Here is a 51,962-nt window from a genome sequence, read left to right as displayed (position 1 = left end):
CTCCGGTGGGTGATGCGTTAAGAAAAAAGGTGTTCACGTTCAGCCAGAATGGGCGTTCACGTTCGCCGGAATATGCAGGAAGCCAAAGAAACGTTCAAGCGCTTTTATGTCAAGAATATAGTATTGCCCATCTACTTTGAAAAACTCAAACTTTTTATTTATTTTTAGTATATCTACATCCAATTTTTTAAATCGGCTGCCGCCATTTGGCTTCATTAGGTTAAAAACCCCACTATCTTTTTTCATCAAGCTAATGGGGTATTGATGCTTGTATATGGCAATTTGACTTTCTTCGTTGCCAAGAAGTATGAGGATCCCTTCAAGATGGGATAGGCTGTCTTTAGTAAAATCAAAAGTTTCGAACGATTCGTTCTCTATGATTTCTTTTAAATATTCAAGTTGTGAAGGTATTTCCTCAAGATCATACCTATAAAGTGCATCACGCCTATCGTCTGCGCTTGAAAGTTCAATTAGTGACAGGTTATCATCCAAGAGGATTGAATCACTCACTGAAGCCATAAAAAGCGCTTCGAGTTCCATGTGGTCCCCGTCGACTATTTCTACAGACTTAACGTTCATTCCATCATTATTATCGATCAGAAAGAAAAACTCAGCTGAACAATCATCTCTGCTTATTATTTCTGAAACTCTTGATTTTAGATTTTCTATCGTCATTATACTACTCTCCCGAAGCACACCTTTTCGTCAAGGTCGATTGTCCTTATTTTATCCGAATTCGAAAGTCGATCCCTAGTGATAACTATTACGTCTTTCCTTGTGTCTGTTCGTGTTTTTAGAGTTACTTTGTATAATCTGTATCCTAGTATTGCAAGAGTAGGGTTTGCATAAAATTTGTCCGTTTTTACGTATATTATCCCGATAGTGATGAGAACAATCGTCAGTACCAAAAGATACCGTGAGTCAGATAGGTCAATAGAGATAAGTGGTATTATGTATGTTGCAAGGAAAGTGAGGTGTTCGTAGTTTGTATCTTCTATTTCAACTATTCTCATAGGAAGTGTTTTGCTTCCTGACACTCGGTAGTTGAATCTAATAAACAGAAATATTCCTGTTATTATCAGCGAAATGCAAATCGTTGGTGCTATGTTTTTTCTGATTAAATCACTCCACCCAATGAAACTACACTTCTCTCCAAAGCAGATCGGGATGTTTATAGTTAGTATAGTTATTAGTACGAAAAGCAACCAAAGAGAAAGTATGTAAAGCTCAAATTTCTCAATATTCTGTTTAAGCTTCATCTTTTTAATAGCCTTTTTATTTCTAGTGGCCTATTTTTTGAAAGTCGGGACAGGCGTACTTTCTTCATGTCCGCCTAGGTAAGAATACCCGGAATCTACTTTATCAAGCGCAGACCTTAACGTTGTTACCGCGCGTCAGCTCACCTTCTTCAACCCCCCCTTGTCGTGATACCTCCTGCCCATCGCTCTTTTCCCGATCGAGGTTACTTTGAAACCGGAAAAGGAAAACCGAAACAGAACTATTTCTCCAGAATTGCTTCCTCACCTGTAGCTGCTGGGGCACTTTCAACCTTAGAGATTCTAGGCGGTGGTGGTGCCCAGGCCTTTAGCAATTGTCCCGCCTCCTGATAAAAATGCGGCACCGCTTTCTCCAACTCCTCCACAAAAACCTTCCGCCCACTGAACTTACCGGCAAGATCTACCTCGTAGACAACTTCCAGCGTCGTGACAGCAGTGTTGGACGTATCCGATTCCAGCAAGTCCGGTGAATCCCGCAAGTCTTTCAGTGCCTGGTAAGTCGTTTCTGCCTTGCCGGGCCGTGTGGCGCGAATAAAGAACCCGGCGGGTGCGGTCTTCTTTAGTTGGCGCAGGAGCCAGTTAACCCGGGCCTTGGTGCTTTGCTTGTCTTTCGGTGCCGTAAGGCGCATTGAGCAGTAAATCATTCGCCGCTGGAGGTCTGCCGTTACTTCCAGGTCCGCCGCCGCGTTGATGATGTGGAGTGCGCAATTCAGTGTCGGTGTTTTGCAGAAGGCATCGGCATCGTCCTTAAGGCGCTTGGCAGGGTCCAGACGGTGGTCGTTTTTCAGTTTCAGGGAAACGTCGCTGCCGGTAAGGCGGGACATGATCAGGCAAAGGTCCCGTTGCTCCTGATGCCAGGCGGCGATGGTATTCTGGACTTCATCGCTGGTTTTGGCGAGTGGGGCGTTGCTCTTCACTTTGTTGACTACGTCTTTCCACTCGGCATTCATCTGGTCGAAATGACTGATGCCGGAGCGGTCGCTTTCAAGGTATCGCAGTATTTCGCTGAGAATGAATACCTGGTCCTCGTCTTCAACACCGTCGTTCTTGAGCAGAAGCTGGCACTGGGTTCGGATGAAGGCCCACGACCAGTGAAAAAGGTCTACGGACTTGGTGGCGTTCTTCGGGAGTTTTACGGGGTGGTGAGTCGGCCGTGCTGCAAACTGGTTGGTGATGGTGATCACGGCATCCAGTTTGTGGTTCTTTGCCTGCTGGAGGTAGCACGATACCTGGTCCTCACCAATGGTTTCGTTGCCGACCTTTGCTTCAATCAGTGCCCGCCATTCACGTCTGCCGGTGCGAAGAATCAGGAGGCCGTCTGGTCGGTCTTTGTTTTTGACAGCTTTCTTGTCCTCATTCAGGAATACCGGCTCTATCCATGCCTCAAGGGTGGCACTGGTCCCGACACGTACCCCCAGGGATTTCAGTAGGGACTGGCGCAGTTCAAGCACAGAGCGCAGGCCTGCGAGTATGACGGAGACGGATTTTTGTTCCCTGGCGCTGTCTGCGGTTATCGGGATAAGGCGTGCTGGCTCTCCGCCAGTGAGGAATTCGGGACGGGGCATGGCGGGACGCTCCTTGTTTTTATTAGATTTAGTTTCCTAACTAAGCGTAGCAGCGATCTGAGGTTATGCCTGTTTGTTTGGTGATGAACTGTAAAGCTTGATTTAGATGACACGCGCGCTGATGGAAAATGCGATTCAGCAGGCTAGGTGAGGTGCTTTTTTATTTTGTTAAGATGCTGAAAATCAACGCCCCAAGTGCCGCACCCGCAAGGATTTGGCCAACCTCATTCTGCTGTTCCTGAGCCTTGGCTGTGTTGCCTCTCACCGGCTGAATTACCTTGATTCCATTGGTTTGAAGCTGTCTGATGTTTTGGATCAAGCGGGTGTTCAACTCTTCAAAACTTATGCCGAGAGCATTAGCTGCCTGGAACATCTGGTCGACTGAGAATGCAGATTTCCCGCTTTCAAGTCGACTGTAACTCGGTTGTGAAAGCCCCATCCGTTCGGCCATTTCCCCCTGTTCAATGCTCATGGTTTTCCTGAGGTTAGAGAGAACAACGCCCAGTACTGCAGAGTATGAGGTTTTTCCATTTTGCATGGGAAGCCCTTCTATTTTGAGTAAGTGGGTTGACTTATAGAAAACGATGCTATAATTTGCATTCAAATACGTAAAACGTAAAAAAAGAGGTTTTGTGAATATGTATTCTAACTTGAATGTGGGTGATTTGCTATACCGAAGCAAAGGGGTGGTGGAGCATGTTGGCGTCTATCTTGGGTCGAATGAGGTACTGCACATTCAGCCGGGAAGCCGTTTGGTGAAAGTGCCGTTTGAGCAATACGCTAACGGTAAACCGGTATCGGTGAAGCGTCAGAAAATTGATCAGCAAGGCTTTTCTAAAAGGCTTTCTGAGGTGAATCAGGTAGGTGGGGTTTACTGCCCTATTTCGAATAACTGTGAGCACACGGCATACTATCTAACTTCCGGAAAACGTATGAGCCCTCAACTCCAGGTTGCGCTTGGATTTGGTTTTTTGGGCGGAATGATTGCTGCGAAAGGCGAGGCGAGCAGGTTTGTCATAGGAGCCGGGCTCCTTGGGTTGGGAGCACTTCTTGTTTCAAATACAAACCGGCGGCATGATTTCGTCGTTGATCCAAAGCTGCCGAGCATCAACTGAGAATGGGAAAACCGGGACAGATTTATTTCCCGTATGAAACCGCTAAGAAAAGTCAGCCTAACTGCCGCTCTGCTGTCGGCGACCACCACGGCATTCGCGCATCCTGGTCATGAAAACCCTTTGAACCATCATTCCGATGGCTGTTCGTCCTGTTTTCTGACGGGCGCATGGGAGGCCATTACGACAAGGTCTGCGCCTGTGTCTTTGATGTCTTTTCCAAATTAAAACACTTTTTTGCGGCGAAGAAAGGTGCAATGGTTGTGAGACTGTAGCCTGATGTCTGAAAACAACAGAAATGGACCTGGAGTCCTCTATGAAAACCGCCCAACGCCGCGGCAGTTCTCTTTCCAGCCCTGATTTTGCGCGCCTGCAGGGTGTCTGGCGTTCCCAGGGTTACGGCAATGTGTTGCTGATCGAGGAAGATTGGTACACCCTTTTTGAAGAAACCAGCATCAGCTGCCTTAAGATTGATGCGGGCAGTATTGAAGAACTTGGCCACTATTACGAAGATTTGGCGGTATCCCCTGGTGGCCAGGCGTTCAGTGCCCATCGGGTAACTGGCGTAGCACGTATCAGCTTCCGTCGCCTGAAAGGATTGCCCGCCAGTGTCACTGAAAGTCACAGGCACAGGGCAAAGGATCCGCAATACAACTTTGACGTTTTCTGGCGAACCTTTCACGAGCAATACGCCCTGTTTGAACTCAAGGGCGTGGCCTGGGACCGGGCGCATCATGACTATTTTCCCCAGATTAACGCGAACACATCACAGGAAACGCTCTTTGCCATCATGGTTGCGATGCTACGGCCTCTGAAGGATGGCCATATTCGTCTGCATTCACCCTGGGGTCATTACAGGGCAGGTGCCCAGCCGGCGCTCTTCAGGCGGCTGACACAGGAACTTGAAGACGCCAATGATGACCGGGAGCTCACCAGCTACCTGGGCGATCTCAAAGAGTCGGCGCGTCACGTGATCCATGAGGATTATCTCGCAAGCGCCGTTAGCCATGGCGGCAACCGGCTGGTGGAGTGGGGGCGCCTTAATGACCTCATCGGTTACCTCAACATCCGGGCCATGGCCGGGCAAAGCGGCAAGTCAGGCAAACCGGCTGCGGATCTCAGTGCGGTCGATAGTGTGATGAAGAGGGTACTGGCAGATGTTGGCGAGCTCCCCAATCTGGTGGTCGATCTTCGCAATAATGGTGGGGGGTACGATGGTGTCGCACTGCGCTTTGCAGCGTACCTGATGGATCGCAAACGGCTGGCTTTCACCAAGTCAGCCCGTCATGGCAATGGATTCACCGGAAAGCAGTCTGTCTATGTCACGCCTGTCAATGAGACTTACCAGGGCAACCTGTTTGTGCTGACCAGCGAGCTAACGGCCAGTGCCGCAGAGATCTTCGTGCTCTCATTGCTGCAGCATCCCCGTCTCACCCTTATTGGCGAGCCTACCCAGGGCATCCTTTCCGACACGCTCGAGCGCCATCTGCCAAATGGCTGGCACCTGACCTTGTCCAATGAAATCTACCGGGCCTACGACGGTGAGATTTACGAAGATGTCGGCATCCCGCCACACATCCGTCTCAAGTACCTTGGCCGAAAAGGGCGCGAGGAAGGCAAAGACCCGATGCTGGAGCGGGTAATTAAGCTGGTCGGCGGTTGATGGCCCGAAAACCGGAACAGATCTATTTTTTGAAACCGGAGGTCGCCGGCGCCGCCATCGGCGAAGGCACCAGCATGAACCTGGCCGCCATTGATTCGTTTAGCCCCCCAGGCCCAATCCCAGTATATAGAGACCGATTCCAGCCCAGGTGATCAGTAGCAGCGCCCAAGGTAGCCATGGGGTTCGATAGCGGATCTCGGATTTTGCAGGATTTTGTTCCGCGCTTTCGGTCGCTGTTTGGTGTTCTTGTTTTTTGCGCTGTTTGTCTTTTTCCCGGGCTTTGGCTTTTTGCTGTTTTTTATACTGATCAATGCCCTTCTCGATACCCCGCGCGATCATTTTTGTCTGCTCCTTGCTTTGCCGGGGCCGCTGAGTCGCCTTTGCCATGGTCAAGGCTTCCTCCTGGGTTTGCGGTGACGGTGGCTGCTTTTTGATTTTTGCCATAGGGCTCGGCTCTGGTTGTTTGTTAATGCTCTATTGGAGCGCATCGCAGGGGGCGGCGTCGAATGTTTCCACGATCACCGTGCTTCAGTTAATATCAGCTTCGTTTATTCAGCCAGGAGCCACTCCATTACCTTTCCGCTGCCTCGTTTATATTCTTTCCGTCGTTGTCCTTACGCTATGCGTGCTCGGCTCGGGATCTTGTTTGCCGGACTGACGGTGGAGCTGCGGGAGATCGTGCTAAAAAACAAGCCGGCGCAGATGCTGGCGCTCAGTCCCAAAGGCACGGTTCCTGTTCTGGAGCTGGCAAGAGGCGATCGTTTTGAGAGGCTCGTTATTGAGGAAAGCAGGGAAATCGTCGAATGGGCGTTGGGGCAGAGTGATCCGAAGGGTTTGTTGAACACTGATTTAGTAAGCGCTAATGCCCTGATTGACCGCAATGATAACGAATTCAAACACTGGCTGGATCGTTATAAATACGCGGATCGCCATCCAGAACTCTCCCAGTGGGATTGCCAGCAAAAGGGTGAGGTGTTTTTGCAGGCGTTGGAAAGCCTATTAGCCAAGAACCGGTATCTCCTGGGGAGCAACATCAGCATCGCTGATATTGGCATCATGCCCTTTGTACGCCAGTTCGCCCATGTCGATCGGGAGGTGTTTTACAGTCTGCCCTATCCGAATTTACAGAAATGGCTGAGGGATTGGCTGGAACATCCAGTGTTCCTGCAGGCCATGATCAAATTCCCGTCTTGGCAGGAAGGCGATGATGAGGTGGTATTTCCGCTGAAATAGCGGGACATGAAATAGCGGGACAGATTTATTTTTTAGTGGTTTCATTGTAATCAGGTATCCCGCTTCTTCCTGATGGTTTGCTCCGCACGTTCAGTGAGGTAAGTCGCGAACTCGTCACCAGTGAATGCTTTGGTTCTGCCGGTTTTCAGGTCTTCCTGGCCCGCATCGATAGCGGTTCTGAGATCATTCATTTTCGTAGCGTAACTGGACTCAGCTTCCTCCACCATCCTCAGGCCAGCTCGCAATACCTCGCTCGCATTCTGGTAACGGCCAGACGCAACCAGGTGATCTACGACTTGCGACTGGTGGTCGGTGAGAACAATGTTTCTCGTTGTCATCAGTGTCGGTCCTTTTAGAGGTCTATTGGCATAATATGCCAATGGATCCAGTTCCCGTCGAGTATTTCCGTGAATCTCTTGACGAGAAGGACACTGGTGTAACCCGGGACAGATCTAATTTCCCCCAGCCCGTTCCCGCCGAATTAGCAGCACCAAAGCCAGCGCCGCCAGTGATCCCATCACAGCGGCGAAAGTGATCCCGGTCGTCTTCAGGCTGGTCACGCTCGCCATTAATCCCAGGCCAATCACCGGCACCGAGATAGCGATATAGGCCACGACAAAGAACGCGGACGTTACCGCTGCCTTTTCCCTCACAGGGCTGGCCGCGGCGATGGCGCCCATGCCGGCGCGGAATGAGATGCCCTGGCCCATACCGGCAATCACGGCACCCACCACGAACAGGGCGAGGGATTGGGTGTATATGCCGAGCGCTATCGGAATCACACCGAGTATCAGGGAAACGCAGCCCAGAGGCAGGCGCAGTCTGAGCGGCAGTGTGCCCTGCAGGAACTGACCCAGGGTTGAGGCGATGAAGATGCTGCCGGCCACAACGCCGATCAACAACCGATTGTCGTAGCCCAGGACCTTGCCCATCATCGCCGGGGCGATGGATGTGAAGAAGCCGCACATGGCGAAGCCTGCGAATCCGGCAATGGCGGCGGGGATAAATACACCGCGGACTTCCGCTGGTACGTTCAGGCGCTGGATAGACAGTCTGGGGCGAGCGGGTTTCGAGACGGTCTCAGGCGCTGCCCAGATGCAGCACACGGCGAGCACAGCCATGGCAATGTGCACCAGAAAGGTCAGGTGCAGTGGCCAGGGTAGGTACTGGGAAAGAGCGCCAGCTAACATCGGGCCCAGGCCCAGCCCGCCCATGTTCGCCGCCGTGGCAAAGAAAGTGGCCTTCTCCCGCCAGTGGGGCGGGGCAAGTTCAATGACTGCCACCGTGGCCGTGCCGGTAAAGATCCCTGCGGACAGCCCCGACAGCACCCGGCCGGTCAGGATCATCGCCAGGCCATCGGCCTGGTGGTGCCGATCATCGTGACACTGAAGGTGAAGGCTGCGCCCAGGAAAATAAGCAGCGGAAACCAGCGGTGTTGCTTGGGTGAGGGCATGCAGGAGTCCAGGTCGGCGATTTTTAAAAGTTGGCTACCCTATCAGAAGGGGCGGGCGAACCGAAGCATGATGCTGACAGACGTGGAAAACCGGGGCAGATCTATTTTCTCGGTCTCTCTGGTGGCCCAGACAGGCTAGGGTGGTTGTGCACGGTTTTCCCCATCATATTGTTCAACGCGGTCATAACCGCCAACCAGTGTTCGTCGAACGCCGTGATTTTGACTACTACCTGGCAAACCTTCAGGAATGGAAGCAGGTCTATGAGCTGGAGATGTTCAGCTTCTGCCTGATGACAAACCATGTTCATCTGGTCGTTCAGGCGAACGACAACCTGACTTCAATTCCTCAATTAATGAAGCGTCGCGCTGGTCGACAGACCTGTTTTGTGAGTGCCCTCGAAAAATGCAGTGGTTCCTTTTGTAAAAAATAGACCTGTCTCAGTTTTCTGAAAAGGGTATGGATTAGTAGAAGGCTGGCATGAATGCACCTATTTAGGTACACTGGCTTTTGCCAAGGATTGGGTTGTATGACAAAGAAAACGGTTAACGTCTTATTTTACAGAAGTGACAGTGGCCGAGAACCGGTCAAAGAATGGTCGCTGAAGCTGGATAAGGAAGATCGTTCAGTGATCGGGACTGACCTGAAAACGGTGGAATATGGTTGGCCACTGGGCATGCCCTTGGTCAGAGGCTTCTCTGGGAAGGCTAACTCAGACTTGTGGGAGGTCCGCAGTAATCTCTCGAACGGTCGGATTGCACGAGTCATATTCACGATGTTTCGCGGCGATATGGTGTTGCTGAGCGGCTTTATCAAAAAGACTCAAAAAACACCGGATCAAGAGTTGGCGAAGGCGAGAGATCGAAAGAAGAATCTCGTCTGAATGGGAGCAATAAAATGACGCAGCATAAGCACGTTGGCAGCTCTCTCGATGATCTGCTCGAATCCGATGGTACGCTTGAGCAGGTAGAAGCTGAGGCGCTGAAGCGGGTAATTGTCTGGCAGATTCAGCAGGCTATGGGGAACACCGGCGTAAACAAGTCTCAGCTTGCCCAGAAAATGCATACCAGCCGGACGGTGGTTAACCGCCTTCTGGATGAGAAGGACACCGGAGTCACCATCACGACGCTCGTCAAAGCGGGGCGCGCTTTGGGTATGACCTGGACTTTGCAGGCTGGTGAGGATAACGGATCTGGTCGCGCGGCTTGACCGAGGCGAATAATGCGTTCGCCAGGACCGGGGCCCTGGCGATTTGCACCCACGGAAATAAAAGTCGCGCCTTAGTATGCGCCGCGCTCCAGTTGCTTCCGACGGTTCATCTCTACCTCTAACCAATCAACATCCATGTCACTGCTTTGCTGCGGTCCGGCAGCCGTAGGTGGCAGGCTTTCGATATCAAAGCCTGGTTCCTGATATGCACTTCGCTCCAGTTGCATCCGACGGTTGGCTTCCACTTCTGACCAATCATAGCGGACGGTGCTTGCGGTGCCCGATATGTTCTGCGCTACCCCCTCGTAGTTCAGCTGCCGTTCCCACTGATCACCATATGAAGGAGAAACAGCCAGAAGTAGTGACAGGGATGCGGAATAAATTAACGTATGTTGCATGGTTTGCCCTCCTATAGTTTGCCCGATGGCTTGCATCGGACCGTTCGCAAGGCGATAGGCATGTTATTTTTGATCAAGCCCACCACTTCCGAGGGACATACCCTGACGAGCGATAACTATCAGTTAGAGGCTCAAAGCGAGTAAAAGTTACAAGGGATTTGAAAAAAATCAGGAAAACCAGGGCTGATGTTTAGATCGAAAACCGGAGTAACTTGAAGATAGTTCTGCCCCGGTTTCGAGAGTGGGCCTTTACTGAACGTCGTAAACCTCAATAATCGTTTTAGCCAGCTCAAGGTCGTTCTCGTTCGCCAGCGCAAGCTGGTTCAGTGCCCGGATGGTGGTGTCTTTCTCCGAGGCGTCGATATCCAGCAGTTGCACGATGGTGTCCACCTTTTCACCACCGCCGCTTGCCAGCTCGTGGCGAAACTCTCCGCTGAACGCGATGATGATTTCCTTGATCCGTCGCGGCCTGGAGGTTGAGATTCCCGTTGGTGTGTCAGGCTTCAGGGTGACGAAGTACTGGTCCGGGGAAAACTCGTGAATGGCACCGGAGACGCCATCGGTAGTGGAACCCAATAACCCTCCAATCACTATGTTACCGAAGAACCACGGGTTGGTTGTGGTGGAGAGCTGAGCGGTGTAGGTCTCGTAGCCTTCCTTCTCAAAGGTAATGGATTGGTTGGAGCCCCGGTCTACCGGCACAGTAAGCGGCGTTTTACCGAGCACACGGCCGGAAACAGTAACGGTGGCTTCTTCAGGTTCGCTGTTGAAGGTGAGTTTCTGGTCGGTTCCGGATACTACCGATGCGCAACCGGTAGACAGAAACGCGATGGCGGCCAGTGTGAGTAATAGTGGGCACTTCATGATGCTTCCTTGTAGTGGGGCTGGGTTCCAGAAGTTTATTGCGAGAGGGCGATGTCACCGGGCTGGATCTGCAGTTCGGAGAGTTTCTCCAGCAGGCCTTGGATATTGGCGTTTCCAGAACCTTCGTTGGCCAGTCTCAGACGCTTGATGGCGGCAAAGGCATCGCCAACCGTGGCGGTGTAGGGGGCGACAATCGTTTCGTTCATGACTACCGCTCCGTTGTTATCTCGGTCACTCAGGATGTATTTCACTTGTGTGGTCACTTCGAAGTTCAGCCCAAACATAGGTTGGTCCACCTCAAGCAGGAGAGCTTCGAGCTGATAACGGCCGGAGCCGGAAAGCAGCCCCTGTTTTTGCAGGGTTTGTTTCAGGGCGCCTGCGAAGGCGTCGTTGTCGATCTCGGAGGTCCAGGCGGGGTTGGTTTCCTCGCCGCCCGACACGTTGGTGACATCCACATTGTTTTCCAGGGCGGTGTCGTAGGCCTTCACTGGCCCCTCGTACACCATGTTGCCCATCTTGGCGCCGGAGGCGCAGCCGGTGAGGTAGATAAGCGCTGCCAGTACTGCCAGGATCCTTGCGTTTCGCACAGTAGTTTCCTTCTTACTTAATTGATTATTTTGGGTATTCCCTGCCGATAAGCTGGAGCCCATAGCGGCGCGCCATGGTAGCCGAGCGTTGATGAGCTTGCTATGAACTGAGGGAGTAACCGGGGTAAAATCTCGTGAAATCGCATGGAGAAGCCGGGCTGGATTTCGTTTCAGGTCTCTGGGCTCTTTCTGCCAGCCGCAAAAATGACTATTCAAGGAAGCATCAGGTGAATCAAAAAGGCTCACTAACCTCATGGAACGATGCCAAGGGCTTCGGTTTCATCACCCCGGAAAACGGAGGTGAGCGTCTGTTTGCCCATATCAGCGCCTATCAGGGGCGGGGCAGGCCTTCGGCCATCCGCAAGGTAATTTACGCACAGACAAAAGACGAGAAAGGCCGGTTAAGGGCTGCCAGTTTCCAGTACGCCGGCGTTGCACGGCACCGCGCAGCGGTGGCGACTGGTGTCTGGGTCGCTCTGTTGATTGCAGCCGCAGTCGGAGGGGCGGTCTCTGTGTTGTATCTTCAGGGTTACGTGCCGCTGCTTTTGCCGGTCGCTTATGGGGTGATGAGCCTGGTTACTTTCTTGATGTACGCGGTCGACAAAGGAGCCGCCGAGAGCGGCAACCGACGGGTACCTGAGGGACGTTTGCACCTGTTTGAACTTCTGTGTGGCTGGCCGGGGGCTCTGGTGGGCCAGCAATTCTTTCGCCACAAAACCCGTAAGACTTCGTTTCAGGTGGCATTCTGGTTCAATGTGATTCTCAATCTTGCGGTTCTTGGCTGGTTGTTGGTGTGGCCGGATGCGGAGTTTGCCCGGCAGGCGCTGGATATTAAACCGGTCGTGCTTATCGGGATTTAACTGTGAAAAACATATGCTCTGAAGAGGCCTTATCGGAATTGCTCCAGTCCAGCCCTGCGGTGCTGGTCCTGTATGGGGGCGCAAGTTGCGGCGTCTGTCAGGCCATCAAGCCCCGACTGGAGAAGCTTGCCAGCGAGGAATTCCCGAAACTGGTCACTGCTTACATTGATTGCCAGGAGAAACCGGGACAGATTTATTTTCCCGGCTTTTCCAGTGCCTCGAGGCTAATATGAGCCCCTATTAACCGGCTTTGTAGTTCGGTTAACATCGACCTTCAATCCACAGAACGGACTCTGTGCTTCAAAAGCAAGGAGAAGCTGATGCCAAGACAGGCTAGGGTGATTGTGCCCGGTTTTCCCCATAGAAACCGGGACAGATTTATTTTCCCGGATTTTCCAGTGCCTCGAGGCTAATATGAGCCCCTATTAACCGGCTTTGTAGTTCGGTTAACATCGACCTTCAATCCACAGAACGGACTCTGTGCTTCAAAAGCAAGGAGAAGCTGATGCCAAGACAGGCTAGGGTGATTGTGCCCGGTTTTCCCCATCATATTGTCCAACGCGGCCATAACCGCCAACCGGTGTTCGTCGAGCGCCGTGACTTTGAGTACTACCTCGCAAACCTTCAGGAATGGAAGCAGGTATATGAGCTGGAGGTATTCAGCTATTGCCTGATGACGAACCATGTTCACCTGGTCGTTCAGGCCAACGACAATCTGACCGCAATTCCTCAATTGATGAAGCGCCTGGCAGGTCGTCAAACACGCTTTGTAAATGCCCTCGAAAAACGCAGTGGGTCGCTCTGGGAAGGACGGTACAAGATCAGCCCTATTGATACCGATGCCTATCTGCTGGCTTGTTGTCGCTATGTGGAGCTCAACCCTGTTAAAGCCGGGATGGTGGATAAACCTGAGTTGTATGAGTGGTCGAGCTACTGTGCACGGGTCGGGGCGTCACATTGCCAATGGCTGGATGAGCCTGACACCTTTCGGGCACTGGCAGGCAGTCACCAGATGAGGGTTGAAGCCTATCGGCAGTTTGTTGAGCAGGAAGATGCTTCGTCGTCAGATGAATTGATTCGCGCTGCGATCAATAGCAGTAAGCTGACCGGCGGCAACAAATTCGTGGATGAAATTGAAAACCGTATCGGTATCAGAGTTGAAACTCGCAAGCCAGGGAGGCCGGCATCTGGAAAATAGATCTGTCCCGGTTTTCACGAAAGGGAATGGGTCAGTAGAAGGTTGTGGCATGGGCGTACCTATTTAGGTACATTTGGGCTGCATCAAGGAAGGGGTTTTATGATAAGGAAAACGGTTAACGTCGTGTTTTGTGGCAGCAAGCAAATGACAAAGCGTAAGCACGTTGGCAGCTCTCTCGATGATCTGCTCGAATCCGATGGCACGCTTGAGCAGGTAGAAGCTGAGGCGCTGAAGCGGGTAATTGTTTGGCAGATTCAGCAGGCTATGGGACACACCGGCATAAACAAGTCTCAGCTTGCCCAGAAAATGCATACTAGCCGTACTGTGGTTAACCGCCTTCTTGACGAGAAGGATACCGGTGTCACCATCACAACGCTTGTCAAAGCTGGGCGCGCTTTGGGTATGACCTGGACTTTGCAGGCCGGTGAGGATAACGGGTCTCCTCGTGCTGCTTGATTCCTGTCTGGTTATTTTGGAAACTCTGATTGGCATTGCAGCGGCAGGAGCCAGTGAAGGCAACCCTGCGGAAATATGGATAGATCTCCCTCAAGGACAGAAGGAGCAATGGAATGAGCAAGAAGGTTGTTTTAGTAGGTGACCTGGGTACTGATCACTCCGGGTTTCCACCAACACTGGTGACTGCCGGCTCCCCCAATGTGTTGATTGATGGCAAACCTGTTGCCCGCGTTGGGGATCCTCTCGCGCCGCACTCCAAACCCAAGCATCCACCTCATCCCCGCGCTATAGCCGCCGGTTCTGGAACCGTTTTGATCAATGGTATTCCTGCTGCCGTGACTGGTGGGGCGATCTCCTGCGGTGGCGTTACCATCGGTAGTGGCAGCGTTGTTATTGGTGATACGTATACGCCCGCCCAGTTCTCCGGTATTTCACCCGCCCCATTAAAGCCTGCTTCGAGGGCGGAAGCATCTGATGCTCGTAGTGCTGATGCTGGAGCTACAGGCTCCTTATCGTACCCACAGTCCGCAAACCCAAACGGGTTAGCCCTTGGCGATAGCCGCGCGGAGGCTGGTGGCCAGGTTGTGGCTGGTGTGTCTGATCAGGGCTCAAAGGATCAAACGCAGGAGACTACTGTGGAACCGGGCTTTCATGTGGTTCAGAGCCCAACGAGCAAGACTGCTCTGTTGGCTGTGCTCTATGGTGACGCTTCGGCAGAGCCTGACAGCTTTGACCGCTTGAATCCGGGCCTTGGAGGCCAGGTGTTACCCGGAGAGATGATTGTATTGGGTGATCCGGAAGGAATGGAGTGTACTCGGGAAGAAGCTGATTTGATGGAGGTGGCGGCGCAGGTGAATGCCCAGGTACGGTCTCTGGATCAGGACGAAGCGCAGTTTCTCGTCAAGTATTATGCTCTGTTGGAAGCCGTTACTTCAACGAGTTCGGCGGGGCTGGGTGCGGGCGCAGTAATGGTCTCAAAGCAGATTGGCAGCATTGAGAGGACCCTAAAGAACATCGAGCGGCTTCATCAGGACAGTTACCGGAAGCATGGGCATCTCAATCATCCCGATTTTTTCCAGAAGCGGCGGGCGCTTTTTAAAGAGCTGGATTTTTCTCTGGGAAGTGTGGCACGCCAAGGTATGTCACTGGATGATGATGCGAAGTTGAAGCGGGCACTGGGGTTGTCTTCGAAGAGTATTGTTCATAGCTGGAAGACCGCTGGGGTCGGTGGCATACCAGGGTACGCCACGCACTACGAGAGGCTGGCAACGGGGGCCAGGTATGCTCGAAACGTGGGCTATCTTGGGATAACGCTGGATGCGTCCATGTCTACGTTAAAAATCCATGAAGCATGTACCTCTGGAAGCGAGAGAGAATGTCAGGTCGTCGCGTATCAGGAGGGAGGTAAGTTCACTGGTTCGCTGGCGGGCGGTGGTATTGGTGCGGTAGCTTTAGCTTCAACCTGCACGGTCTTCGCGGTCACTAGCGCAGGCATAGGTGGTGTGGCCTGTGCAGTCATCGCTGGAGGCCTTGGCGCAGCAGGCGGTGGACATGCTGGCGGAGTGGGTGGTAAGAACTTGGGCGAGAAGCTCAGGGAGGTTATCCATGAATGATGAGCAATTGGAAACATTAGCGGCGATTACGGGCGCCGCTTCTCTGGGCGTTGGCATCATTCTGATGTTTCTGATGGTTACACTATTCTTTCGAAAAACTGCGGAAGTTGAGCGGCGAATTGCAACGCCAGGCAAATACCTGGATGGAATGCGTATAGTCTGGGGGAATGGCCCGATCGGGCGATGGATGCGGGTGGCATATATATACGCGTTCTTTGTATTTCGGAACCTTCCGCGAATAGGGCCCCGTATCGAATCCAGAATGGGTGACGAGAACGAACCTTTACCTCTCTCGTTGAAATTGTGGGTAATAGTACCGTTCACCGTGTACGCGATTCTTATGTTTCTGTTTTTCTTTTCAGGCTGGTATCTCGGTGCGTTCGACTAAACCGGTAGCGCTGGGCCTTGGCAATTTACCGACCGCGGTGTAAATAACCTATCTCACAGAGCTCAAGGAGGAGCGACGTGCTTACCAAATATTTCCTGGGCCACAAAAAGGCACTCATCATTGGCGGAGTGATCCTGGCCATTGTCCTGACATTGTTCCCGATGATCTACCGCACCTGGGCTTTCGGCTCTGATGCCTGGGGACTTACCGTTATTGCGCTTCTTGATCCTGAAGAGGTGCCATGGAACCCTCTCGATTCCAATAGCCTGGCAATAAGGCCTGCAGCCGCCTATTGGCTTCTGACGCATTCCGACTGGCCGTATGAACGTTGCGGTAAGGCGATGAGCGCGATGGATGGCTGCTCGCAACCTCTGATCAATTTCGTGGGTGCCTCGTTGGATACACACGATAGTGGCTCTATCATGAGGCGCCGTGGTTACGAGCTGCTTCGACATTTTGCGGCAAGGGGCGAGTCTGTTAACGACTATTACAATGGCTTCGCACCGGTGCATGAGGCAGTACTGTACGCGGATATTGACTACCTCCGCGCACTGCTAAAGCTTGGGGCGGATCCGGGGTTGCCGATTGATCGTCCAGAAAAGGACTTCCACGGTTTTGACGCTTTTGAGTTTGCTGCGTTTTTGGAGTCGCGGGATCAAGAGGTTTTTCGAGACGTCCGGAGAGAGCTTGAAGCCTGGTAGGAGCGGCTGCAGTTGGGGAAACCGGGACAGATTGATCTGTCCCGGTTTTCGCACCGTTTTCGCAGGCAAGCCTGAAGCCTCTCGCCGAGCGTCAGCGTCCGGTTAATCGGGCAACCTGGCCCGCTTTTCTGGAGTCATTCCCCCTTCCCACTCAGCTTCATCTCCCGGCGCTGGCAGAAAACGGCCAAACTCGATCATCTGAGTGGCTGGAATGTCCTGCAGGTAGATCCACACGTCTTCAGCAGTGATGCCCGCAATTCGGGCTATCTCTTCAAGCATCTGGCTCATCAGGGCCTGTTTGACCTCGGTAGTGCGGCCTTCCCGTACCAGGCCATGCACATACACCTGGGGCGCCGTGTTCACGCTGCCACCGACAAAGTGCTCGCCCTCATTGGCGGCAAGAAACAGAACCTGGGCAAAGAATCGGGGCGCGCCGGTGTGTGTGCTATGGGCCGTTGTTATGGCCTCCGCGATCTGTGATTTCTGCTGCAGCGACAGGGAAAGATTCGCAACCGTGACGGTATAAGTGGGCATGGGGGAGTCCTACCGAGAGAAACATGTATTTACCTGTTCTGGCCGACATTGAGAATCAGGTGGTCTTGTTTCACTATAGCAATGCTGACCTGCATGGCCATGCGCACGGGCTGGGTGGGCGTCATTGTGGAATCTGGAGGGCGTAAGCATGCAAATCGGAGTGATCGCAGACACCCACAGCAAAATGCGTCCCGAAGCCCTGGAGGGTTTGAAAGGCTCGGATCTGATCCTGCATGCCGGTGATGTGGGGCGGGACGAGGTTCTGGATGCGCTGGAGGAGATCGCCCCCTTGGTTGCGATCCGTGGCAATATCGACAAAACAGGCCGTGCTGCGACTCTTCCCGATATTCAGGATCTGGAAGTCCTGGGCCACGCTTTCTACATGCTCCACGACGTCAAAACCTTCGACATCGATCCGCAAGGCCGTTACCGCGTGGTGATCGCTGGCCATTCCCACAAACCCCATAATGAATGGATTGGCGATGTGCTTTATTTCAATCCGGGTGGCGCCGGGCCCCGGCGTTTTACTCTGCCGATTACGGTGGGGCGGCTGCAGGTGAGTAAAGACGGTGTGGTGGGTGAGATTGTTGAACTGCCGGTTTGATCCGTTGGGAGGGCCGGGACAGATCTGTTTTCTATTGGTTGCGACCCCTCTTGGTTTCCCGGCAAATTCGCCAATTCATAGACAGGCCTGAACGTCGTCCCCAAGGGCAATGTCACCCGCTTCAACCACCCGTGTTGTAATGCCCCCATGCCCGCGCATGGCATTGTAGCCGCCTGGTCCCAGCGACGTTTCCATTTTGCTGCAGGGGTGGCAAAGGCCTGTGTATTCCAGCACCACATTTCCGATTCGGAATCGTTTGCCTTTCAGGGCCAGCAGGTTCAGGCCAGACACCACAATGTTGCGCCGGAAAACCTCCGGTGCGATGGCCTCCCGTTGCAGGCAGGAGGCGATGGCATACAGGTGCTCTTGCTGAATCAGAGTCACTTGCCGTTTGCTGGTCTCGCGGCCTTTGAATCGGTCACCCTCCAGGCCTTTGCCGGGTGTGACCACTACGCTGTCGAGCTCTTCCATGGCTTCACCACGGGCGGGGCGGATACCGATCCATTCCACTCGGCCGGTCTGGGGGAGGGTGTCGAACAGGATCTGAAGTGGGGTTTGTTCAGGCATCGGCCAGTGCTCGCACGCAGCAGCGGAACAGTTCCGCCGAGAAAAACCGATGTTCGCCTGGTTGGTCTGCCACGAACAGCTGACCACCGGAATCGCTGATTCCGCCTTCGATCATCAGGTTGTCACTCATCTCAAAGTCCTCAATGGTGTGGCCCAGGTCGTCCAGACTGGTTGAGCCCGCCCGTTCCCGGTAGTGTCGGTTGTCCAGGCTGAATCCGAAGGCGGGCTTGCCCTGTCCGATCATATAGCCCACCTCAAAGACGGTGCCCGGGTCCGCGCTGATGCCGCGGAAGGGTGTCAGGTTGGCGATGATGGCATCGCAGCTGTCCATGAGTTCGCGATTGGCCTGGTAGACTCGCTGACCGCGCTCGGGTTTTGCTTCGTTGTCTGAGAATACGAGCTCAGTGTCCAGCGGGTCCACACCCTCAAGCCCGTATTCCCGGAGCAGGCGTTTTTTCTCGCCGACGATGGCCTGGTGTTCGGTGGCCGGGAAAAATACTTCCGGGCCGGCGAGGTAGATTCGTTTGGGGTTTGCCATGGGGGCCTCTCAGAGCTGATAAAATTGCAGGATAGCATCCAGTATTTCCGGGGTAGCCGAAAGGAGCGCCGTAATGACATCGCCCATTGAAAATGTCCGGAGCCCCTGGGTCGGGTTTCTCGCGCATCTGTTCGTGATCCTCGTGGCCTGGACCCTCTTTATCAAATACCTGTTCCCGATTGGCTTTGCGCTGGCCGGCAATGAGGGGTGGGCAACCTATATCTACTGGGATCTGTGGCCGGTTGCGCACCTCTGGCTGGCCTGGGCGTTGTTGGCCAGGCCATGGTATACGCGCATGCTGGCCATTGGCATGTCTGTGGTTGAGATCCTGATCATCACCGCTCTGTTCATCTGGTTCCTGGCGGAGCCGGAGTGGTCCATCTGGCGCACGAACTGGTTTGTGAATAAGGTGTTTGTGCTGGCAGCGTTTGTTCTGGTGTTGGGTACGGCGGTGTTCCGTCCGGAAACGCTGAAGATGCGCACGAGTGACTGACCGAAGGAGAAAAAGCGATATGAGCACCGCTTCAGCGGCCTATCCAATCGGTACGCCCGGCACTCCCTGGGGCGACGCGGAACGTGCTGAGTGGCTGTCACGGCAGAGCCGTCAACGCAGTTACGAGTCCGACGTATTGAGCGTGGTCGAGCGCCTGCGTTCGCGCTTCGACGTGCAAGAGTATGGCCGCCTGGAATACGGCCCGGACGTTTATCCGCTGATGGCAATCCGCAGCCGCGACTGGCGTGCCGATCGGCCGGTGGTGCTGATTACGGGCGGAGTGCATGGCTATGAAACAAGCGGTGTCCACGGTGCGCTGCAGTTCGTTGAACACCATGCAGCGGATTATGCCGGTCGTGTAAACCTGCTGGTGGCGCCTTGCGTCAGCCCCTGGGCTTATGAACGCATCCATCGCTGGAACGCGAACGCGATTGACCCCAACCGCTCGTTTCGTGATGACGGTCAGGCCGGGGAGTCAGCGGCGCTCATGCAACTGGTCGCTTCGACAGAGGAGCCAATACTGCTGCACATCGACCTGCACGAGACCACCGATACCGACGAAACCGAGTTCCGCCCGGCGCTTGCGGCCCGTGATGGCAAACCGTTTGAGCCGGGTGACATTCCGGACGGTTTCTACCTGGTGGATGACACCGAGCGCCCGCACCCGGAATTCCAGCAGGCGTTGATCAAGGCGGTGGAAAAGGTCACCCATATTGCACAAGCTGATGACAACGGCGAGATCTTAGGCTCGCCGGTGGCCGCTCGAGGCGTTATTCAGTACCCGCTCGAGCAGCTTGGCCTTTGCACAAGTATGACCAACGCCCGCTACAGGACCACCACCGAGGTTTACCCGGACAGCGACCGAGTGACCCCCGGGCAATGCAATGCCGCGCAGGTTGCCGCGGTGTGTGCGGCGATCGACTATGCGCTGTCAGCAGGAAAACCGGGATCGTGAGCTTGTGTCGGGTCAGACTGCTTGTCAGAGTGCGACTGCAAGCCTATATTGGGCCGCAGGATGCGGGTGTAGCTCAATGGCAGAGCAGAAGCTTCCCAAGCTTACGACGAGGGTTCGATTCCCTTCACCCGCTCCATCTTCCTCATAAAGATCTGGAAACCCGAGCAGCGAGGCCCAGCATGCCGCCGAGGGTTCGGATCATGGGCAGGATTAGGTTTCGCAGGAAACTTATTTGAAGCGAGAGGTGGCAGAGCTGAACGCGCTGCTTACCGAGTCCCAGGCGCTATCAAGGCCCGCTTTAAGATCTTCCCAGGCATCGTCGCCAGCTTCCTTTATTTCATCCAGTTTCTTGCTGACATCGTCTTTCATCGATTTCAGTTCGTCGATCTGCTTGTAATATTCCTGCTGGGCATCCGCCTCTTTGAAATCGGCTTTGGCTTTCAGCTTGTCAATCTCGGCATTCCATTCGTCGAGCTTGGCCTGAAGTTTTTTAACGTAAGTATCTCTCATGCTCATTATCATCATTCCCTGTAAGAGCGCCCTTTAAGGGCAAAATGGGCCGTGACGCTGCATTACCGATCTTTGGCAGGTTTTGGCTGAATCGAATTTACTCGCAGCCCCCAGACTAATCAACGTTTATTACAGCCCAGCCAGAGGCACCTCGACAACTACTGTCACCATCAACTCAGTACTGGTGATCAGTTGGATGGCCGCTTCCATTTTAAAGCTGACGGCACTGGCGTTCCGGACGGCTTCTAGCTGGTGGATGACACCGAGCGCCCGCAGCGGGAATTCCAGCAGGCGTTGATCAAGGCGGTAGAAAAGATCACCCATAGCAAAATGCGTCCCGAAGCCCTGGAGGTTTTGAAAGGCTCGGACCTGATCCTTCATGCCGGTGATGTGGGGCGGGACGAGGTTCTGGATGCGCTGGAGGAGATCGCCGGCCATTCCCACAAACCCCGTAATGAGTGGATTGGCGATGTGCTTTATTTCAATCCAGGTGGCGCCGGGCCCCGGCGATTGACTCCCGCGGAAGTTACAGCCGTTTTAAAACCGTCCGTGGAAACGGGGTAGAACCCCCAGGACCTTCCCTTCTCAAGGAGGCAGGCATGTTATTCTTGGCCGAGCCTTCCTCCTTAACCATACAATCCCTGACGCGCTGTAGCTCAAGATTAGAAAGCTGAAGCGGGCAAAAGTTACGGGGGGTGCGAAAATTAATGTGGAAAACCGGCGCTCGGTAAAACCGGAAATCCGTGACAGATTAATTTTTACCTATAAGAAATAGCGCACAGCTGAACTCGTGGCTCTCAGGTCCCGGATGATCCGGATAACGGCTGAGTCGGAGGTAGAGTGCGAGCGTCTTGTTCAGGTCCGATTCGAAAGGAATGCGCATCTCTTAAACTTCTGTAACCTACTGAAAGATAAACAAAAGGTAATAGGTGGCTGCGTGTGGATTTCTGATATTCTTCAATGGTTCACAAAACTGACGAGTGCCTGATGGGATGATGGAGAAAATGGTCTCCTTCCCGTCATGCTGGGCAAATCAGACCATCTGAACAATGGGACTTACATCAATGAAAATGAAATCACTGCTCGTTTTTTTATCTCTGAGTGCCACCTCATTGGGGGCCGTTGCGGATGACACAGCCGACGCCGCGCTAGGTGGCGGTATTGGCGGAGCAATTGGGGCTGCCATCGGCAACGAGGTAGGTGGCAGAGATGGTGCTATTCTCGGCGGTGCCGTCGGTGCGGCAACCGGAACAGCCATTGCCACCGAAGATCATAGAGAACACGATCGCGACTATGATCGCCGTCGACATGACTACGACGATCACCGGTCTTACCGGAAGTCTGGTGGCCATTTCTGCCCACCGGGCCAGGCGAAAAAGGGCAACTGCTGAAACGCGACAAGCCTTGCTTATGCTAGGGGCTATTCCTTGAGCCGGACGAGTAACCGCCCCTCCTCGACCTGGATATAATCCACACCTGCTGCAAAGGATTGCCAGAATCCCGGGTCGGCACCGAACTCGTTGACGAGGTCCACATTCTTGAGGTTGCCCAGCCAGGCATTCGGAATGGGGACGCCCATCAGGCTGACACCCCTTAACTTAACCAGGGGGCGACCGTTGGCAAAGGAGAGTTCTACTCCGGCATTGACTCGTAGGGTTCTGCCACCGAGTAAAGGGAAACCCTCTTCAAGAGGCACCAGAAGCACGGCGCTCAGGAGATCATCCGAAAGGTCGACGGCGAGTCTCTGAGCCAGATCGGTGTTATTGGCCAGCATACCGTTGAGTTCCCGCTCGCTGAAGCGTACCTCCCGGCTGGCGCCGTCTTCACTGTAGGGCTCCGGCTGCAACGGGCGGCCAGATTCGGCGCCCTGGGTATCGATACCCAGAGTATTCAGTTTCGTATTGAGTGAATCCTGTTCACTGGCATTGAGAGTGACGGGTTCGAAATTGTCGGGAAACACGTAGTGGCTTAACCACCAGTAACCAACGCCGATGGTGGCAACGAGGGTGAGCAGGACGATGCCAAAGACCTGCAAACCACTGAAGCCTCTCTTTGCGGGTGGCGGCGCTGATGCTCTTTTATCCTCGATGGGCTCACTCATTCCCAATGTTTCCTGATTGCAGTCTGAATTCTCTGCCACGCTTCTCGAATCCGCGGCTTTCATGGGGTTCTACCCCTTTTCTCACGCCTCGTATCTACTAAGCTATCAAGGACTAGTGTAACTACTGTCAGTGCCCGCGTCCGCTATCTGTGATTTTTGCTGCATCGACAGAGAAAGATTCGCGACCGTGATGGTATAAGTGGCCAGGTGCACTGGCCGGCTGCAGGTAAGTGAAGACGGTGTGGTTGGTAAGAATGTCGAGCTGGCGGTTTGGTCATTTGCCAATTCTATCTGCCGTGATCTGGATTGGGTTATGCTTCTCCTTCAAAAGTAATCTTGCTGGAACCCGACATGGTTAAGCCGAGTTGTTTGCGATTTTGCCAGGGGTGATTGTTCTGACCGGGCTGGTGCTTTCGGCCTGGCGGCTGCTGGATCACCGGGCGGACCGCAAAGCCATGCGTGAGCTTGTGAGCGCGCAGCCCGCACAGCCCCCGGTTTTTGCGGCTGAGTTGGTTGCCGATCTGCCGGAACCGGCACGGCGTTATTTTCTGTATACCATTGAACCAGGTACGCTGCTTTCGACGGTCGCCCGCATTAGCATGGCGGGGCGTTTCGGCATGGGAGACAGGAGCAATCCCAATTATCTGGATTTCGAGGCAACCCAGGTGTTGGCGGTGCCTTCCGGGTTCGTCTGGAAAATGCGTGCACGGCGCGGCCTGATGAGGCTGTCCGGTTCTGACAGCCAGCGGTGGACGCGGTTTTGGCTGATGGGGTTGCTGCCCATTGCCCGCCTCGGGGGAGATCCGGACCATGCCCGTTCGGCATTTGGCCGTTATGTCGCCGAAGCCGTATTCTGGACGCCTGCAGCGCTGTTGCCCGGCCCGGGTGTTATATGGGAGAGCCTGGATGCCGACCAGGCGCGAGTCACCGTGGAGTATCGCGGCATGTCGCAGTCCGTTGATCTCAGGGTGTCAGCAGACGGCCAGCCCATTGAGGTCAGTTTTCAGCGTTGGAGTAACGCCAATCCCGAGAAGAAGCACCGGCTGCAGCCTTTTGGCGGATACCTCTCCGAGTTCCGGCCGTTCGATGGTTTCCGCCTGCCGACTCATGTGGAAGCTGGCAATCATTTCGCGACGGACCAGTATTTTCCGTTTTTTGTGGCGGACGTGACCGCTGTTGAGTTTCCCAGTGAGTTTGGTGAAACAGGAAAGAGGCCTGACCAATGTCCTGGATAGTAATGCTCACACAGGTTCTTCTGCCTCTGGCGCTGCTGGCGTGGGTGGCATTTTACCCGGCGTTGGGCTGGCTTGCGTGGGGGCTTCAGCTGATCTCGGTAGCGGCCGTGCTGCTGGGTTTGCCTGGAGGTTACCTGGCATGGCACGCAATCAAGGGTCGAGTGCTGCCTGCGGAAGCGGTGGTGGACATAGCTCCGCCCTTTCCCCCGGGGCACTACCTCATCGCCCATGGAGGCAGCGCACCGATGATCAATGCGCATCTCAAAACCCTGGACCAGACAGTCGAGCGTTTTCGCCCGTGGCGCGGCCAGAGCAAGGCTCTGGATATATTCCGTATCAGCTCTCTGGGATTTCACAAGAATGGCTGGCAGCCGACAGATCCCGCCAGATACACAACCTTTGGCGTGCCGGTGCTCTCGCCATGCAGGGGCGAAGTAGCCCTGGTCGTTGATGGAATAGAAGATATGCCTGTTCCTGAAATGGACCGTAACCACATGGCTGGCAACTATGTTGCTATCAATTGCGGGGATTTTTTCGCGATTCTTGCGCATTTACGCCAGGGAAGCATTGCTGTTGCAACCGGAGACAGGATAACAACCGGTGAGTTGCTGGGACAGATGGGCAACTCGGGAAACAGCTCGGAACCGCACTTGCATCTGCATGCCCAGAAAGGACTGCCGGAGGAAGCTCCCCTCTCTGGCGAGCCGTTGTGGATTACCATCAATAACAGATTTCTGGTGCGCAATGGCAGACTCAGTTTTTAATTGAACAGGGCGGGTAGGGCGAGGCACTTTTTCATTTTAAAACTCCGGGATCGCGACGGATAGGGTATCAATAGGCCTGTGTCCTGCCAGCTTTCCGCCCAGGTGAGTCATGTCCTGGCCTCCCGGCCTGCCGGAACGACCTCGGTAATGCTGTTTTTGCGCGTGAACATGGTCCTGCGGTTCAGCCAGACGATAACGAGGGCAACCAGCGCAAAAAGATAGGTGTCGTAGGGCTGGGCGTCGGGCCAGACGGGATTGATGAGGATAAAGTGAAACAACGCGGGGAGAAAAATGCTTCCCCGGGACGCATTAAATAGCGGCGTGACAATAACGCTCAGGGCGATGGTGCCGGTGAAGAACGGCAGAAATGACCATGCACTTTGCTCGGTGCCGCTCAACAGGAAGGCCGGTGTGTGCCAAAGGCCCCAGATCACGCCGATAATGAGGGCCGCCCAGATGGGGGCCATCTTGCGCTGGAGCAGGGGGAGCGCCAATCCACGCCAGCCAAACTCCTCGATCGGGCCTTTAATGGCAATAAAAACAAGCGCGACCAGGAAGGATGGAGCGGTATCAAACGGAAAGACAAAATCCGAGAGGTTTCCCTTGAGGAATGAGCCCGCAAAGAATACCAGGGGAACTCCGAGCAGCAAAAAGGCATACCAATGCCATGAGCAGCGCCATAGCAGGGCGCGCCCGATGTGTCTGCGCAATCCTTCCAGACCAGACCATCGGATAACCACAATGAACGCCGCTATGGCCGGCGCCCAGACAGCAAGATAGAACAGAGGGTGCTGGCCGGTAATTTCACCGAACAGGCCAACCATAGTCTCCGGGAGAATGATAAACGCAGCCAGGATTCCCCAGGCGATGCCGAAGGTCAGTATCAGGAATAGTGCAATGGCCCGAAACGGGATAGTATCCGGTGGCGTGATTCTACCTCGGGAGGGCATCGTCGTGTGTCTCCGATGGGGCGGCTTCGAAAGGAAGTTTCCCAATGAAGAATGATAGTATTCCGTTTGCTGGAGCAGGGATATTAAATGCCGCTCCTTCTGCATGCTCCACGACGTCAAAACCTTTGCGACCTCATCTCGAAGCAATGAGCTATCCTGAGACTCTCGACCTTCAAGCATGAGAGCCAAACGATGATCGAAACTCCCCTGGAATTTCCGAGCGATGGTACAACCTGTCGTGGTGTTCTTTACACGCCGAATGCCGACAGTAGAGATTTGCCGTGTGTCTTGATGGCCCATGGTTTCGGGCTGACTCATGCCAGTGGTCTGGCACCGTTTAAAGAAGCCTTCTGCAATGCGGGTTATGCGGTCTTTGCCTTTGACTACCGCCATTTCGGTGAAAGTGATGGTCAGCCACGGCAGACGCTGAGCCCGTGGAAGGAGGTGGCAGATTGGCTGGCGGCACTGAATTTTGCGCGGCAGCTGGATAGTATCGATGGGAGCCGCATCTGCCTGTGGGGGACGTCGTTTTCTGGTGGGCTTGTGATTGCGGCCGCGGCAAAGGATGGAAACGTGCGATGCACCATCTCCCAATGCCCGATGGTGGATGGTCTGGCGTCTTTGCTGGGTGTTATCGGTTATGCCGGCGTCATGCAGGCACTGCGCCTGACCTACCACGGAACTGTGGACTGGCTTCGCCGTGGGCTGGGGATGTCTCCCCGGTATATTGCATCGGCAGGCCGCCCTGGCGAGTTGGGCATGATGACCGCTGAGGACTGCCAGGAAGGGTATGTTCCCTTGCTGGCTGACAATGCGTCTAATTACGTTGCAGCGGGCGTGAGTTATGCGATTCCCTTGTTCCGGCCCATTCGGTTGGCCAGCGAAGTTACCTGCCCGGCACTGGTGTTGATCTGCGACCACGATACGGTCGCCCCGGCGAGTGCTGCGGCCAAAGCGGCCAAGAGAATGCCGAACTCCGAAGTGAAGCACTATCCGGTCGGCCATTTTGATGTTTACCGGGGTGAAGCTCTGGTTCAGTCAATCGAAGATCAACTTGATTTCCTGGCCCGGTCTTTCAGGTGAGAGTAATCCGGGTCAGCCGACTGGGTGTTCATGTTGCACCCAGATAAGAAGCGCAGCGACAGGCCGTATTATGCATTTGGATAAAGCAAAGAAGCGCATTGCAAAGCAGATTAAGAAGGGCTTTCATGGCTATCCGTTGGTTTCGCTGGAGTACTTTGGTAAAACGCCGGATTCAGCCACCGAGGTCGTTGTTTCATTTACTGAGGAAGAGGGTGCCGATCCCCAGAAGCAAACGTTTGTAAGTGGCAGTGATGCCCGGGAAGATGAAACGATTCAATCCACCATCGTGAAAATTATTGAGCGGGCGGATGCCAAAACGGTGACCGAGATCGACGGCATTTCCACTCTATAATTAAAACTGATCTGTTAGGGCCGTGATGACATCGCCCAGTGAAAATGTTCGGAGCCCCTGGACCGGCACGCGATTGTCTGATGGGTTTAAAGGTCATAACATGGATGATAAGGAGTCAAAACTGAGTTCTAAGGATTAAACGCATTTTGATCGGCATTTGCTTGCGCTGAGCGCAAAGGGTTTCAATAGTCTGAGTGCCGTAAAAAATCGAATGGAGGCGACATGCAAGCCAATTCCTCATGGCCGGATGCGCGTCCGGCGCTGAAACAGTACCGCACCCCCAGCCTTGGCAAGGCGATTTGGCAGCTCATCAATACCCTGGTTCCCTACGCCGGCTTGTGGTACCTGATGATCCTCTCTATCCGGCACGATGTTTCCTATTTGTGGACACTGGCACTCTCGGTGGTGGCGGCCGCGTTTTTGGTTCGCCTTTTCATTTTGTTCCACGATTGTGTCCATGGGTCGCTCCTGCCATCAACACGTGCCAACACCTGGGTAGGGCGGCTGTTGGGGGTCCTTGTCTTTACGCCATTCGACGACTGGCGCCTCAGCCACCTTCGTCACCATGTCAGCTACGCCAATCTCGATACCCGAGGCTTTGGTGATATCTGGACGCTCACTCTACGCGAATACAACGAGTTGCCGAGGCTTAAACGTTGGCTTTACAGGCTCTACCGTAATCCGGTGGTGCTCCTGGGCTTTGGCGCCATTTTCAATTTTCTTCTCAGCAACCGGCTGCCGAGCAAGAAAGTTCAGCGCAAAGAACGAAAGAGCGTAGTGTTCACGAACCTTGCTATCGTTGGTGTATTCCTGATCGCCGCCCAAACAATCGGGTGGCAGACTTATTTATTGATTCAGCTGCCTGTGTTGTGGTTCGCGGGTATGGGCGGTATCTGGCTGTTCTATGTTCAGCACCAGTTCGAAGGCGGTTACTGGGCCCGAAAAGGGGAATGGGATGCGTTGCGGGCCGCCATGGAAGGCAGCTCCTACTATCAATTGCCGACTATTTTGCGCTGGTTTTCGGCGAATATCGGGTATCACCATATCCACCATCTCAATGCCCGAATTCCCAATTATCGTTTGCCCGAGTGTTACAACGAGGTTTCCGCTGTGCGCGAAAAAGAGCCTTTGACCTTGCGGCAGAGCCTGCACAGCTTCCGGCTAAAACTCTGGGATGAAAGCCAGCAAAAGATGGTGGCCTTTCCCTAGCGAAAGTGGGGCCAATCCAGTGAGAACAGAGCTATGAGGATGCTGATGGGTAAGTCAAATATTCGGAAATCCGCATTGGCCTCCGTGCTGGCGTTTATGAATCTTCCCGCCATCCTCTTCGCCGAACCATCATGTCCAGGAATTTATGTAAACATTCCGAACATTGAAAACAGTACCGGGACTGTGGCCTGCGCACTTTTCGAATCGCCAGAGGGTTTCCCTACTGAGTTTCTGCACTCCGCGACCCATATAATGATGATGGAAATTCGAGATACAAAGGCACGTTGTAGCTTCCTGGATATTCCTCCAGGAAGCTATGCGTTGGCTGTCATCCATGATGAGAATAAGGATGGCAAGCTCAACACTAACTTTCTGGGGGTTCCCACGGAAGGTTATGGTTTTTCAAGCGGTGCAGAGGCTGGGATGAGTGCGCCTTCATTCGAGGCCGCCAGCTTTTCGTACGACGGGCAAAACCTGGATCTGACTATTAGATTGGATTATTGAGGGTCAGCAGGTTCAGGCCAGACACCACGATGTTGCGCGGATAGGAAACCGGGACAGTTTTACTTTCTCCGATCAATGCCTACGCCTCGGAAAGGTCCTCCAATTCTTCAACAAGAGGTCGAAACAGCCGCCGGTACTCGCCTGGTGTAAGACTCGTCAGGCGTTTGAATAACCGGCGAAAGAAGTGTACATCCTCGTAACCGGCCTCCAGGCTTACCTCTTCCACTGACAATCTGCCATGTTCCAGTGCGCGCTTGGCCGCTTCAATGCGAAGATTTTGAAGGTACTCAATCATTGAGGAGCCAGTGGCAGCTTTGAACCGCCGTTTGAGTGTTCTCTCTGGCAGAGGGGAGGCCTCTACCAGCTGGGCAATGGCCCTGGGATCCCGCAAATGCATCTTGAGCCACTCTTCACATTTGCGTACAGCCGAGTCGGCATGGCGTGTTTGCCGGACCAGCCCCGTAAACGGCAGTTGGCCTTCTCCGTGCCATTTCAGCAGATACACTTTTGCAATGCGGAGCGCTTCACCGATGCCCACGTACCGGGCAATGATATGCAGTGCCAGGTCATGCCACGATGTCGTTCCGCCTGCCGTCACCAGCCGGCCATCGGGGTGGGCATAAACAAGATTGGTCTCCGGACGGAAATGCACCCTGGGGTAGTGCGTTCGAAAAAGCTCCTGATAACCCCAGTGAGACGTTGCGGCGCAGTTATCCAGCAAACCACTTTCTGCCAGTAACACGGATCCGGAACAGGCAGAATAGATCGTTGTACCCGAACGGAATCTGAGCTTGATCCAGTCCATAAGCGCTTCATAGCGGCCTCCTATATCTTCATGGGGGCCCAGCCAGATCTCCGGGAGGATCAGGATATCAGCGGCAGGGTCATCCGCAATGGCGTACGCCGGCTCAACGGGAATGCCATGGCCACAATGAAATGGCGCCGAGTCGACCGAAACAATCTGCACATCAAACGGTTGATATGGAACCGAATCCCCCACCAGGGTCTGCCAGATATTGCCCGTCGCCATAAGCACATCCACCATCCCATACAGCGCCGAGCCTGCCGTTTCGGGCAGAGCGAGAATCAGAACTTTTTTTTGCTGTTGGCCCATGTTCCATCCTCCCTGCAATTGGTGGCACAAATGCCTTCTTTTTGTCAGAACTCCATCTGATCCAGTGCGCAGTCATCCCTTACTTTATACCCAGGCGCCACAAAGTGCGCCTCCCGGTCCACCGGGTTTCTTTAGACAACGAATAGACGACGAAGCAAGGTGAGGAAAATGAACGCACAAGTAAATATTAAGACCCGTAACGGCCTCGATCTGATCCAGATGGGCCAGACCATTGAAGCCCTGAAAAACGACCCAGGCCTCGCGCAGTTCGAGTTCCGGGCAAGTAACGAATGGGTGGACGGCGGTGAAAATCGCTCTACCATCCGCGGTTTCTACGGAGCCGGCGCTGAAGATGAATCACGTGACAAAGACTTCGTCTTCACCAATGGTGAGCCCCCGGTCCTGCTGGGCAATAACGAAGGTGCCAACCCGGTGGAATTCCTCCTGCATGCTCTGGCCGGCTGTGTTACCACCACCACGGTCCTGCATGCTGCGGCACGGGGCATCACCATCCGGAAACTGTCGACCAGACTGTCGGGCAATATCAACCTGGAAGGACTGCTGGCGCTGAATGACGAGGCTGTGGTCGGCTACGAGAGCATTCGTATCCTCATGGACATTGAAGCTGATTGCAGCGACGAGGAGCTGGATGATCTTCTGTCGTTTGCCAGGGACCACTCGCCGGTCTGCAACACTGTATGCCGGCCGGTTCCGGTAACCCTTGAGCGGGTCTGAGGGCCACTCCGGGGCGGGGACACCCGTCCCGGACTCTCCTTAACCGGAACAGAGCATCCAGCAGCGGATACCCGGGAAACCGGTGCAAATCTATTCTCGGAGTACACCCTTTCAGGGGCAACGACCGTGCAGCTGCCCTACATAGGCGGCGGTAAAGGCCGCTTCCTGAAAGACCTTCAAACCCGTGTCGGCAAAAGCAATTGGTAGCGGGTTGGATGCCAGGGTGGACTTGATCAGTGCCGGGGGGAGCATGGTCACTGTAAATTCAGTACCGGTGGTCAGTTGAATGGCCGCTTCCATTTTAAAGCTGATGGCACCACCGGCAAATTTGCCTTTTGGCATCCGCTCTTTGATCGCGACGCTGGTGACCCCATGCTCGGCCATTAACTCCGCAAAGGCCGTCTGGAACCGCTTCAGGTCTTCACGGCCATGGTTTTTCGGCAGTGACAGTTTACGCACCTTGCACTCCGGCAGGTTGAACTGCCCCCGGTCCATATTCAGTAAACACACCACCGCATCGCTGCCAGTCAGCTCAACCCCGCAAACAATCATAGCCATTGCCCTCTATGCCACGGTTGTCGTCAGCCACAGCATTTCTTGAATTTGATACCGCTACCGCAGTTGCAGAAGTCGTTGCGGGAGGGCGATGTTACCGCAAATTCGCCAATTCAGGTACAGGCCTGAACCTCGTCCCCAAGAGCAATGTCCCCCGCTTCAACCACCCGCGTCGTAATGCCCCCATGCTCGCCCAAGCGAAGCCCGTTTGGGTTGATGTTCGTATGGAAACCGAGCATCGGCTGCCATCGCACCGAATGGATTCTGTGTTTCAGAAGCAAGCGTTGAGCTATTTAACGCCTGCGGTTCAGCTCTGTTTAACTGGTTGGCAATAGTTTACGTTCATAAAGGTATTATTCTATTTAAAACAGTGTTTTAAATGATTTTCCTATCATGTGTATGGAAAAAAGACATGTTTAAAAGTTTAACGTTAACTGACTGAATAGTTTGTTTTTTTGCCTGTATCCCATTCATGCCGGGGTCTTGGGTAAGTGGCACTGACTTTGCGTCTCTAAAGATTGAAGTTCACCAATCAATGATGACGCGAGGTGATCCTATGATGACGAAATTTGTCGCAGCCTCTGTATTGTCCCTGGCGGCCTGCAGTGCCGGTGCCGTTTCCTTAACCTACGACAATCTTGATCAAAAGCCGATTCTTCAGAACCAGAGCGGTTTTTTGATGAACCAGGTATTTGATATCACAAATAACTCCGGGCAGACGTGGACCGACTTTCACCTGTCGCTGGACGTGTATCCGGACCCCGACGGTGAATTGGGTGCCGGCGGACCGACCTTCTTTATCGACACCAAGAGCGGTGGTTTCGACGGCACTGCCTATGATGGCCCCGGGAGCTATTCACTCAGCAGTAGTCAGCAGGTGATCGACATTATCAACCTGTCCGTTCCGGACGGTGACACCTATACGTTTACAGTGGATGTTGCTCAGGGCGAGACCACCAACCATTACGATATTCTGGGTAAGCCAACAGTGGCGAATGAGGTGCCGGAACCTGGAACCCTGGGGTTGATGGGTCTGGGCGTTGCGGGCCTGGTTGCAAGATTTTCGAAGCGGGCAACTCGCTAGGAGTGGGTCCTCAAGTCCGCTGAGCTCTGGCCGGCAATGACAAGTACATTGTCCCCTTGTGCACTTACGGCAGTGGAGTCCCCGCCAGTATGATGACTCCATTGCCAACATGCTTCCCGAGGGCTCACAATGATTGCCAGCAGAACAGAAGCCGGTGTTCACCCGATTTCAGCGCGCAATACAGCTCGAACAACCACGCCCAAAGGTCTGATCCCCGAAGTCCGACAGCCGAATTTTGATCTGGCCGACGACGTGCCCAAATACTGGTGGGACAACGATCCGGCCAAAACGCTTCTGTTGGCGGCTCTGTCTTCCAGCTTCCCGCCCGGTGAGCGTTTCTTTATCGACTCGGTACGCCACTACCAGAAACAGATCACAGACCCGGAACTGAAAGAGGCGGTGCGTGGCTTTATTGGCCAGGAGGCTCACCACTCCAGGGAACACAAGGCGCTCAACGGCTATATGCAGGATCGCGGTATCAATCTCGACCGCCTGGAGGGTGAGATTCAGGGGCTGATGAACTGGATGCGCAAGCACCTCAGCCCCGAGCGTCAGCTGGCCCACACGGTGGCAGTGGAACATTTCACCGCCCTGATGGCCGAGGAATTTCTCCTGAAATACGACGCCCTGGAGGAAATGGACCCGCGCATGGCGCCCATTTGGGCCTGGCACGCGATTGAGGAATCCGAGCACAAGGCCGTGGCTTTTGATGTTTACAAGAGCATTGGCGGCAGCGAGCTTGTTCGAGTGACGGAAATGATGGCCGTGAGCGTGATGTTTCCGCTGTTCAGCGGGATTCACCTGGCTCAGCTGATGAAAGAAGACGGCCAGCTATTCAACCTGAAGTCCTGGGCGGGCGGGATCAATTACATGTGGGGCAAGCCCGGTGTTTTCCGCAAGCTGTTGCCGTCCTACTTCAAGTACTACAGCCCCGGTTTTCACCCCTGGAATCACGATGCCCGCGATCTGGTTGAGAAGGCCAAGCGCAAATGGTTGGCGCCGGTTATGAAAAAGGCCTCCTGACGGCGCTCTCTCATGACCATGAGCCACCCCTGGGGTGGCTCATATGAATGTCCAGGCCAGTACCCTGGTAATCTTGTTCCCCTGCTTCATCTCGATTTCCCTTATATCAAGGGCACCGAGCTTGCGAATCAACTTCTTTGCAGGCTTAACGTTGTCGGCTTTTGAAACCAGGCTGGTGAACCAGCGGCATTGAGTTGAATACACCTGGCTTTCTCTTATCAGCTTTTTCAGAAACAGCTGTTCACCTCCTTTACACCAAAGCTCTGCTCCCAGCCCGCCAAAGTTAAGGGTGGGGGAGTCGGTCTTTGCTTTCTGCTCACCGCGGCTACGAGCAAGGTTATTGAGTTTAAGCCGGCTACCCTTGAGTGCTTCATCGGGCGAGGCATGGAAGGGTGGGTTGCATACGCTGACGTCAAAGAACTCCCCGGGTTGAATGATCCCTTCAAAGATGTGGTTTTTATCGGGCTGCGTGCGCAGCGTGAAGCGTTCCTTGAGTGCGGGGTTGTTGGCGATAATCGTGGCGACGTTCTCGATCGATTGGGTGTTAATGTCACTACCGACACACTCCCAGCCATAAATCTGGCAGGCCAGCAGCGGGTAGATTCCATTTGCTCCAGTGCCTATATCGAGCAGCTTGATGTCGGGCTGTTCAGGCCCCGGCAAGTCTGCCACGTAATGGATATAGTCGGCTCTGCCGGGGATTGGAGGGCAGAGCGCACCCTCGGGAATATCCCAGTCAGCAATGTTGTAGTATCGGTTCAATAACGCGGCGTTGAGAGTTTTGACGGCCAGTGGGTCTGCGAAATCAATGGAAAGCTCGCCATGAGCGTTCGGTTTCACATGGGGGGCCAGTGCCGGGTGGCTTTTGATGAGAGCTGGGAAGTCATAGCCATGGTTGTGTAGATTCCTTGGGTGCAGACCTTTGCGAACGGGCCTGGTGGGGCTTTTTTTACTTCGGTGGAGGCTGCTCACAGTAATGGGCCCGGGGCTTGGAGTTCATTGCTAGATTGGGTCTGAGCTGGTCGGTGATTATAAACATTATGTAGGTGATGGGCATGCAGTGAAAACCGGGACAGAGCCATCGACTCCCGATTGTCTATACTCCATAGGGTCGTGCCAAAAAAGGAGGAACTATCATGCGGTATCTTGCGATTGTGTTATTCACGGTTTTCTTTGTGGGCAATGCCCTTGGCAGCCAGTGCCCGACGCTGATTAAACAGATTGATCATCAACTGCAGTCGGCGCAACTGGACATTGAGGCTGAGGCCAAGGTCAAAGAGCTCCGGGATCGGGGTGAATCGCTGCACAATGAGGGTAAACATTCCGAGGCTGAGATTGCGCTAAGAAAAGCGATCGATGAACTGGACGCTGCGTTGTAAGAAGCAGGACGGGCGAAGTACTTTTTCATTTTAAAGCTCCGGGGTCGCGACGGATCGGGTATCGCTCATAGAACCGCCGGATAGTTTCCAGCAACCGGTCGACATCCTGACCGTTCACATCCCGATGCGTCACGAAGCGAATGGGGTCTCCCGCCGTGATGAGGATGCCCTGGTCAGCCAGGTAGTCGCGCAGTTGCGCGGCTCTGCCGGACCGGCAGTGGGCGTAGACGATGTTGGTCTGGGTGCTGGCGGGGTTGATCTCCAGCTGCGGGATTTCGGCCAGGCCGGCGCTCAGGTATTCGGCGTTCTCGTGATCTTCAGATAGCCGCTGTGGCCCTTTCTCCAGGGCGATTCGCCCGGCAGCGGCCAGTATGCCGGCCTGCCTCATGCCGCCACCCACCATTTTACGCAGCCGTGTTGCCCGCTTGATAAAGGCTTCTGAACCCAGCAGTAGTGAACCGACAGGCGCGCCCAGCCCTTTCGAGAGGCAGACGCTGACCGAATCATAGTGTCTGGTGATATCGGTTACGTCACAGTCGGATCTTACCGCTGCATTGAACACCCGGGCGCCGTCCAGGTGCAGCAGCAGATTGTGGTCCTCGCAAAAGGCGCGGGCCTGGCGCTGGTAGTCCAGTGACAACACTTTGCCACCGATGGTGTTTTCCAGTGAGAGCAGGCGGGTAGGGGCGAAATGGAAATCGTCGGCCTTGATGGCAGCTTTGGCTTTCTCGAGGTTGATGCTGCCGTCCGGCTCGTTCTCGATAGGCTGCGGTTGAACGCTGCCAAGCACGGCGGCGCCACCGCCTTCGTAGCGGTAGTTGTGTGCCGACTGGCCGCAGAGGTATTCATCGCCCCGGCCACAGTGGCTCATGATCGCCAGCAGGTTGGCCTGGGTGCCAGTGGCGGTAAACAGTGCCGATTCGAAGCCCAGCCGCTTGGCGGCGTAGGCCTGCAGGCTGTTTACGGTGGGATCGTCACCATAAACGTCGTCTCCTACCTCAGCGCTGGCCATGGCTTCGCGCATTTCAGCGGTAGGGCGGGTCACCGTATCGCTGCGAAAATCTACTATGAGGACGTTCTGCTTACCCGCATCAATGGCTGCCTTGAGATCATTCATCTTTTTTTATTGCCCTATAGTCAGTGACCAGGAGTGCTTCCTGACAATGTCTGGAGATCTTGAGCCTGGAGAAAACCTGAATCAAGCTTATCCGGAAACCGGGGTGGATTAATTTCCTGTACCGGTTTTTGGTCCATGGAAGATATTATGCTCACTCGTTTTGCCGGGAGCCCGAAATGATCAAGCCCAGTTGTTACAGCTGTCGAAAAAAGTTTGAGCCATGTGTGCTGAGGGTTTCTTATTCAAAAAACTACTGTGAGGGCTGCGGCGTGGGGTTGTTTGGTGAGGATTACTTCAGTTTCGCCAGAAAACCCGCACCAACTACCCGAAAGAACCTGGCTATCCACTTTGCCGTGCTTCTTTTCGGGGGTGCCTGCTTGTTGTTATGGTTTTCGACTGGCGGCGGGCCCTGACCAGTTCAATTCTGGCTCCGTGCTCTAAGCCTTCACGCAGACAAACAGGGCGTTGCCGGACTGCCCGTCCCAGGGCTCTATCTTGCCGTAGTCATGCTCGAAGATATGCACCTCGAAACAGGGTTCCAGCAGCTGTGCAAGTTCGTCGAAGCCCAGCGCCACCATGGGATGCTCGTCTTTCCAGGTTTCGCTGACATTGTGTGTGGTCTTTGTGATGCACAGCTTGAGTGACTGCTGCTCGCCGTAACCGCGGTAGTGCCAGCCCGAACTGAATTTGAAGGCACCGTCCTGATGCTCTGCAGTATGGTTTACGAACAGGTTGTTGTTGATCTTGTTCTTGTCCACCGCATTGAAGCAGAAAACACCCTTGGTCTGCAGGGCATCGTGGACGCTGTTGATGCAGGATTTCAGGCGGGCGATGTCACTGCTGTAGTGAATGGAATACAGCAAGCAGGTGATCAGATCAAAAGGCTGGTCAAAGGCAAAACTGCCAATGTCTCCCAGGGTGAACTCGGCTTCAGGGCAGCGCACTTTGGCTTTATCCAGCATAGGCTGATTGATGTCCAGGCCCTGGCTTTGGTAGCCAGAATCGAGGAAATGCCAGATGTGGGGGCCGGTACCACAGGCCAGGTCCAGATGACTGCGACCGCCGTTTCCGAACAGCTGGTTAAGCCTGCGCACGCCGCTGCTTTGTTCTGGGTAGTTGATGTCGGCACACATCAGATCGTAATAACCGGAGAGGTCGGTGTAGAGTTTGGTGGACGGTTGCATGACGGCTCACTGGGCGGGTGGAATAGGCGGCTGGCTGGCAGATGCGGCAGGGGGCGTGTAGCACGCTGAGCTGGCATGGGCTCTCCGCCTCCTGATCAGGGTCTTGTGCAGCTCCGCCACAACGAGAAGGCTCATGGCGAATACCAGCAACTGCAACCATTCCGCCATTGAAATCGGCTGAATCTGCAGGACATCGGAGAGCCCCGGGGTATACATGGCGCCAATGTGGGCCAGTTGCGCGAGGGGAACAGCCAGCATCAGGAAAGGGTTACTAAGCAGGGAGATACTGAAAAGGGAGCGGAATTCCGAGCGGCTGTTCAGCGCGTGGATGTTGCCGAAGAGCACCATCAGCATCAGTGTCAGGTTGCGGGCATCCTCAATACTCTGGCCCTGCTCAAGCGTCCACTGGAAATTGAGAAATGCGACAAGCCCCATCCATGATCCCACCACCAGTACGTGCTCAATAATCGGTTTATCGAACACGGGCTCCTGAGGCGAGCGCGGCTTTACTGACAATTCGCCGCCTTCCTTCGGTTCAAAGGCCAGGGCCACGTCCTGGAATCCGTTGGCAACCAGGTTAAGCCAGAGTAACTGCACCGCGATCAAGGGCATTGGCAGACCGGCCAGCACACAGAAGAAAAAGAGCAGGATCGCCGAGAAGCCGGTGGCAACCAGCAGCCCGATCACCTTGCGGATGTTGTTGTAAACCACCCGTCCCTGCTCAATGCCGGCGACAATGGAGGAAAAATTATCGTCGGTAACGATCAGGTCCGCCGTTTCCTTGGCCACATCCGTGCCGCGTTTGCCCATGGCGATTCCCGCATGCGCCTGCCGCATGGCCGGTGCGTCATTGACGCCATCCCCGGTGACGGCGACAAAATGCCCGTCCCGCATGAAGCTGTCCACAATCTGGGCTTTCCTGGCGGGTTCTATGCGGGCGAATACCCGGGCCTTGCGAATAAGCTGGTCGACAGCCCCCTGGCCCCGGGCGTTGACTTCATCGAGCATTTGGCCCGTAACAACCGTTGCGTCGGCGTCACACAGCCCCAGTTCCAGGGCGATTGATTTTGCGGTAGCCGGATGGTCGCCGGTGACCATGGCTACCTCAATGCCGCCGGTACGGCACTTTTCGATGGCTTCGAAGGCTTCGTGGCGGAGCGGGTCTATCATGGCAACCATTCCGAGAAAGACCATATCGGCCATCTCATGATCGCCGGATGACGAGGTTTTCTTCGCCAGGGCGATAATCCGATAGCCTCGGGAAGCGAGCTCGGTGAACTGGCTTTCGAGGGCTGGTTTGTCGATTTCTATAGAGCCGTCAGTGGTTGCCATCCGGTTGCACATGGCCAGCATTTTTTCAGGGCTGCCTTTGGCATAGATGACGGTTTGATCGCCAACGCGGTTGACCACCCCACTGTAGGCCTTTTCCGACTCGTAGGGGATCAGGGCCACCTGTTCCTGTCGGGTTCGCAGGTCAGTGATGGACATACCCAGCTTCTTGGCCATGACCAGGAAGGCAATGTCCACGATGTCGCCCTGGGAAACCCACTCGCCGCCGCTATAGTCCAGATGGCTTTCATTGGCGAGGACGCCTGCGACACAGAGCTCCCTGAGTGTATCCTGGCCCGCCGCATCCACCTGGGCGCCGGCGGGGCCTGTGATCTCCCCACCCGGGGCTACCCCCTCGCCAGTGACGTCGAACTGGCGTCCATCAGGCAGCCTCACCTTGCGAATGGTGAGCTCGTTGACTGTCAGGGTGCCGGTCTTGTCGGAGCAAATGAGGGTGCAGGACCCCAGGGCTTCCACCGCCACCAGCTTGCGGATGATCACATTGCGTTTTGCCATCCGGGTCATGCCGATGGCGAGGGCAACGGTCAGTGCAGCAGGCAGGCCCTCCGGAATCACCGAAACGGCCAGGCCGATGGACATAAGGACCATCTCTTCCATTGAATAGCCGCCATCCAGGATCATCAGGCCTGCCAGGGCGGCAATGGCCACCAGAATGCCGAAGGCAACCTGGTAGGTGAACTTGCGGATCCGGATCATCAGCGGCGGTTCAGCAGAGGTCTTGCCGGTGACTCCCTGGGCAATCTTGCCCAGCTGGGTATCCGAGGCAGTAGCTATTACCCGGCCACGCCCGCGCCCATGGGTGATGATGCTGCCCGCAAAGCACTGGTCAACGCGCTCGGTGAGCGGTGTGCTGTCGTCGCTTGCCGCACCGGCATTCTTGGCGACCGCCAGGGACTCCCCCGTCAGCATGGACTCATCCACCGCCAGGCTGCTGGCGCTGAGCAACTGGATATCAGCCGGCACTTTGTCGCCTGATGAGAGCAAGACAACATCGCCTGGAACGATCTCTTCGACTTCAATGGTTACAATCTGGCCGTCCCGAAGCACATGGGCTGTACCTTTCATCATTTGCTTCAACGCGGCGGCCGCCTTCTGGGCGGAAAACTCCTGGACCGTGCCGATAATTGCATTGATCAGCAGGACGATCAGGATAAAAACCCCGCTTGGGGTCTGGCCGAGTGCAAATGAAACAGCGGAAGCGATCAGGAGGATGTAAATGAAAGGGCTGAGGAATTGCCGCGCAAAAAGCTCCACCACACCCGGCATGGGCGGGGCGGGCAGCCGGTTGTAACCAAATTTCTCCAGTCGTGCACTGGCTTCCTGGCGGGATAGTCCGTTGTCAGCGGGATCTGCTGTGTTGGGTAGCTCTGGGGCTGCGCTGAGGGTTTCCATTCTGCAGTGCTTCTTTTCCGGCTTGCTTGTTGTTACGGCTTCCGACTGGCAATCTGTTATGGCTCAAGCCTACTCGTAGACATCCCGCAAGGATAGTAAGGCAAAGTCTGGTACAACGCCGAGCCCGGGCCGATCACTGAGCCACATGCGGCCGGCCGCCACTTCCGGGGCACCGGTGGCAAGCTGGACTTTGTTGTAATTATGCAAATCAGTGGTATTCAGCAAGGCTCTGGGGGATGTGCTGGCGGCGAGGTGCGCATAGGCAGCCGTCGCGATGCCGCTACCCCAGGCATCTTCAATGGTCATGGATATGCCGGCGTCTGCACACACGTCCCGAATGATCCTGGATGGTGTCAGCCCACCGAACTTGCTGACTTTCAAGGCAATGGCATCCATGGCGTCGTCTCTGAGGCCACGCTGCAGCTCATTCAATGTGTTGAAAGCCTCATCCAGTTTGACCAGATGCCTGGTGCGTCGCCTGACCGATAGACACTCTTCGTAACTGCGGCAGGGTTGCTCAAGGTAGATATCCACATCCTCAATGGCTTTTGAAAAGCGTAGCGACTGATCGCGACGCCAGGCACCATTGATATCGCCAATCCAGAGCTCATCAGGCTGTTTGAGTTTGCCAAGCCTGCGAATCAGGTCGATGTCCTCTTCCACCTCATGGCCCAGTTTGATCTGAATGTGCCGAAAACCCTCGGCACGATAACGGAGAAGAGACTCTTCCATTTCCCCTGGGTCGGCCAGTGGAACAATCCGATGCAAGGGCATGGATGGCGACTGGAGCCCACCAAGCAGTGTGTAGACAGGAAGCCCACACGCCTTGCCCAGAAGATCCCAGCAGGCAATGTCGATGGCGGCCTTGGCGACAGCCTGGCCGGTGAGCGCCTGATTCATTCGCTCCTGAATCACCGACACTTGCCGGGGATCCTGTCCAAGCACCTCCGGTGCCAGCAGCGACAGGCAGGAAGGAAGGCCCTCGGCAAAAGCCGCCATGTAGTTGGGGCCGCAGGGGCACACCTCACCGTAGCCCTCCAGCCCTGTGTCTGTTGAAAGGGCCACAACTGTCGTTTCGAAGACCTGATGGGAGCGGCCGCCTGCAAAGGCATAGGCTTTTCCGGTATATTCCAGATTCGCCGTGTATACGGCCATTCGCTCAATGCGCATAAGCAACCTAACCCTAACCTTGATGTGACACATTTAGTGCAGCGGTGTACAAATATATAGCTGAGCCAGCCGATGTACGCCTGGTCCACACCGGGTTTTCGGGAATCCTGCGGCTAGCCGAAAAACAGGCTGATCGAGTCAGGACGGTTGCGCCAATGAATCCTGCGAAGCAACACGATTACGCCCCGCAGCCTTGCCACTGTATAGAGCCTTGTCAGCCCTTCTGACCAGGGAATCGTAGGACTGGTCCGACGATAAGAACGAGGCCACGCTCATGGTGACAGTCGTATGGAAGGCTGTGTCTTCGAGCTGGAACTCCATGGCTTCAATCTTTTGACGAATACGCTCTGCTAACCTTGTCGCATTCAGTATTGGCGTGCCGGGTAGGATGACGGCAAACTCTTCTCCGCCAATACGGCAGGCCACGTCCAATGGGCGAAGCTCCTCCTTGATCATCTTTGCGGTATCGATGAGTACGATGTCACCGGCGGCGTGGCCATATTGATCATTGATGCTCTTGAAGTGATCGAAGTCGAACAGGATGACAGAGGAGTGCAAGCCCGACCGAATGAAACCGGAATGCTGCGCCTTCAACTGATTGTTAAAATGTTTCCGATTGAAGAAGCCTGTCATTTCGTCCGTCACGGATTCCCGGATCAGCCGTTCTTCCAGCTCTCTCTGGTAGGAGACATCCCTTACGAGTGCCATGGCAACTTGTACCCCATCCAGCACGATTGTGTTAATCATGATATCGACCGGGATCTCGGTGCCATCAGCATGAACTCCGCAAAACTTTTTATTCGCGCCCATTGGGCGGGGAGTGGGGTTTTGGAAATAGCCACTGACCCGTTGCCTGTGCGCATCCAGGTGAAGCTTCGGGATGATGATCGACAGATCTGAACCTTTCAGGATATCTACAGGATGCCCAAACATTTCCCCGGCAGGGGAATTCACCAGAGCGATCTTGTGGTTACTATCAACGATAACGACGGCATCAGGCAGAGCATCAATAAATGGCAACAGACGACTGGAAGTTGTAATGAGCTGATCGAGTTTTTTTTCGGCGGGCATGGTCAGGGAACCCGATAATGAAACTGTGAACACGTGTTCATTACTATAGGTGGTAAAGTGCAAAATGACTAACACGATGGAAAATAGATCTTTCCCGGCTTTGCGCGGAGGTATTGAAAGGCCGGCCCATAACCTGACCGGCCTTTTTGCTCAAAGTAAGGCTTGTTGTGGCCTAGCGCCCTCCAATTGCGCCATCACGGCGCATGTCGGCCCCACCAACAAGGCCACTCGGGGTGACCTGTATCAGCGACAGCCCACTGTTCAGGGTCGTGACTCCCACCGCATGCCCTCTGCCTTCTTCCAGCTCAGATTCAAGTGCAGCGGCATCATAGTCCAGCGTCACGCCCGGGATGGGTGCTTCCAGAACGGTTGCTGAGGTTGAGCTGCCGCTGTTCGTATTCTGGTAATGAGGCACATTGATGGCTTGCTGTGGGTCAAGTCCGAAATCAAACACGTTCATGATGGTCTTGGCGGTGTAACCAATGATCCGGAAGCCACCCGGCGAGCCGGTGACCAGCGAAACCTGTCCATCCATATCAAGGACAATCGTCGGAGCCATGGAACTGCGGGGCCGCTTTCCGGGCTGCACCCGGTTGGCAATCAGTTCGCCGGCACTGGAAGTGGGCTGGAAGCTGAAATCGGTCAGTTGATTGTTGAGCAGAAATCCGCGGCCAGCCACCATTACTCCATTACCGAACGAGCTCTCAATGGTCGTGGTCATGGATAGCGCATTGCCGAACCGATCAACGATGGAGACGTGGCTGGTGCCCGCGCCTGGCTCATCCATGCTTGGAGCAGAGGGATCAAACACACCGGGGGGCGTTCCCGGATCAACTACGCCAAGGTCATTCTCACCAATCAGCGCAGCGCGGGTTTCGAGGTATTGCTTGTCCAGCATGCCTTCAACCGGAACGGTGATGAAATCGCTGTCTGCAACATACTTGTTGCGATCCGCGAACGCGATACGCATGGCCTGGGTAAAAAGATGAACCACTTCCTCGTCCAGCGGGTTCTTGCCTGCCAGGTCGAAATTCTCAAGCACACCCATGATCTGACCGACGGCCAGTCCACCGGAAGATGGCGGGCCCATGCCACAGACGTTGTTGCTACGGTAAGTGATGCACACTGGTGGCCGTTCAATGACCTGATAATCGGCCAGGTCGTCCAGGCTCATTGATCCGGGGATATTCGGATCGTTCTGGACGGCGCTAACGATGTCCTGTGCGATAGAGCCGGTGTAGAAGGTATCTGCTCCATCGCGAGCCAGCAGCTTTAGCGTTTCGGCATAGTCCTTGTTTTTGATCAGTGTACCGGCAGGCTTGGCTTCGCAGGTCTCGCTGTCAACAAAGTAGTTGAAGGCGGTGGGGTCACGGAAAAATAACCGATCCTCACAGGATGGGTTGCGGGCCAGAAGGCCGGAGACCTGATCACTGGTACGCTGGGTCAGAGAAAAGCCTTTCTGGGCCTGGGTGATCGCCGGTACAAACAGGCGCTGCCAGGGAAGCCGGCCATATTGAGTATGCATATATTCCATCATTCGCGGGACGCCCGGCACGCCCACGGACAGACCACTCTGCCACGCATCTGAAAAGCCGATTGAATTGCCTTCCTCATTTAAAAAAAGCGTTTCATCCACCGCCTCTGGTGCGGTTTCACGGGCATCGATAGTGGTTGTGGTGCCGGTCTGGGCATCGTAATAAACGATAAACGCTCCGCCACCAAGCCCGCTTGACTGGGGTTCCACCAGGCTGAGCATGGTCTGCACCGCAATCATGGCATCTGCCGCGGTACCACCGTTTTTGAGAATTTTTGCGCCGGCTGCCGTGGCCAGCGGGTTTGCCGTGACGACCATTTCGCGCTCGGTCGTTTGAGCCTGTGGCAGGTCAGTTGCCCAGGCAGCAGGTACACCCAGAGACAGACAAAAAGAGATAGTCAACAATCGTTTTTTCATTGTTATTCTCCTGTGGCCGAGCTCTGCCTGGCCGCATTATTGATTGAAGGATACTGGTCGGGAAGCGGTTGGCTCCGAGACGATGAACGGCAGGCAATTGCCGGGCCACGAAAAGACAAAGCATTAAGGTTCAGATGGGTTCTGCAATCCCTGGCAGATCCCTGATATTGAAAATGTGAAACTCTGTAAAATACTTCGACATAACTTCTACCTTTCTGTCGATCAGCAGGTCAGCCAAGGTAGAGCCAGGAATATTGTGTTGGTGAGCCCTGCGGGTTTTCGGAAAATCGTGACAGCTCTTTTTTTGGCTCACAGGTAACAGCAGCGGTATCTGCTAGTATGGCCAGCTTCTCATCCCGAAAACGATCAAGCGCAGCAATAATGAATGCTCCTTTCACACTGCGGCCTTACCAGCAGGAAGCGGTTGATGCCACGTTGAGGCATTTTCGCAAATCTGATGATTCTGCCGTTATTGTCCTGCCGACCGGTGCCGGTAAAAGCCTGGTCATTGCCGAGTTGGCCCGGCTTGCCCGGCGCCGGATTCTGGTGCTGACCCACGTAAAAGAGCTGGTGGAGCAGAATCACGCCAAATATGAGAGCTATGGGTTAACCGGCAGCATCTTCGCCGCCGGACTGAAACGTAAGGAAAACCGGCATCAGGTGACCTTCGCCAGTGTGCAGTCCGTATCGGCCAATCTGGATCAGTTCAGGGATGAATACTCGTTGGTCATCATTGATGAGTGCCATCGGGTCAGCGGTGATGACACCAGCCAGTATCAGAGGATCATTGAGCTGCTGCGGCAACAGAATGACTCCCTCAAAGTGCTCGGGCTGACCGCCACACCCTATCGTCTGGCCATGGGCTGGATCTATCGCTATCACTACCGGGGCTTTGTCCGGGGTGAACAGGACAAGCCCTTTCAGCACTGCATTTATGAACTGCCGTTGAGCTACATGATCAACCGGGGGTATCTCACCAGGCCTGAGCTGGTGAATGCGGCGGTGGCGCAATACGATTTCTCCGCGCTGCCTCAGGACCGCTTTGGCGAGTACGCCGAGAAGGATGTTAACCAGCTGCTGAGCAAACACAAGCGTGTGACCCGTGCCATCGTTGAGCAGGTGATGGAGCTGGCCGCAGAGCGCCAGGGGGTGATGGTCTTTGCGGCAACGGTGAATCATGCGCGGGAGATCACCGGCTACCTGCCGGAACATCAGACCGCCCTGGTGACCGGTGCGACCGATCTGAAGGATCGGGACTTGCTGATCCAGCGTTTCAAACAGTGGCAGCTGAAGTATCTGGTGAATGTGTCGGTACTCACCACGGGCTTTGATGCGCCCCATGTGGACTTTATCGCCATTCTTCGTCCTACCCAGTCGGTCAGCCTGTATCAGCAGATTGTGGGCCGTGGTCTTCGTCTGGACGAGGGTAAGCAGGATTGTCTGGTAATTGATTACGCGGGTAACAGTGTGAATCTGCATCACCCGGAGGTAGGGGAGCCGAAACCGAATCCCGACAGTGAGCCGGTGCAGGTGTTCTGCCCGGGCTGTGGTTTCGCCAATATCTTCTGGGGTAAAACAGACGGTGAAGGCCATGTTATCGAGCACTACGGTCGCCGTTGCCAGGGGCTGCTGGAACCCGCGGAAGCGGAGGCACCTGCCGTGCGGAAGGGGCGCCCGCAGCAGTGCGATTACCGTTTCCGTTTCAAGGAGTGCCCACACTGCGGTGGCGAGAATGATATTGCGGCCCGCAACTGCCACCAGTGTCACAAAGCCATCATCGATCCGGATGATCAGCTGAGAGATGCGTTAAAACTCAAGGATGCCATGGTGATTCGCTGCGCCGGGATATCGCTGGTTGCTAGCGGTAGCAAGTTGAGGATCACCTATCACGGGGAGGATGGAGAGGCGCTCAGCGAATCGTTTGATTTCAGCAAACCGGGCCAGCGCACTGTTTTTAACAGACTGTTCGGGCGTCGTTTTGCGAATGGCCAGGCTCCGAAAGCGTTCAGCTCAGCGGATGAGGTGCTTGAACTGGAGGCCTTGCTTCCGGCACCGGATTTCGTGATTGCCCGCAAGCAGAAGCACTATTGGCAGGTGCAGGAGCGGGTTTTTGATTATCAGGGTAGTTTTCGTAAGGCGTATTAAGTGTATGACGTTCAAGAGCACGGTCAACAACTCCTGAGGCGTTTTGAAAACCCATATTGGGTAAAAGTTACCCAATATGGGTAGCGTCCGGAGTGATGAGCCATCATCCGAACGCAGGCTGCTGAGGCTTACTGCCAGCAACCCGTTTCATCCACGCCATATCCAGCGGAACCAGCACGTTCAAGGCGAACAGCACCCAGCCAAGGGGCTGCAGGCTTGCCGCAAACCAGACCATCAGGGCAAGGGACGCCAGGCTCCAGGTAACATCGGCAGCAATCATCACGTTCAGGTACTTCTCCTGCCACCGTTCGTTAACGGCCACGGCGGCCATATCCACGCACCACAGCAGCATCACGATGCCAACCACCAGGTAAAAGGTTGCGCCGGGGCCGCCCGCCCACTGGGCAATGGGCTCAGCGGCCAGGATCAGAGCCAACGCGAATGGCGCGGAGAGCAATACATCGCTGAGGATGATTTGCTTAACACTGAATCGACGGACTAGGTTTTTCATAGGATCACCTCAATCGGGTTTCGCAATGTGTTGGACTACACTTCAAAGCTTCTACCCGGGCGGTGATAGTCTCAATTACCTGTGAGGTAATGGTTCCGCCTACCCTCGGCTACGATAATGGTTGAACACTCGGAATTGACGGGAAACCCAATGAGCGCCTTCGGTACGCTGTTCAGAGAAATGCGGCAGGGCAAGCGCCTGAGCCAGATGGATTTCGCCTTGGCGTGTGAGGTGTCGCCAAAACACATCAGCTTTCTGGAAACCGGCCGCAGCAAGCCCAGCAAAGGCATGGTTCTGCATTTAGCGCAGATGCTGCAGGCGGATCTGGCCGGTACCAATCGGCTCTTATCAGCGGCGGGATACGGCCAGGTCTACTCCGACCAGGATCTGAACGCGCCTGGCATGGCCATGATCAGGGAGGCGCTTGGGCACCTGTTGCAGGGACACTTGCCGTACCCGGCGGTGGTGTTCGACCACGAGTATTATCTGGTGATGGCTAACCAGGCCATGCAGGCGATGATGGCGAGGATGATCGAGCTGGGTGCTCAGTTTCCGGCCCGGCCCAACTTTTTGCTGTCCCTGCTGGATGAGCACGGCATGAAGCCCTTCGTTGGCGATTGGGATAATATCGCCTGCCACATGCTGCAACGCGTCTACCATGAGCATCTTGCCGGCCCCTTTCGGGATCAGCCCAACCGATTGCTGGAGCACGCCCTGACTGTACCCGGCGTGCCTCAGAACTGGAAAAGCCACGTGGTGGAACACCTGGACTACCCGGCGATTCCTTTCACACTGAATCTGGGGCATCAACAGCTCAGAATCTTTTCCACCATTGCAACTATCGGCACGCCGCTGGATGTGACTGCTCAGAATTTGCGGATTGAGCATTTCTTTCCGATGGATGAGGAGAGTAAGGCTTATTGGCAAGGTTGAACTGTTCCGACAGGCGGTCCGGCCTTAACGCCCCTTTCTTGAACCGAACAATTATTTCCTGTTTGGGATATGATGAGGGTCTGAAGTTGGTGAATAAACCAACCATCGACCTGGAGAACACCATGAGCAACAAAACCGCAAAAGCTTCATTAACGTCGGCCGCCATTGCCGAGCAGACCGCTGCCTTTTTGAAGTCCGGCGGGGCTGTTGAGTATGTCGGCAAGGGTAACAGGGGGCAAGTCGCCTCGTCAGGCCCCAAGCATGTTAAGCTCCAGGCCCGCTAGAATCGCAACGGATTCTTTCCGCTCGTTTTACTGACTGTATTCATTGTTGGAGCAAACACTGAGTGTCAATCAAGAAGATTGATGTCTATGTCAAATAAGGATTTCATTCTTCAGCGCATTCGTGTGTACGCAGGAAAAGAATTCGATCCCGCTGAGGATCAACAGGTAGCGGATGTTTTGCGGTCCAGGTTCAACATCCGTTTGCCACAAAGATCATCACTGAATGCCTCGCTGGCACTAGCGACCAGTGATCACGAGATCATCGGTCTCGTATTGCAGTATCGGACCATGACATAGCGGCTGCCTGAGCTACACTTCCCGTAAACCTGCACCGGTATAGGGAGGCTCTCGATATGGCTGTCCGACCGAACGTAGTTTTATTTGATGTCCTAGAGACGTTGATTGATCTGGATCCGCTGGCCGCCCGCCTGGAAGAGGTTGGCCAGCCAGCGACCACTCTGCAGCCCTGGTTCCTGCGCTTTCAGCGCGATGCCATGGCACTGACCCTTGCCGGCGACGCGGCACCTTTCGAAGCTGTTGCCCGGGAATCACTCCGCACGGAAACGAAACACACGCTCAATGAACGTGATATTGGGTACGTGGTCGACGGGTTCTCCACGCTACCCACCTTCGACGATGCCGCCCCCGCGCTGAAGAAAATCTCTGAGGCGGGCGTGTCCGTTGGATGCCTCACCGTCAACAGTCCTGAAAGAACGCGCCGTTTCCTCGAAGGCGCAGGGCTTTCCAGATTTGTTGACCATGTTGTCACCGCGCATGAGGCAGGTGTCTGGAAGCCTCATCCGGATATCTATCGTTTTGCTGCAAAACATCTGGATACGCCGATTGAGCGCCTGGCTCTGGTAGCCGTGCATGCCTGGGATTGCCATGGAGCGAAGCGGGCCGGTGCACTTGCGGGCTGGTGTTCGCGTCTTGAATATAAGCCTGGCGATGTCTTCCTGCCCGCCGACGTCATGGGTGACAGTCTTGTTGAGGTTGCCGACGGACTGATGTCACTGCACTGAAAGTTGGTCGCACGAACAGGGTAAAGGGGGCATCAGGTTTTAGCCTCCCTCAACCACTGGCACGCCAGCTCTGCTGCCGATTGGTCATCGATACCCATTTCGGAGATTGTACTCCAGGTATCGATATCCATAGCGACCCGAAGCGTTGCGCGATAACGTTTCGCGCTGTCGCCTTGCTTCCCCGCTGGCACCAGAGTGTCCTCAAGGCTTCGCAGCAGCTGCATCCATCCGTTTTCAACCACATCTGCCAGGGCGGGCATTGTCTTCGCGTCCCGCATCACTTTTCCCATCATGTCGTAGGTGCGGCGGTAGTAGTCGTAAAGCAGTCGGAGTACGCCGGCGGCTTGCTTTATTTCATCCGGTTCTGCGAGTGCCTGCGCAAAATCTGGCGGTGGGTTATCGGCAATCCAGTGATCACTACAGGCACGGAACATCGCGGAGTCATCAGGGAAGTGTTTGTACACCGTTACGCGGCCGACACCCGCCAGGCTTGCAATGTCACTAATGGTCGTCTGCGCTGGCCCGACCGTTCGGTGTAACTCAACGACCGCTTCGGTAATCCGTCGCCGGGTCTGTTCTTCCTGTTTTGCCCGGGTGGTTTTACGGTAGCTACGTTTTTGGGAGTTAATCGACATACAGGCTGTATACCCAATTATTGACAGGCGCATGAACGAGGGATAATCTCTCGTATTGAATATACATAGTGTATTCTTAAATTGAGTGGAACGCGAGTCGGGGGCAGGTCTCCCTGACTACAACCAGGGGGATAACTCATGAATAACGCATCTCTGCCGACTGTCATCAACAGGGAACGCCGACTTTACCAACTTGGCATCATCCTGTTTCTCATGGGTCTGTTGACTGGGTTTCTGCTGCCGTTAATGGAGAATGCCAGAATGGGGCTTTCGAGCCACCTTGAGGGCATCATGAATGGACTGGTACTGATTGTGCTGGGTGTGATCTGGCCCAAGCTTCGGCTGGGCCGCACGGCCGAAAGAATTGCATTTGGTCTTGCCGTATTCGGTACCTACACCAACTGGCTGGCTACGCTGGCTGCCGGCTTTATCGGTGCAGGGGCATCCATGATGCCGATAGCCGCTGCAGGCTTCGAGGGCTCGGCGCTACAGGAAGGCCTCATTGCCATAGCCCTGACATCGCTCTCGGTGGCGATGGTAGTGGTTGCCGTAATGGTGCTGTGGGGAGTCTGGAATAAGGGAAATCAGTTTGGATAAATGATATGGCCTTCAGGTAGTTTGTCCCGGGAATTCGGCCACATTCCGACTGTCGAATATACTGAGCTACGGAATCCGTGGTTCGAGTATCCTGACAAACCCGCCACAAGAGGATTGGATATGCCTCACGTTCGTTTTTTCCATCTGCTCTGTTTTGCTGTTCTTGCTGCTTTTTTCGCGGCCTCCACCGCGCAGGCTCATCACGGTTGGGCCTGGGCAACCGACGAGGAATTTGAAATTACCGGTGTTATCCAGTCTGTGCGCCTTGGTAATCCCCATGGCGAGGTCACCATAAGCGTGGATGGCGAGGATTGGGTTGTGGAGGTTGGGCAGCCCTGGCGTAACGACCGAGTTGGGCTTACCAGAGAGATGTTGAGCCAGGATCGGGAGATTACTGTGCATGGTCATCGCTCCGCGAAAGAAGGTGAACGGCTGGTCAAGGCTGAGCGGGTTGTGATCGACGGGAAGGATTACGATCTGTATCCCGACCGTGAGTCCTGATCCCGGAGATGATTGAGCAAGCGCTGGTCTCCGTCGAGAATCTGGCTTTTGTCTCGGCCCTGCGCAATTCCACATTCATGTACCCGCTGGTAAACGCCGGGCATATTCTCGGGGTTTCGATGCTGGTCGGCGGCATTGTGCCACTGGATTTGCGTTTGCTGGGGTTCTGGCGCAACTACCCGGTGATGGTGTTTGTCGATGTGCTTCGAATTACATCGGCGATTGGTTTGGGGCTTGCGGTTTTCTGCGGTGCACTGTTATTCGCCACAGCGGCCGTGGATTACGCTGCATCGCCGTTGTTCCAGGCGAAGATTGTGCTCGTCCTCTTCGGTATCTTGAACGCGTTAATTCTGGGGCGGGTGTTTAAGCAAGGGGATATACGGAGCCTCCCAATGGAGGCTCCCATGCCTGTAGCCATGAGGGCTGGGGCTTTTCTGTCCCTGGCAGTCTGGATCAGTGTGCTGGTCATTGGCAGGCTGTTGGGTTACTTCTGAACTCGCGGTGCCGCCACTGGCTGCCGGCGAGGCGGATTCCAATCCATTCAACCCGTCTGCTTCTCTTCACCTGCATTCAACGCCGCAGCTGTTTACAATGTCGTACTTTTAACCATTGCAGAGAACCCTATGCCAATCGAAAAAAACCAGGTGGTCCTGTTTCACTACAGCGTCCGTGATGAACAAGGCAACATTGTTGAAGACTCCCATGGCGGCGAGCCAAACGCTTACCTGCATGGTCACGGCGGTATTATCAAGGGCCTGGAAGAGGCTCTGGAAGGTCAGGATGCGGGCGATACGTTCAGCGTCACCGTCGCTCCGGATAAAGCCTACGGCCCGCGCAAGGCCGACGCCATCCAGCGCGTGCCGATCAAGCACTTGATGGGTGCCAAGCGCTGGAAGCCGGGCATGATTGCCCAGGTGCAGACCGAGCAGGGCCCGCGCCATGTGGTTGTCGCCAAGGTGGGCCACAAGTTTGCCGATGTCGACACCAACCATCCGATGGCCGGTAGAACCCTGACCTTCGATATCGAAATTATCGACGTGCGCGCCGCCGATCCGGAAGAGTTATCGCACGGCCACGCCCATGGGCCGGGCGGTCATCATTGAGGGATCAGAAGGAAATCCGGGCAGGATTATTTTATCCGGGCACTTTGTGTGGTTGGCCATCCTGGTCTAAGTTTCAGATTGAGGTGTCGGAATCTTCCAAAACCGGTCGCATTCATCTCGCCTGAATCAATC

General features: G+C 54.7%; 66 protein-coding genes and 1 tRNA gene. 38 read left to right on the top strand and 29 right to left on the bottom strand.

What is annotated here, in order from left to right; translation table 11 throughout:
- Window positions 1-39: 39 nt before the first annotated feature.
- The 4 genes from QPM17_RS21235 to QPM17_RS21225 all read right to left on the bottom strand — a co-directional run bounded on the left by QPM17_RS21235 (window position 40) and on the right by QPM17_RS21225 (window position 3,380).
- Window positions 40-675, bottom strand: a complete 636-nt coding sequence (locus tag QPM17_RS21235) for a Kiwa anti-phage protein KwaB-like domain-containing protein (protein ID WP_285393653.1) — start codon at window positions 673-675, stop codon at window positions 40-42.
- Window positions 675-1,259, bottom strand: coding sequence for an anti-phage protein KwaA (gene kwaA / locus QPM17_RS23850; RefSeq protein WP_422732788.1), 585 nt, complete (start codon window positions 1,257-1,259; stop codon window positions 675-677). Before kwaA ends, QPM17_RS21235 begins: the two co-directional genes overlap by 1 nt.
- 239 nt (window positions 1,260-1,498) lie before the next feature.
- On the bottom strand, window positions 1,499-2,842 hold the full coding sequence (locus QPM17_RS21230; protein WP_285393652.1) for a hypothetical protein: 1,344 nt from the start codon (window positions 2,840-2,842) through the stop codon (window positions 1,499-1,501).
- Window positions 2,843-3,002: 160 nt separating this feature from the next.
- A complete protein-coding gene (locus QPM17_RS21225; protein WP_285393650.1) occupies window positions 3,003-3,380 on the bottom strand; it encodes a helix-turn-helix domain-containing protein in 378 nt (125 codons plus the stop codon).
- Window positions 3,381-3,480: 100 nt separating this feature from the next.
- Here QPM17_RS21225 and QPM17_RS21220 point away from each other — a divergent pair, with 100 nt between their 5' ends.
- Both QPM17_RS21220 and QPM17_RS21215 read left to right on the top strand, forming a co-directional pair.
- On the top strand, window positions 3,481-3,957 hold the full coding sequence (locus tag QPM17_RS21220; RefSeq protein ID WP_285393666.1) for an NlpC/P60 family protein: 477 nt from the start codon (window positions 3,481-3,483) through the stop codon (window positions 3,955-3,957).
- A gap of 313 nt (window positions 3,958-4,270) precedes the next feature.
- Window positions 4,271-5,617, top strand: coding sequence for a S41 family peptidase (locus QPM17_RS21215; protein WP_285393649.1), 1,347 nt, complete (start codon window positions 4,271-4,273; stop codon window positions 5,615-5,617).
- Between the two features lie 99 nt (window positions 5,618-5,716).
- Here the strand turns inward: QPM17_RS21215 and QPM17_RS21210 are convergent, their stop codons facing one another.
- Window positions 5,717-6,061, bottom strand: coding sequence for a DUF2956 domain-containing protein (locus tag QPM17_RS21210; RefSeq protein ID WP_285393647.1), 345 nt, complete (start codon window positions 6,059-6,061; stop codon window positions 5,717-5,719).
- Between the two features lie 138 nt (window positions 6,062-6,199).
- On the opposite strand from QPM17_RS21210, the gene QPM17_RS21205 reads away from it, so the two are divergent.
- The gene (locus tag QPM17_RS21205) at window positions 6,200-6,850 is read left to right on the top strand and encodes a glutathione S-transferase (RefSeq protein WP_285393664.1); all 651 of its coding nucleotides are present in this window, start codon (window positions 6,200-6,202) and stop codon (window positions 6,848-6,850) included.
- 50 nt (window positions 6,851-6,900) lie between these two features.
- Here the strand turns inward: QPM17_RS21205 and QPM17_RS21200 are convergent, their stop codons facing one another.
- Window positions 6,901-7,188, bottom strand: a complete 288-nt coding sequence (locus tag QPM17_RS21200) for a type II toxin-antitoxin system ParD family antitoxin (RefSeq protein ID WP_285393645.1) — start codon at window positions 7,186-7,188, stop codon at window positions 6,901-6,903.
- 114 nt (window positions 7,189-7,302) lie between these two features.
- Window positions 7,303-8,196, bottom strand: a complete 894-nt coding sequence (locus QPM17_RS21195) for an MFS transporter (RefSeq protein WP_285393643.1) — start codon at window positions 8,194-8,196, stop codon at window positions 7,303-7,305.
- 253 nt (window positions 8,197-8,449) lie between these two features.
- Between QPM17_RS21195 and QPM17_RS21190 the strand changes: the two genes are divergently transcribed.
- From QPM17_RS21190 to QPM17_RS21180, 3 genes are all read left to right on the top strand, one after another.
- Window positions 8,450-8,734: a transposase gene (locus tag QPM17_RS21190; protein ID WP_285393641.1), complete on the top strand. Its 285-nt coding sequence runs from the start codon at window positions 8,450-8,452 to the stop codon at window positions 8,732-8,734.
- Window positions 8,735-8,830: 96 nt separating this feature from the next.
- Window positions 8,831-9,184 carry a type II toxin-antitoxin system RelE/ParE family toxin gene (locus QPM17_RS21185; protein ID WP_285393639.1) on the top strand — a complete coding sequence of 118 codons (354 nt, stop codon included), beginning with the start codon at window positions 8,831-8,833 and terminating at the stop codon, window positions 9,182-9,184.
- A 14-nt stretch (window positions 9,185-9,198) separates the two neighbouring features.
- Window positions 9,199-9,510 carry a helix-turn-helix domain-containing protein gene (locus QPM17_RS21180; RefSeq protein WP_285393637.1) on the top strand — a complete coding sequence of 104 codons (312 nt, stop codon included), beginning with the start codon at window positions 9,199-9,201 and terminating at the stop codon, window positions 9,508-9,510.
- A 71-nt stretch (window positions 9,511-9,581) separates the two neighbouring features.
- Here the strand turns inward: QPM17_RS21180 and QPM17_RS21175 are convergent, their stop codons facing one another.
- The 3 genes from QPM17_RS21175 to QPM17_RS21165 form a co-directional block, all read right to left on the bottom strand.
- Window positions 9,582-9,908, bottom strand: coding sequence for a hypothetical protein (locus QPM17_RS21175; RefSeq protein WP_285393636.1), 327 nt, complete (start codon window positions 9,906-9,908; stop codon window positions 9,582-9,584).
- 249 nt (window positions 9,909-10,157) lie between these two features.
- Entirely contained in the window at window positions 10,158-10,772 is a 615-nt protein-coding gene (locus QPM17_RS21170; RefSeq protein ID WP_285393634.1) for a PEGA domain-containing protein, read from the bottom strand.
- A gap of 35 nt (window positions 10,773-10,807) precedes the next feature.
- Window positions 10,808-11,359 carry a hypothetical protein gene (locus QPM17_RS21165; RefSeq protein WP_285393632.1) on the bottom strand — a complete coding sequence of 184 codons (552 nt, stop codon included), beginning with the start codon at window positions 11,357-11,359 and terminating at the stop codon, window positions 10,808-10,810.
- A 227-nt stretch (window positions 11,360-11,586) separates the two neighbouring features.
- Between QPM17_RS21165 and QPM17_RS21160 the strand changes: the two genes are divergently transcribed.
- The 7 genes from QPM17_RS21160 (at window position 11,587) to QPM17_RS21130 (ending at window position 16,575) form a co-directional block, all read left to right on the top strand.
- On the top strand, window positions 11,587-12,219 hold the full coding sequence (locus tag QPM17_RS21160) for a DUF1294 domain-containing protein (RefSeq protein ID WP_285393630.1): 633 nt from the start codon (window positions 11,587-11,589) through the stop codon (window positions 12,217-12,219).
- A gap of 2 nt (window positions 12,220-12,221) precedes the next feature.
- Window positions 12,222-12,452, top strand: coding sequence for a thioredoxin family protein (locus tag QPM17_RS21155; RefSeq protein WP_285393628.1), 231 nt, complete (start codon window positions 12,222-12,224; stop codon window positions 12,450-12,452).
- 272 nt (window positions 12,453-12,724) lie between these two features.
- Window positions 12,725-13,417 (top strand): transposase, encoded by a 693-nt coding sequence (locus QPM17_RS21150; protein WP_285393626.1) that lies wholly within the window; start codon window positions 12,725-12,727, stop codon window positions 13,415-13,417.
- A 144-nt stretch (window positions 13,418-13,561) separates the two neighbouring features.
- Window positions 13,562-13,873 carry a helix-turn-helix domain-containing protein gene (locus tag QPM17_RS21145; RefSeq protein WP_285393662.1) on the top strand — a complete coding sequence of 104 codons (312 nt, stop codon included), beginning with the start codon at window positions 13,562-13,564 and terminating at the stop codon, window positions 13,871-13,873.
- A gap of 113 nt (window positions 13,874-13,986) precedes the next feature.
- Window positions 13,987-15,486: a type VI secretion system PAAR protein gene (locus QPM17_RS21140; RefSeq protein ID WP_285393624.1), complete on the top strand. Its 1,500-nt coding sequence runs from the start codon at window positions 13,987-13,989 to the stop codon at window positions 15,484-15,486.
- The gene (locus QPM17_RS21135; protein WP_285393623.1) at window positions 15,479-15,874 is read left to right on the top strand and encodes a hypothetical protein; all 396 of its coding nucleotides are present in this window, start codon (window positions 15,479-15,481) and stop codon (window positions 15,872-15,874) included. The genes QPM17_RS21140 and QPM17_RS21135 overlap by 8 nt, the downstream gene beginning before the upstream one ends.
- 77 nt (window positions 15,875-15,951) lie before the next feature.
- The gene (locus tag QPM17_RS21130) at window positions 15,952-16,575 is read left to right on the top strand and encodes an ankyrin repeat domain-containing protein (RefSeq protein WP_285393621.1); all 624 of its coding nucleotides are present in this window, start codon (window positions 15,952-15,954) and stop codon (window positions 16,573-16,575) included.
- A 102-nt stretch (window positions 16,576-16,677) separates the two neighbouring features.
- Here QPM17_RS21130 and QPM17_RS21125 read toward each other — a convergent pair whose 3' ends face one another.
- On the bottom strand, window positions 16,678-17,109 hold the full coding sequence (locus QPM17_RS21125) for a tautomerase family protein (RefSeq protein WP_285393619.1): 432 nt from the start codon (window positions 17,107-17,109) through the stop codon (window positions 16,678-16,680).
- Window positions 17,110-17,257: 148 nt separating this feature from the next.
- Here QPM17_RS21125 and QPM17_RS21120 point away from each other — a divergent pair, with 148 nt between their 5' ends.
- Window positions 17,258-17,713 (top strand): metallophosphoesterase family protein, encoded by a 456-nt coding sequence (locus QPM17_RS21120; protein ID WP_285393617.1) that lies wholly within the window; start codon window positions 17,258-17,260, stop codon window positions 17,711-17,713.
- 75 nt (window positions 17,714-17,788) lie between these two features.
- Here the strand turns inward: QPM17_RS21120 and QPM17_RS21115 are convergent, their stop codons facing one another.
- Both QPM17_RS21115 and QPM17_RS21110 read right to left on the bottom strand, forming a co-directional pair.
- Window positions 17,789-18,280, bottom strand: a complete 492-nt coding sequence (locus tag QPM17_RS21115) for an MOSC domain-containing protein (protein ID WP_285393614.1) — start codon at window positions 18,278-18,280, stop codon at window positions 17,789-17,791.
- Window positions 18,273-18,818 carry a nucleoside 2-deoxyribosyltransferase gene (locus tag QPM17_RS21110; protein WP_285393612.1) on the bottom strand — a complete coding sequence of 182 codons (546 nt, stop codon included), beginning with the start codon at window positions 18,816-18,818 and terminating at the stop codon, window positions 18,273-18,275. The genes QPM17_RS21115 and QPM17_RS21110 overlap by 8 nt, the downstream gene beginning before the upstream one ends.
- A gap of 73 nt (window positions 18,819-18,891) precedes the next feature.
- On the opposite strand from QPM17_RS21110, the gene QPM17_RS21105 reads away from it, so the two are divergent.
- The 3 genes from QPM17_RS21105 to QPM17_RS21095 all read left to right on the top strand — a co-directional run bounded on the left by QPM17_RS21105 (window position 18,892) and on the right by QPM17_RS21095 (window position 20,402).
- Entirely contained in the window at window positions 18,892-19,311 is a 420-nt protein-coding gene (locus QPM17_RS21105) for a hypothetical protein (protein WP_285393610.1), read from the top strand.
- A gap of 19 nt (window positions 19,312-19,330) precedes the next feature.
- The gene (locus QPM17_RS21100; protein WP_285393608.1) at window positions 19,331-20,266 is read left to right on the top strand and encodes a M14 family metallopeptidase; all 936 of its coding nucleotides are present in this window, start codon (window positions 19,331-19,333) and stop codon (window positions 20,264-20,266) included.
- 62 nt (window positions 20,267-20,328) lie between these two features.
- A tRNA-Gly gene (locus tag QPM17_RS21095) sits at window positions 20,329-20,402 on the top strand.
- Between the two features lie 92 nt (window positions 20,403-20,494).
- Here the strand turns inward: QPM17_RS21095 and QPM17_RS21090 are convergent.
- A complete protein-coding gene (locus tag QPM17_RS21090) occupies window positions 20,495-20,782 on the bottom strand; it encodes a sll1863 family stress response protein (RefSeq protein WP_285393606.1) in 288 nt (95 codons plus the stop codon).
- A gap of 123 nt (window positions 20,783-20,905) precedes the next feature.
- Window positions 20,906-21,214, bottom strand: coding sequence for a hypothetical protein (locus QPM17_RS23845; RefSeq protein ID WP_422732791.1), 309 nt, complete (start codon window positions 21,212-21,214; stop codon window positions 20,906-20,908).
- On the opposite strand from QPM17_RS23845, the gene QPM17_RS21085 reads away from it, so the two are divergent.
- Window positions 21,107-21,340, top strand: coding sequence for a metallophosphoesterase family protein (locus QPM17_RS21085; protein WP_422732790.1), 234 nt, complete (start codon window positions 21,107-21,109; stop codon window positions 21,338-21,340). The two genes, QPM17_RS23845 and QPM17_RS21085, sit on opposite strands and share 108 nt — an antisense overlap.
- A 500-nt stretch (window positions 21,341-21,840) precedes the next feature.
- The gene (locus QPM17_RS21080; RefSeq protein ID WP_285393604.1) at window positions 21,841-22,167 is read left to right on the top strand and encodes a glycine zipper domain-containing protein; all 327 of its coding nucleotides are present in this window, start codon (window positions 21,841-21,843) and stop codon (window positions 22,165-22,167) included.
- Window positions 22,168-22,196: 29 nt separating this feature from the next.
- On the opposite strand, the gene QPM17_RS21075 is transcribed toward QPM17_RS21080, so the two are convergent.
- Entirely contained in the window at window positions 22,197-22,877 is a 681-nt protein-coding gene (locus QPM17_RS21075) for an arginine N-succinyltransferase (RefSeq protein ID WP_285393602.1), read from the bottom strand.
- A 386-nt stretch (window positions 22,878-23,263) separates the two neighbouring features.
- Between QPM17_RS21075 and QPM17_RS21070 the strand changes: the two genes are divergently transcribed.
- Together QPM17_RS21070 and QPM17_RS21065 are read left to right on the top strand one after the other, a co-directional pair.
- Window positions 23,264-24,112: a DUF6544 family protein gene (locus QPM17_RS21070; protein ID WP_285393660.1), complete on the top strand. Its 849-nt coding sequence runs from the start codon at window positions 23,264-23,266 to the stop codon at window positions 24,110-24,112.
- Window positions 24,100-24,876, top strand: a complete 777-nt coding sequence (locus tag QPM17_RS21065; RefSeq protein WP_285393600.1) for a M23 family metallopeptidase — start codon at window positions 24,100-24,102, stop codon at window positions 24,874-24,876. Before QPM17_RS21070 ends, QPM17_RS21065 begins: the two co-directional genes overlap by 13 nt.
- A 107-nt stretch (window positions 24,877-24,983) precedes the next feature.
- Here the strand turns inward: QPM17_RS21065 and QPM17_RS21060 are convergent, their stop codons facing one another.
- Complete coding sequence (locus QPM17_RS21060) at window positions 24,984-25,826, bottom strand: CPBP family intramembrane glutamic endopeptidase (protein WP_285393598.1); 843 nt, start codon at window positions 25,824-25,826, stop codon at window positions 24,984-24,986.
- Window positions 25,827-26,018: 192 nt separating this feature from the next.
- Here QPM17_RS21060 and QPM17_RS21055 point away from each other — a divergent pair, with 192 nt between their 5' ends.
- From QPM17_RS21055 to QPM17_RS21040, 4 genes are all read left to right on the top strand, one after another.
- Complete coding sequence (locus QPM17_RS21055) at window positions 26,019-26,909, top strand: alpha/beta fold hydrolase (RefSeq protein WP_285393596.1); 891 nt, start codon at window positions 26,019-26,021, stop codon at window positions 26,907-26,909.
- Between the two features lie 70 nt (window positions 26,910-26,979).
- Entirely contained in the window at window positions 26,980-27,261 is a 282-nt protein-coding gene (locus QPM17_RS21050; RefSeq protein ID WP_285393595.1) for a hypothetical protein, read from the top strand.
- A 222-nt stretch (window positions 27,262-27,483) separates the two neighbouring features.
- The gene (locus tag QPM17_RS21045) at window positions 27,484-28,470 is read left to right on the top strand and encodes a fatty acid desaturase (RefSeq protein WP_285393593.1); all 987 of its coding nucleotides are present in this window, start codon (window positions 27,484-27,486) and stop codon (window positions 28,468-28,470) included.
- A 45-nt stretch (window positions 28,471-28,515) separates the two neighbouring features.
- A complete protein-coding gene (locus QPM17_RS21040; RefSeq protein WP_285393591.1) occupies window positions 28,516-28,974 on the top strand; it encodes a DUF2141 domain-containing protein in 459 nt (152 codons plus the stop codon).
- A gap of 79 nt (window positions 28,975-29,053) precedes the next feature.
- Here QPM17_RS21040 and QPM17_RS21035 read toward each other — a convergent pair whose 3' ends face one another.
- Window positions 29,054-30,088 (bottom strand): GlxA family transcriptional regulator, encoded by a 1,035-nt coding sequence (locus tag QPM17_RS21035; protein WP_285393589.1) that lies wholly within the window; start codon window positions 30,086-30,088, stop codon window positions 29,054-29,056.
- 168 nt (window positions 30,089-30,256) lie between these two features.
- On the opposite strand from QPM17_RS21035, the gene QPM17_RS21030 reads away from it, so the two are divergent.
- The gene (locus QPM17_RS21030; RefSeq protein WP_285393587.1) at window positions 30,257-30,823 is read left to right on the top strand and encodes an OsmC family protein; all 567 of its coding nucleotides are present in this window, start codon (window positions 30,257-30,259) and stop codon (window positions 30,821-30,823) included.
- A 111-nt stretch (window positions 30,824-30,934) separates the two neighbouring features.
- Here QPM17_RS21030 and QPM17_RS21025 read toward each other — a convergent pair whose 3' ends face one another.
- Both QPM17_RS21025 and QPM17_RS23840 read right to left on the bottom strand, forming a co-directional pair.
- Complete coding sequence (locus tag QPM17_RS21025; RefSeq protein WP_285393659.1) at window positions 30,935-31,375, bottom strand: DUF3010 family protein; 441 nt, start codon at window positions 31,373-31,375, stop codon at window positions 30,935-30,937.
- A gap of 29 nt (window positions 31,376-31,404) precedes the next feature.
- On the bottom strand, window positions 31,405-31,491 hold the full coding sequence (locus tag QPM17_RS23840) for an SEC-C metal-binding domain-containing protein (RefSeq protein WP_422732789.1): 87 nt from the start codon (window positions 31,489-31,491) through the stop codon (window positions 31,405-31,407).
- Window positions 31,492-31,934: 443 nt separating this feature from the next.
- On the opposite strand from QPM17_RS23840, the gene QPM17_RS21020 reads away from it, so the two are divergent.
- Both QPM17_RS21020 and QPM17_RS21015 read left to right on the top strand, forming a co-directional pair.
- The gene (locus QPM17_RS21020; protein ID WP_285393586.1) at window positions 31,935-32,462 is read left to right on the top strand and encodes a PEP-CTERM sorting domain-containing protein; all 528 of its coding nucleotides are present in this window, start codon (window positions 31,935-31,937) and stop codon (window positions 32,460-32,462) included.
- A gap of 129 nt (window positions 32,463-32,591) precedes the next feature.
- The gene (locus QPM17_RS21015) at window positions 32,592-33,485 is read left to right on the top strand and encodes a metal-dependent hydrolase (RefSeq protein WP_285393584.1); all 894 of its coding nucleotides are present in this window, start codon (window positions 32,592-32,594) and stop codon (window positions 33,483-33,485) included.
- 39 nt (window positions 33,486-33,524) lie between these two features.
- Here QPM17_RS21015 and rlmF read toward each other — a convergent pair whose 3' ends face one another.
- Entirely contained in the window at window positions 33,525-34,457 is a 933-nt protein-coding gene (rlmF, locus tag QPM17_RS21010) for a 23S rRNA (adenine(1618)-N(6))-methyltransferase RlmF (RefSeq protein ID WP_285393582.1), read from the bottom strand.
- A 164-nt stretch (window positions 34,458-34,621) separates the two neighbouring features.
- Here rlmF and QPM17_RS21005 point away from each other — a divergent pair, with 164 nt between their 5' ends.
- A complete protein-coding gene (locus tag QPM17_RS21005) occupies window positions 34,622-34,864 on the top strand; it encodes a hypothetical protein (RefSeq protein WP_285393580.1) in 243 nt (80 codons plus the stop codon).
- A gap of 25 nt (window positions 34,865-34,889) precedes the next feature.
- Here QPM17_RS21005 and ltaE read toward each other — a convergent pair whose 3' ends face one another.
- From ltaE to ggt, 6 genes are all read right to left on the bottom strand, one after another.
- Complete coding sequence (gene ltaE / locus QPM17_RS21000; protein ID WP_285393578.1) at window positions 34,890-35,981, bottom strand: low-specificity L-threonine aldolase; 1,092 nt, start codon at window positions 35,979-35,981, stop codon at window positions 34,890-34,892.
- Window positions 35,982-36,418: 437 nt separating this feature from the next.
- Entirely contained in the window at window positions 36,419-37,165 is a 747-nt protein-coding gene (locus tag QPM17_RS20995; protein WP_285393577.1) for a class I SAM-dependent DNA methyltransferase, read from the bottom strand.
- Window positions 37,166-37,171: 6 nt separating this feature from the next.
- Window positions 37,172-39,907 (bottom strand): cation-translocating P-type ATPase, encoded by a 2,736-nt coding sequence (locus tag QPM17_RS20990; RefSeq protein WP_285393575.1) that lies wholly within the window; start codon window positions 39,905-39,907, stop codon window positions 37,172-37,174.
- A gap of 69 nt (window positions 39,908-39,976) precedes the next feature.
- Window positions 39,977-41,077 carry a mandelate racemase/muconate lactonizing enzyme family protein gene (locus QPM17_RS20985; RefSeq protein WP_285393574.1) on the bottom strand — a complete coding sequence of 367 codons (1,101 nt, stop codon included), beginning with the start codon at window positions 41,075-41,077 and terminating at the stop codon, window positions 39,977-39,979.
- A gap of 138 nt (window positions 41,078-41,215) precedes the next feature.
- On the bottom strand, window positions 41,216-42,148 hold the full coding sequence (locus tag QPM17_RS20980) for a sensor domain-containing diguanylate cyclase (protein ID WP_285393572.1): 933 nt from the start codon (window positions 42,146-42,148) through the stop codon (window positions 41,216-41,218).
- A 172-nt stretch (window positions 42,149-42,320) separates the two neighbouring features.
- The gene (gene ggt, locus QPM17_RS20975) at window positions 42,321-44,099 is read right to left on the bottom strand and encodes a gamma-glutamyltransferase (RefSeq protein ID WP_285393570.1); all 1,779 of its coding nucleotides are present in this window, start codon (window positions 44,097-44,099) and stop codon (window positions 42,321-42,323) included.
- 381 nt (window positions 44,100-44,480) lie between these two features.
- Here ggt and radD point away from each other — a divergent pair, with 381 nt between their 5' ends.
- Entirely contained in the window at window positions 44,481-46,244 is a 1,764-nt protein-coding gene (gene radD, locus QPM17_RS20970) for a DNA repair helicase RadD (protein ID WP_285393568.1), read from the top strand.
- 103 nt (window positions 46,245-46,347) lie between these two features.
- Here the strand turns inward: radD and QPM17_RS20965 are convergent, their stop codons facing one another.
- Window positions 46,348-46,755, bottom strand: a complete 408-nt coding sequence (locus QPM17_RS20965) for a hypothetical protein (RefSeq protein ID WP_285393566.1) — start codon at window positions 46,753-46,755, stop codon at window positions 46,348-46,350.
- Window positions 46,756-46,905: 150 nt separating this feature from the next.
- On the opposite strand from QPM17_RS20965, the gene QPM17_RS20960 reads away from it, so the two are divergent.
- The 4 genes from QPM17_RS20960 to QPM17_RS20945 all read left to right on the top strand — a co-directional run bounded on the left by QPM17_RS20960 (window position 46,906) and on the right by QPM17_RS20945 (window position 48,994).
- Window positions 46,906-47,688: a helix-turn-helix domain-containing protein gene (locus tag QPM17_RS20960; RefSeq protein ID WP_285393564.1), complete on the top strand. Its 783-nt coding sequence runs from the start codon at window positions 46,906-46,908 to the stop codon at window positions 47,686-47,688.
- A 122-nt stretch (window positions 47,689-47,810) separates the two neighbouring features.
- Window positions 47,811-47,972, top strand: coding sequence for a hypothetical protein (locus tag QPM17_RS20955; RefSeq protein WP_285393562.1), 162 nt, complete (start codon window positions 47,811-47,813; stop codon window positions 47,970-47,972).
- A gap of 87 nt (window positions 47,973-48,059) precedes the next feature.
- Entirely contained in the window at window positions 48,060-48,269 is a 210-nt protein-coding gene (locus QPM17_RS20950; protein WP_285393561.1) for a hypothetical protein, read from the top strand.
- Between the two features lie 56 nt (window positions 48,270-48,325).
- Window positions 48,326-48,994, top strand: coding sequence for an HAD-IA family hydrolase (locus QPM17_RS20945; protein ID WP_285393560.1), 669 nt, complete (start codon window positions 48,326-48,328; stop codon window positions 48,992-48,994).
- Window positions 48,995-49,026: 32 nt separating this feature from the next.
- Here QPM17_RS20945 and QPM17_RS20940 read toward each other — a convergent pair whose 3' ends face one another.
- The gene (locus QPM17_RS20940) at window positions 49,027-49,629 is read right to left on the bottom strand and encodes a TetR/AcrR family transcriptional regulator (RefSeq protein WP_285393559.1); all 603 of its coding nucleotides are present in this window, start codon (window positions 49,627-49,629) and stop codon (window positions 49,027-49,029) included.
- 138 nt (window positions 49,630-49,767) lie between these two features.
- Here QPM17_RS20940 and QPM17_RS20935 point away from each other — a divergent pair, with 138 nt between their 5' ends.
- The 4 genes from QPM17_RS20935 (at window position 49,768) to QPM17_RS20920 (ending at window position 51,830) form a co-directional block, all read left to right on the top strand.
- Window positions 49,768-50,226 carry a styrene oxide isomerase gene (locus QPM17_RS20935; protein ID WP_285393557.1) on the top strand — a complete coding sequence of 153 codons (459 nt, stop codon included), beginning with the start codon at window positions 49,768-49,770 and terminating at the stop codon, window positions 50,224-50,226.
- Between the two features lie 120 nt (window positions 50,227-50,346).
- Complete coding sequence (locus QPM17_RS20930) at window positions 50,347-50,727, top strand: DUF6152 family protein (RefSeq protein WP_285393555.1); 381 nt, start codon at window positions 50,347-50,349, stop codon at window positions 50,725-50,727.
- Between the two features lie 8 nt (window positions 50,728-50,735).
- Window positions 50,736-51,221 (top strand): hypothetical protein, encoded by a 486-nt coding sequence (locus tag QPM17_RS20925; protein ID WP_285393553.1) that lies wholly within the window; start codon window positions 50,736-50,738, stop codon window positions 51,219-51,221.
- 129 nt (window positions 51,222-51,350) lie between these two features.
- Window positions 51,351-51,830 (top strand): FKBP-type peptidyl-prolyl cis-trans isomerase, encoded by a 480-nt coding sequence (locus QPM17_RS20920; RefSeq protein WP_285393551.1) that lies wholly within the window; start codon window positions 51,351-51,353, stop codon window positions 51,828-51,830.
- Window positions 51,831-51,962 lie beyond the last annotated feature (132 nt).

The sequence above is a fragment of the Marinobacter azerbaijanicus genome, assembly GCF_030250645.1.
Taxonomy (GTDB): domain Bacteria; phylum Pseudomonadota; class Gammaproteobacteria; order Pseudomonadales; family Oleiphilaceae; genus Marinobacter; species Marinobacter azerbaijanicus.
This window is presented reverse-complemented; position numbering and strand designations above follow the sequence as displayed.

What these genes read in the sequence shown, in the direction of transcription:
- ltaE (WP_285393578.1), bottom strand. Translation starts at nt 35,981, where the DNA reads ATGAATGATCTCAAGGCAGCCATTGATGCGGGTAAGCAGAACGTCCTC.
- QPM17_RS20960 (WP_285393564.1), top strand. Translation starts at nt 46,906, where the DNA reads ATGAGCGCCTTCGGTACGCTGTTCAGAGAAATGCGGCAGGGCAAGCGC.
- QPM17_RS20995 (WP_285393577.1), bottom strand. Translation starts at nt 37,165, where the DNA reads ATGCAACCGTCCACCAAACTCTACACCGACCTCTCCGGTTATTACGAT.
- QPM17_RS20990 (WP_285393575.1), bottom strand. Translation starts at nt 39,907, where the DNA reads ATGGAAACCCTCAGCGCAGCCCCAGAGCTACCCAACACAGCAGATCCC.
- QPM17_RS21055 (WP_285393596.1), top strand. Translation starts at nt 26,019, where the DNA reads ATGATCGAAACTCCCCTGGAATTTCCGAGCGATGGTACAACCTGTCGT.
- QPM17_RS21100 (WP_285393608.1), top strand. Translation starts at nt 19,331, where the DNA reads ATGAGCACCGCTTCAGCGGCCTATCCAATCGGTACGCCCGGCACTCCC.
- QPM17_RS21120 (WP_285393617.1), top strand. Translation starts at nt 17,258, where the DNA reads ATGCAAATCGGAGTGATCGCAGACACCCACAGCAAAATGCGTCCCGAA.
- QPM17_RS21195 (WP_285393643.1), bottom strand. Translation starts at nt 8,196, where the DNA reads ATGATCCTGACCGGCCGGGTGCTGTCGGGGCTGTCCGCAGGGATCTTT.
- QPM17_RS20945 (WP_285393560.1), top strand. Translation starts at nt 48,326, where the DNA reads ATGGCTGTCCGACCGAACGTAGTTTTATTTGATGTCCTAGAGACGTTG.
- QPM17_RS21145 (WP_285393662.1), top strand. Translation starts at nt 13,562, where the DNA reads ATGACAAAGCGTAAGCACGTTGGCAGCTCTCTCGATGATCTGCTCGAA.
- QPM17_RS21035 (WP_285393589.1), bottom strand. Translation starts at nt 30,088, where the DNA reads ATGGGCCAACAGCAAAAAAAAGTTCTGATTCTCGCTCTGCCCGAAACG.
- QPM17_RS21080 (WP_285393604.1), top strand. Translation starts at nt 21,841, where the DNA reads ATGAAAATGAAATCACTGCTCGTTTTTTTATCTCTGAGTGCCACCTCA.
- QPM17_RS21175 (WP_285393636.1), bottom strand. Translation starts at nt 9,908, where the DNA reads ATGCAACATACGTTAATTTATTCCGCATCCCTGTCACTACTTCTGGCT.
- QPM17_RS20950 (WP_285393561.1), top strand. Translation starts at nt 48,060, where the DNA reads ATGTCAAATAAGGATTTCATTCTTCAGCGCATTCGTGTGTACGCAGGA.
- QPM17_RS21225 (WP_285393650.1), bottom strand. Translation starts at nt 3,380, where the DNA reads ATGCAAAATGGAAAAACCTCATACTCTGCAGTACTGGGCGTTGTTCTC.
- QPM17_RS21025 (WP_285393659.1), bottom strand. Translation starts at nt 31,375, where the DNA reads ATGATTGTTTGCGGGGTTGAGCTGACTGGCAGCGATGCGGTGGTGTGT.
- QPM17_RS21075 (WP_285393602.1), bottom strand. Translation starts at nt 22,877, where the DNA reads ATGAGTGAGCCCATCGAGGATAAAAGAGCATCAGCGCCGCCACCCGCA.
- QPM17_RS21220 (WP_285393666.1), top strand. Translation starts at nt 3,481, where the DNA reads ATGTATTCTAACTTGAATGTGGGTGATTTGCTATACCGAAGCAAAGGG.
- QPM17_RS21030 (WP_285393587.1), top strand. Translation starts at nt 30,257, where the DNA reads ATGAACGCACAAGTAAATATTAAGACCCGTAACGGCCTCGATCTGATC.
- QPM17_RS20940 (WP_285393559.1), bottom strand. Translation starts at nt 49,629, where the DNA reads ATGTCGATTAACTCCCAAAAACGTAGCTACCGTAAAACCACCCGGGCA.
- ggt (WP_285393570.1), bottom strand. Translation starts at nt 44,099, where the DNA reads ATGAAAAAACGATTGTTGACTATCTCTTTTTGTCTGTCTCTGGGTGTA.
- radD (WP_285393568.1), top strand. Translation starts at nt 44,481, where the DNA reads ATGAATGCTCCTTTCACACTGCGGCCTTACCAGCAGGAAGCGGTTGAT.
- QPM17_RS21230 (WP_285393652.1), bottom strand. Translation starts at nt 2,842, where the DNA reads ATGCCCCGTCCCGAATTCCTCACTGGCGGAGAGCCAGCACGCCTTATC.
- QPM17_RS20920 (WP_285393551.1), top strand. Translation starts at nt 51,351, where the DNA reads ATGCCAATCGAAAAAAACCAGGTGGTCCTGTTTCACTACAGCGTCCGT.
- QPM17_RS20930 (WP_285393555.1), top strand. Translation starts at nt 50,347, where the DNA reads ATGCCTCACGTTCGTTTTTTCCATCTGCTCTGTTTTGCTGTTCTTGCT.
- QPM17_RS21200 (WP_285393645.1), bottom strand. Translation starts at nt 7,188, where the DNA reads ATGACAACGAGAAACATTGTTCTCACCGACCACCAGTCGCAAGTCGTA.
- QPM17_RS21050 (WP_285393595.1), top strand. Translation starts at nt 26,980, where the DNA reads ATGCATTTGGATAAAGCAAAGAAGCGCATTGCAAAGCAGATTAAGAAG.
- QPM17_RS21215 (WP_285393649.1), top strand. Translation starts at nt 4,271, where the DNA reads ATGAAAACCGCCCAACGCCGCGGCAGTTCTCTTTCCAGCCCTGATTTT.
- kwaA (WP_422732788.1), bottom strand. Translation starts at nt 1,259, where the DNA reads ATGAAGCTTAAACAGAATATTGAGAAATTTGAGCTTTACATACTTTCT.
- QPM17_RS21135 (WP_285393623.1), top strand. Translation starts at nt 15,479, where the DNA reads ATGAATGATGAGCAATTGGAAACATTAGCGGCGATTACGGGCGCCGCT.
- QPM17_RS21065 (WP_285393600.1), top strand. Translation starts at nt 24,100, where the DNA reads ATGTCCTGGATAGTAATGCTCACACAGGTTCTTCTGCCTCTGGCGCTG.
- QPM17_RS21210 (WP_285393647.1), bottom strand. Translation starts at nt 6,061, where the DNA reads ATGGCAAAAATCAAAAAGCAGCCACCGTCACCGCAAACCCAGGAGGAA.
- QPM17_RS21185 (WP_285393639.1), top strand. Translation starts at nt 8,831, where the DNA reads ATGACAAAGAAAACGGTTAACGTCTTATTTTACAGAAGTGACAGTGGC.
- QPM17_RS21170 (WP_285393634.1), bottom strand. Translation starts at nt 10,772, where the DNA reads ATGAAGTGCCCACTATTACTCACACTGGCCGCCATCGCGTTTCTGTCT.
- QPM17_RS21125 (WP_285393619.1), bottom strand. Translation starts at nt 17,109, where the DNA reads ATGCCCACTTATACCGTCACGGTTGCGAATCTTTCCCTGTCGCTGCAG.
- QPM17_RS21015 (WP_285393584.1), top strand. Translation starts at nt 32,592, where the DNA reads ATGATTGCCAGCAGAACAGAAGCCGGTGTTCACCCGATTTCAGCGCGC.
- QPM17_RS21105 (WP_285393610.1), top strand. Translation starts at nt 18,892, where the DNA reads ATGACATCGCCCATTGAAAATGTCCGGAGCCCCTGGGTCGGGTTTCTC.
- QPM17_RS20955 (WP_285393562.1), top strand. Translation starts at nt 47,811, where the DNA reads ATGAGCAACAAAACCGCAAAAGCTTCATTAACGTCGGCCGCCATTGCC.
- QPM17_RS20925 (WP_285393553.1), top strand. Translation starts at nt 50,736, where the DNA reads ATGATTGAGCAAGCGCTGGTCTCCGTCGAGAATCTGGCTTTTGTCTCG.
- QPM17_RS21085 (WP_422732790.1), top strand. Translation starts at nt 21,107, where the DNA reads ATGCGTCCCGAAGCCCTGGAGGTTTTGAAAGGCTCGGACCTGATCCTT.
- QPM17_RS21090 (WP_285393606.1), bottom strand. Translation starts at nt 20,782, where the DNA reads ATGAGCATGAGAGATACTTACGTTAAAAAACTTCAGGCCAAGCTCGAC.
- QPM17_RS21040 (WP_285393591.1), top strand. Translation starts at nt 28,516, where the DNA reads ATGGGTAAGTCAAATATTCGGAAATCCGCATTGGCCTCCGTGCTGGCG.
- QPM17_RS21045 (WP_285393593.1), top strand. Translation starts at nt 27,484, where the DNA reads ATGCAAGCCAATTCCTCATGGCCGGATGCGCGTCCGGCGCTGAAACAG.
- QPM17_RS21235 (WP_285393653.1), bottom strand. Translation starts at nt 675, where the DNA reads ATGACGATAGAAAATCTAAAATCAAGAGTTTCAGAAATAATAAGCAGA.
- QPM17_RS21140 (WP_285393624.1), top strand. Translation starts at nt 13,987, where the DNA reads ATGAGCAAGAAGGTTGTTTTAGTAGGTGACCTGGGTACTGATCACTCC.
- QPM17_RS21060 (WP_285393598.1), bottom strand. Translation starts at nt 25,826, where the DNA reads ATGCCCTCCCGAGGTAGAATCACGCCACCGGATACTATCCCGTTTCGG.
- QPM17_RS20980 (WP_285393572.1), bottom strand. Translation starts at nt 42,148, where the DNA reads ATGCCCGCCGAAAAAAAACTCGATCAGCTCATTACAACTTCCAGTCGT.
- QPM17_RS21150 (WP_285393626.1), top strand. Translation starts at nt 12,725, where the DNA reads ATGCCAAGACAGGCTAGGGTGATTGTGCCCGGTTTTCCCCATCATATT.
- QPM17_RS21110 (WP_285393612.1), bottom strand. Translation starts at nt 18,818, where the DNA reads ATGGCAAACCCCAAACGAATCTACCTCGCCGGCCCGGAAGTATTTTTC.
- QPM17_RS21005 (WP_285393580.1), top strand. Translation starts at nt 34,622, where the DNA reads ATGCGGTATCTTGCGATTGTGTTATTCACGGTTTTCTTTGTGGGCAAT.
- QPM17_RS20985 (WP_285393574.1), bottom strand. Translation starts at nt 41,077, where the DNA reads ATGCGCATTGAGCGAATGGCCGTATACACGGCGAATCTGGAATATACC.
- QPM17_RS23845 (WP_422732791.1), bottom strand. Translation starts at nt 21,214, where the DNA reads ATGGCCGGCGATCTCCTCCAGCGCATCCAGAACCTCGTCCCGCCCCAC.
- QPM17_RS21180 (WP_285393637.1), top strand. Translation starts at nt 9,199, where the DNA reads ATGACGCAGCATAAGCACGTTGGCAGCTCTCTCGATGATCTGCTCGAA.
- QPM17_RS20935 (WP_285393557.1), top strand. Translation starts at nt 49,768, where the DNA reads ATGAATAACGCATCTCTGCCGACTGTCATCAACAGGGAACGCCGACTT.
- QPM17_RS21020 (WP_285393586.1), top strand. Translation starts at nt 31,935, where the DNA reads ATGATGACGAAATTTGTCGCAGCCTCTGTATTGTCCCTGGCGGCCTGC.
- QPM17_RS20965 (WP_285393566.1), bottom strand. Translation starts at nt 46,755, where the DNA reads ATGAAAAACCTAGTCCGTCGATTCAGTGTTAAGCAAATCATCCTCAGC.
- QPM17_RS21115 (WP_285393614.1), bottom strand. Translation starts at nt 18,280, where the DNA reads ATGCCTGAACAAACCCCACTTCAGATCCTGTTCGACACCCTCCCCCAG.